The following is a 54,621-nucleotide window of genomic DNA, read 5'->3' on the forward strand; positions in this document are numbered from 1 at the left end:
GACACCCTCCGCTTCCTCGCCCCCGGCGAACCGGACGACATCGATGTGCGGGCCAGGGTCCGCGACGGGCTGCTGCACCATGTGGTGCTCCAGCTCGCGGGCGACGGCTTCACCGCGCTCGGCGTGATGAACCGGCTCTCCGGCTCGGCCGAGGAGATCCTGGAGGTCTCGGGACAGGACACCAAGCGCGAGGTGCGCGATCTCGCGGAGATCGTGGACCACAAGGGCCAGCCCAGCGTCCGGCGCCGCGGCGACTGGGTGCCCGTCGCCCGCCAGCGCGGCATCGAACAGTGCGTGCTCGCCTTCCTCGACGCCGTACGGGAAGGGCGGACGCTCAGCGCGCAGGACGCGCTGCGCACCCACGAGCTGTGCGAACGCGTCGTCAACGACCTGCTGGAACAGTCGCACTGAACTCCGCGCGCTCCCGGGCCTGCCGCCTCCGCGCCGCCCGCGCGCCCTCCACCGCGCCGTACGCCACCAGCGCGGTCGGCGCCAGCCACAGCATCCAGTCCCCGAGGCGTACGTACAGCGTCGTACCCGTGGCCAGCGGCACCTCGGTGAGCTGCACGGAGCTGGTGTCCGTGCCCATCGCGGCGCCGACCCGCTCGCCCTCGGGGCCGTAGAAGGCGCTGATGCCGGTGAGCGTCGAGTGCACCATGGGCCGCCCGGACTCGGCGGACCGCAGCGCCGCCAGCGACGCGTGCTGCTCGGGGGCCCAGCTCTGCTGGAAGGTGGAGGTCGACGACTGGGCCACCAGCACCCGGGCGCCCTTCGAGACCAGCTGTCTGCTCATGTCGGGGAACGCCGTCTCGAAGCAGATCAGCGGCCCGAACTGCAGCCCGTCAGCCCGCATCACCACCGATGTCTGGCCTCGCTTGCGGTCCTCGTCCGCCGCCCGGCCCACCGAAGTGGCCCAGCCGAGCAACGAGCGGGCCGGGATGTACTCGCCGAAGGGCACCAGCCGCATCTTGTCGTAACGCTGCCCGGTCAGTCCGTGCTCGTCGACGAGGACAGAGCTCTTGTAGATGCCCGGCCGGTCGTCCCGCCGCGAGTCGACGTTCACCAGCAGCGGCGCACCCGTCTGCCGGGAGAGCGTGGCGAGCCTGCGTACCAGCGCGGGGTGGCTGTTCAGGTCGTAGCCGACGCTGCTCTCGCCCCACACCACCAGGTCGGGATCTCGGTTCGCCAGTCGGCGGGTCAGCTCCTCGCCGCGCTCGAACCGCTCCTGCCGCGAGAGCGTCTCCCCGATCTGTACGACGGCGATGCGGGTGCTGCCCGCGGGCTGGGGTCGCGGCGCCCACAGCCACACCGCGCTGGCGACGACGGCGACGCACACCAGCCCCACCACGGCAGCCACCCGGGCGCGGGGCGCGGTCAGCAGGGCGGCCAGCAGGGTGTTCACCGCCACCAGCAGGAAGCTCACCAGCCATACGCCGCCCACCGAGGCCAGCCGCAGCGCCGGTCGCACCTCCCACTGGCTCGCGCCCAACAGCCCCCACGGTCCGCCCAGGTACTCCCAGGACCTGACCAACTCCGCCAACAGCCAGCCCGACGGCACCAGCACCACGGCCGCCGCCAGCCGCCCACCGCCCGGCGTGCCGGCCAGCAGCCGATGCACCAGCCAGCCCCACGGCAACCACAACAGCCCCAGCAGCGCGGCGAGAAGCAGGATGAACACATGCAGGTTCGGCATCAGCCAGTGGTGCATCGCCAGCATGAACCCCGTACCGCCCAGCCAGCCCGCGACCGCGGCAGCGCGGCCCGAGGGTGCGTTGCGCAGCAACAGCAGCCACGGCACCAGCGCGACGTAGGCCAGCCACCACAGCGAGGGGGCGGGGAACGCCAGCACAGGCACGGCGCCCGCCCCCAGGGGCAGCACCACGCGAACCCAACGGGACGCCGGCCACGGACGCATGGGCCCCCTCCTTCATCCGGTGCTCCGATCACCAGTGTGCGGGAGGGGGTGCGTGTGAGCGAGGGGGCATGCGGGGGCGGGCGCGGCGCGGCTGTTCGCGGACCGCGGCCCGCACCGGCCCGTGCCTCGGTCGTCGTTGGGGCGGGGCAGCCGGACGGCCCTCGTCCGTTACGGCGCGGGCACCGGTTGGCGGCCCGCGGGTGTGCGGGGGGCGGGGACGACCACGGTGCGCGTCGCCGCTTCCGGCGCCTGCTGCACCGCGAAATCGGCCTCTGCCGTACGACCCGGTCCGCTGTTGCTCCGCGGTCGCGGCTCCCGGGGCCGGGGCTGCGGAGTCCCCTCAGCCCGTGCCTGCCGGGTGCTGTCGGACGACAGCACGACCAGGCCCCAGGCGGCCAGCGCACCGGCGCCCAGCGCCAGCACCGTGCCCGTCGCGCCGTACCGGAAGCCCTCGCCCAGCAGGAGTATCCCCGCGGCTGCGGCGACCACCGGGTTGGCCACGGTGGCGGTCGCCAGCGGTGTGGCCAGCCCGCCGTCCCGGTAGGAAGCCTGCGAGCTGGCCAGCCCCGCAGCCGCCAGCACCACCGTCAGCACGGTCAGCGGCACGAAGGTGGCCAACGGGGCAGAGGTCCAGTTGTCGGCCAGCGTCTTCACGAACACCGAGGCGGCGCCGTACGCCACCCCCGCGGCCAGCGCCAGCGACACGCTCCGCAGCGTGACGGCGCGGCTGCCGGGGCGGCCGTGCCCCAGCCGCCGTACGCCCGTCGCCGTACCCACCAGGAGCGCGAGAGCGCCCAGCACACAGCCCGCGAGGACGAACTGGCCGCCGCCGTCCAGGGAATCGGCCCCCCGGTCACCGGTGAGCAGCAGAATTCCGGCCAGCCCGGCCGTGACGAGGACAATGCCCCGCCAGGCGGCTGGGGCCACCGGCCGCCGCCCCAGGAGAGCCGCCATCGGAGCGGCGAGGACGAGCGTCAGTACGCCGAGCGGCTGGACGACGGTCAGCGGCCCCAGGCCGAGCGCGACCACGTGCAGCAACGCGCCCGAGCCCTGCAGCACGGCCGCGGTCCACCACATGCCGGAGCGCAGCAGCCCCCATCGGCTCGGCGCTGTCGTCGTGGCGATCCGCTCCTGCACGATCGCGGCCAGCGCGTAGCTGACCGCGGAAACCAGGGACAGCAGCACCGCCGTCGTCAGTGCGCTCATATCCGGTCCGCGCGGCGCGGGTTGGGCATCGGGTTCATGCTGTCCACGATTCCGCGCGCGCGGTGATCTGTCGTCACCTGTCAGCATCGTCTTGATGTACAGCCAGCGGAGTACGGCACCGAGCCGTATCCCCCTGCCAGGTGACACCCAAGGATGACCGGCATGCCGGGCAGGGGACGGCCCTGGCACCAGCCGTGGTGCGGTTACGGCTGTGTCGGCAGCGGGCCTTCGCCCGAGACCTCGACCGGTCCGAAGCCGCTGCCCAGCACGGTGACCCGGCAGACGCGCCCGTCAGCCAGCCGCAGCCGCGCCGTGTCGCCCTCCAGTTCGGTCCACAGCCGCCGGTCGCCCTCCGGCCGGATGGTGCCGGACCACGCGGTTCCGGGGCCGGTGGTCTCCGTGAACAGCGCCGCGTCGACCGGCACCTCGGCGGCTCCGGTCAGCAGGGTCGCGGGACCACGGTAGAAGTTGTCCATACGGCCAGTGTGGCAGTCCTCGCCCCACCCGGCAGGCCGTACACAGCCGGACCGCTCGCCGCGGACCGACGGAACCCCGCCGCCCGCACGGTGCGGGGACGGGGTCCGACGGCCGACGTGCACTTGTGCTGTCGTGAGGTCTCAGAACTCGTTCTTGCAGTAGTTCTGTACGGCCGGGCTCAGCACCGGGATGCCGATGGGGTTGCCGCAGAAGTTCACGCCGACGTTCGAAGGAGTCGGCTCTTTGCCATGGGGACCGTCGTTGGCGACTGCGGTCCCCGCTGTGGAGCCGAGCAGGGCGACGGCGCCGAGGGCGCAGGCAGTGATGGCAGTACGAATTCGCATGTTCGCTCCCGACAGAGGGGTAGTTGTTGTCTCCACGCCCACCGTGACGGCGTACGGACATGTCACGCATTTCGGGCTACTCCGGTCGAGTGTGCGTGTTGGTACGGTGCGCACCGAGGGGGTCGTGTTAATGCACGGAAGGGGGCCGGGCATGACTGCGGAGCAGGAGCCGGAGCAGGTCGCGGGTGGGGACACGGTGGAGACCGCGCAGGGTGCGGAGCAGGCAGCGGCCCTGCTGCCGGACAGTGAGCCGGTTCCGGGGCGGCGGGTGTTGTGCCGTATGTGCGGGCAGCCGTTGCGCGACCGGTCCTCCCGGTTGTGGGGCCTGGGCCCGGACTGCCGTCACAAGCTGGCCGTGCGCTCAGCGCCCACGCCGCCCCGGCGCGAGGTCGACCAGGACGCCCTGCCCGGACTGTGAGCTGCGGGCTCCTGGCGCGTCTGCGCCGGGATTCGGGAACGCGCCGGAATCATGGGGGAGTCCACCGGCGAAAGGCAGCTCCCGTGTCCCAGCCACCACAGCCCGGACCGCACCGGAACGGTGACCGCCGCTCCCGCCGCCGCTCCGGCACCGAGCCGCTGACCGCGCGCAGCGATATCTGGCTGCGCACGCTGCTGTCGTCCATCGGAGTGCCGTTCTTCGCGGCGGCCACGGCGCTGTTCGCCTGGTGGGCCGCGTCCTCCGACAGCCACAGTTCCCCCAGCGACCGGGTGCTCATGGTGCTGGCCGCGGTCTGCGGAGCCCTGGCGCTGGGCGCCGCCGTCGATCTGCTGGTGCTCAGGCGCAGACGCCGACAGGAGCGCGAACAGCGCCGCTGATCATCCGTACAGCCGCGTGATCAGCCCACCGACTCGCCCGCGTGCGGACTGATCACGCCCGCCGCCATCAGCGCGAAGAGCACGAGCCCCAGCAGGATCCGGTAGATGACGAACGGCATGAAGCTGCGGGTCGAAATGAACTTCATGAACCACGCGATGACGACATAAGCCACCACGAACGCCAGCACCGTGGCGAAGATCGTCGGCCCCCAGGAGACGTGCCCCTCGCCGATGTCCTTCAGCTCGAACAGACCGGAGGCGAGCACCGCGGGAACGGCCAGCAGGAAGGAGTACCGGGCCGCCGCCTCGCGCCGGTAGCCCATGAACAGGCCGCCGCTGATCGTGGCGCCCGACCGGGACACCCCGGGAACCAGCGCCAGCGCCTGCGCACAGCCGAAGAGCAGACCGTCGCGCACAGTGAGCTGTTCCAGGGACTTGCGCTCCCGCCGGGCCCGGTGGCGGCCGCCCTTGGAGTCGCGGGCCGCCATCCGGTCGGCGATGCCCAGGACGATGCCGAGCCCCACGAGCGTCGTCGCGATCAACCGCAGATCGCGGAAGGGGCCCTCGATCTGGTCCTTGAAGGCCAGCCCCAGCACACCGATCGGGATGGAGCCGACGATGACGAGCCAGCCCATCTGCGCGTTGTGGTCGCGGCGGGCCTCGCTGTTGTAGAGCGAGCGGAACCAGGCCGCGACGATGCGGCCGATGTCCTTACGGAAGAAGATCAGGACAGCTGCCTCGGTGCCGATCTGGGTGACGGCGGTGAACGCCGCGCCGGGGTCGTGCCAGCCGGCGAACGCCGCGACCAGCCGCAGATGCGCGCTGGAGGAGATCGGGAGGAACTCGGTCAGTCCCTGGACGAGTCCGAGGACGAAGGATTCAAACCAAGACATCGGCGGCGGGGCTCGTCCCTGTGGTAGTCGGGGTCAGTGGTGGGAGGCCGGCTCGGATGCGGCCGTCGAGGAGGCTTCGGGCGGGACGGCAGCGCGTGCCTCCGCAGGCGATGCGCCACCCTTCAGATGGGCGCGCTTGCGCCAGGCGACCACGCCGCCCGCCAGCCCGGAGAGCGCGATGAAGCCGAACGAGGCCAGGAAGACCGGTGAGGTCGGCTTCGCCGCGCTGCTGCCCGCGATGACGTACGCCGCGGTGTTGGGCACCGAGCCGAGCGCGGTGGCGCTCAGGAAGGCGGGCCAGCTCATCCGGGAGACGGCGGCGCCGTAGTTGGAGGCCGCGAACGGCACACCCGGCAGCAGCCGGATCACCAGCATCGAGCGGAAGCCGCGCTTGCTCAACTGCCGGTCGGCGGCGGACAGCCAGCGGCCGCGGAGCAGCGTTCGCAGCGCGTCCTGGCCCAGCATCCGGCCCAGTCCGAAGGCGATGCCCGCGCCGATCACCGTGCCGGCCGTCGCCGAGAAGGTGCCCGCCTGGGCGCCGAAGAGGACACCTGCCGCGACATTGAGCACGGGGCGCGGTACGAAGGCCGCGGTGCACAGCCCGTAGGCGGCGCCGAACAGGGCGACGGCCGTACCGCCGGCAGCCTGAGGAGACCAGCCGTGGGTGAGTACGCGCTGGGGCTCGTACAGCAGCATCGTCGTCGCCGCGCTGGACAGCAGTACGGCGAGCAGGGCGAGGCGGGACCAGGGAGAGAGCAGGGTCCTGGTGAGACGGCTGGGGAGTCCGTCTGGCTGCGTGGCGGGGACGGGCACGGTGGGAGCGTAACCGACGAACCGGCACCTCCGCCGTTCGAGGCTGTACGGAAAGCCCGAAAAATGCCGCTACGAAGCGGTGTTCGCCCCCCGTCCACCACCGCTTTCACCTGGTACGGAGAGCCTCGTGCGGAACTTCGGCAGGGTGGCTTCGAAAACCGTTCGACGTCCGGCGTCCGGCGAGTGATGATCGGTCGGTGTTCCGGCAGTCCCGTCTCTGTGCTCCGGCCGCGGTCGCGGCCGCCCGGCGGGCTGCCCTCTTCCCGACCCGGGGCGTGTGTGTCCGCCCCGTCCCTCCCGGCGTCCGGCTCTGCCGACGCTGACCCTTCCCGGACCGACCGAGGACCCCACAGGGGGAGGGTCGGTCATCCCGTGGGGTCCGCCTCGTCCCGCACCGGTCCAGGAGGGCACCCATGTCCGGCCACACCCACCCGTACCCCACCCCGCACCTGACCATCGGCACGCTGGGCCACCAAGGGCACGGCAAAACCACTCTGGCCGCGGCGCTGGCCGCCGCCCGCGCACCCGGCGCAACCGGACCCCGTTCACCCGCGTATCCCGACCCCCGTTCACCCGCGCATCCGGAGCGGCTACGACGACGATTCCGGTACGCGACCGACACCCGGCACTACACCCTGCTGGATCCCGCCGAAAGTCCGGAAAATCCCCTTGGGTCCCGCTTTCTGCGCGGCTTGGACGGAGCGGTGCTCGTCGTCTCCGTGCTGGAGGGCGTACGGCCCGGTACCGCCGACCACCTCTCGCTCGCGCGCCGCAGCGGCCTCGCACATCTGGTCGTGGCCCTCACCATGGCCGACGCCGGCAGCGACGAGCTGACGGAGTTGGTGGAGATCGATGTACGGGCGCAGATGACGGCGCACGGCTTTGCGGGGGAGGCGCTTCCGGCCGTCCGGGTCTCAGCGCGCCGCGCGCTGGAGGGCGATCCGCGGTGGAAGGCCACAATCGAAGCGCTGCTGGATGCCGTCGACACCTACGTGCCCTTGCCGGAGGTGCTCTGAGCGGCTCTTCGGACCTCACAATGGAGCGATGGACACCGACGCACACGGGGAGCAGATACCCCGCACCCGAGCCGCCGCGGGCGGCACGGCCAAGCTGCTGCCGGACGTCGACCGGGCGCGCGCCTGGCTGCTGACCGTGGACGGTGCGCCGCAGTCGTACGTCGACCTGGACGCGCCCGATCACCTGGAGTTCGAGTACGCGCGCCGGGTCGGCCACCTGCTGGATGTCACGGCGTCGCCGGGGGTGCCACTTGACGTGCTCCATCTCGGCGGCGGAGCGCTCACGCTGCCCCGCTATCTCGCAGCGACCCGTCCCGGCTCCCAACAGCGGGTGGCCGACCCGGACGCGGAGTTGACCGCTTTCGTCGCCGAGTACCTTCCGCTGCCCGAGGGCGCGCACATCACGGTGGAGGCGGCGGACGGGCGGGCGGTGCTGGAGTCCTCGGCACCCGGCAGCGCGGACGTACTGGTGGCCGACGTCTACGGCGGCTCGCAGGTCCCCGCGCATCTGACCACGTTGCCGTACGCGAGGGAGGCGGCGCGGGTGCTGCGGCCGGGAGGCACCTATGTGGCCAACCTCGCCGATGCCGCGCCGTTCCGCTTCCTCGCCTCCCAACTGGCCACTTTCGCTGCGGTCTTCCCGCAGCTGGCGGTGGTCGCCGAGCCCGCGGTACTGCGCGGGCGGCGGTTCGGCAACATCCTGCTGCTCGCCTCGCGGCACGAGCAGCCGCTGCCGGAGCTGGCCCGACGCTGCTCGGCCGATCCGTTTCCCGCCCGGGTCGAACACGGCGCGGCGCTGGAGCGCTTGATGCGCGGCGTGCGGGCGGTCGAGGACGGCGATGCCGTGCCGTCCCCGGAACCGCCGGACGGCGCCTTCAGTATCGGCTGAGGGCGCCGTCCTGGGCCTGGACCGCGGGACCGCGGAGGCGGTGCGGGGTCAGCCGCGGGGCTCGTTCCCGCCGCCGTCGTAGTTGCGGAGGCTTCCCATGATCTTCTTGATGGTGGCGTCCGAGAGCTCGTCCTTGACGCCCGCGTCGGTGTAGAGGACCCAGATCGCCAGGTCACCGTTGCTGTTGATCCAGGACGCCGTGACCACCTTGCCGGCGCTGGTGGCGCACTTGTCGTCCGTGGGCGCTCCGGTGACGTTCGCGGTGGCGGTGTGCCCCTTGATGCCGTGCTTGTTCTGGAACGGCTTGCCCTTGGAGACCTTGAGGGTGCCCTTCTGCTTCTGGTCGTAGCCGGCTATCGCGAAGTTGCCCGCCGCGATCCGCGCCGCCTCCTTGGTGTTCTTGGAGCCCTGCCCGCCCTTGGTGCCGACAGCGGCGCGGCTGCTCTCCTTGCACCAGTTGTCCTTGAAGTAGGCGGGCGACGACATGGCGACCAGGACCTTGCCCTTGTCGTTCTCGAAGCCGGTGATGGTGCCCTCGCCCGCGAGCGTCCAGTCCTTGTTGTCCGGCACGTCGAAGGCGGAGTACCACTTCGGGTTGACGACGGTCTGCCAGCCGGCAACCACGGGCTCCGACGGGTCCTTGGAGCCTCCTCCGCCGCCACCCGGGTCGGCCTTCTTGCTCTTCTCCGGCTTCGTCTTCGCCGAGGGCGAGGCGGACTTGTCGGCCTTGTTCTTCTTGCCGCCCTTGTCATCGCCCCCGAGGACGACGACGCCGGTCACGGCTGCGGCGATGACCGCGACCGCGGCGACGATCGAGATGATGACCGTCTTCTTCCGGTCGCCGCCCCCGCCGCCCCCGCCGCTCATGGGCGACTGCGGGCCGCCGGGCATGCTTGCCTGCCCCCACTGCCCCGACTGGCCGGGACCGCCCGGCTGCTGGCCGTACGGGTATGACGGTGCGCCTTGCTGGCCGTAGCCGGACGGCTGACCCGCCGGCGGCTGCTGCCCGTAGCCGGGTTGCTGGCCTGAAGGCTGTTGCCCGTAGCCGGGCTGCTGGTACGGGTTCGGCTGCCCATAGCCGGGCTGCTGATACGGGTTCGGCTGCTGCGGGTTCTGCTCGCCCCCGGGCTGCTGCTGTCCTGGCCACATGGCCGACAACCTTATGGTGCGTTGCTCGCACCGACTACGGGTGCCCACCGATCGGTACGCACCCGCTACATGAATGGGGGCGAAGCGGGAAGGCCGTCCAGGGTTACTCGATGGTAACGTGCGGCCATGACCACACAGTCACAGCCGGACATCGGCGAGCTGATGAGGGCTTCCGTGCCCATGGCCCGCACCCTCGACCTCGAGTACCTCGAGACCTCGCCGGAGCGGGTCGTCGTCTCCCTGCCCGATCAGAGCGCGTACCACAACCACGTCGGCGGTCCGCACGCCGGCGCGATGTTCACGCTCGCCGAGTCCGCGAGCGGCGCGGTGACCATGGCCGCGTTCTTCGACCAGCTCTCCCGGGCCGTGCCGCTGCCGGTGCGCGCGGAGATGGACTTCAAGAAGCTCGCCAAGGGCGTCGTCACCGCCACCGCCGAGCTCGGCCGCCCGGCGGCCGACGTGGTCGCCGAACTGGACAAGGGGCAGCGCCCCGAGTTTCCGGTGAAGGTGGCACTCAGGCGTGCGGACGGCGCCGTCACCAGCGAGATGACCATCGTGTGGACCCTGCGGCCCAACGACTGACCTCTGTGTTTCCCGACCCTGGCCGCACCGGTGGCGCTGGGCCGTCGGTGCGGCGGGTGTGCGGTCGAGTAGGCTTCCGGGTTCGTGCTGCCATGACAGCTCGTGCCCTGATATGTCATGAGAGGAAGCCGCAGTTGCACATCCAGGAGTGGCTGGAGAGTGTCCCGGCCGTCAGTGTGTACCTCCTGGTGGGGGTGGTCATCGGACTGGAGAGCCTGGGTATTCCGCTGCCCGGGGAGATCGTTCTCGTCAGCTCCGCACTGCTGGCCTCGCAGCAGGGACACATCGACCCGGTGATCCTGGGCACATGTGCCACGGTCGGTGCCGTCGTGGGCGACTCGATCGGGTACGCCATCGGCCGTAAGGGGGGCAATCCGCTGCTGGAACGGCTGGGCAGGAAGTTCCCCAAGCACTTCGGGCCCAGCCATGTGGCCACCGCCGAGCGCTCCTTCCAGCGGTGGGGCATGTGGGCCGTCTTCTTCGGCCGTTTCATCGCCCTGCTGCGCATCTTCGCCGGACCCCTCGCGGGCGTGCTGAAGATGCCGTACTGGAGGTTCCTGACGGCCAACGTGCTGGGCGGCGTGGTGTGGGCAGGCGGTACGACCGCCGTCATCTACTACGTCGGCATCGTCGCCGAGGCATGGCTCAAGCGCTTCTCCTGGGTCGGACTTGTGGTCGCCGTGCTGATCGGCCTCGGTTCCATGCTGCTCGTCAAGCGCCGCGCTGCCAAGACCGCAGAGGCGGACGCGCCGGAACCAGCGCTGGCCCGTGACTAGCGCTTGCCCGGCATGGGGGGCTGCGCTTGCCCACCCTGCGCCCTGGGGGCACCTCCCGGACGGAGTCTGGGGGAGCAGACTGCCCAAGCTTCGCTGGGGGAGGTCCTGTAAGGGGGCGCGGGGAACTGCGCGACCAGCCACCAACAGAGCCGCAGCCTGCGGACGGCGGACAGGGGCACCCCATCAACAGCCCCCCGAGAAAGGGAAAAGCGTGGCACAGCGCGGACTGATCGTGACGGTCGGTGGAAACGAACCCCGGCTGGATCCCACGGCGTTCAACGCGCCGACCTCCGTGATCGCCGGTGAGGTCACCATGGCCGCCGGGTCCAGCCTGTGGTACGGCGCCGTGATGCGTGCCGACGCCGGGCCCATCGTGCTGGGCGAGGGCAGCAATGTACAGGACAACTGCACCGTCCACGGCGATCCGGGCTTCCCCGTCACCGTCGGCGCACACGTCACGGTGGGCCACAATGCGGTGCTGCACGGCTGCACCGTCGAGGACGAGGTGCTGATCGGCATGGGCGCCACCGTCCTCAACGGCGCGCACATCGGCGCCGGTTCACTCGTCGCGGCACAGACCCTGGTGACCCAGGGCACGGTCGTGCCGCCCGGTTCGCTGGTCGCCGGGGTGCCGGGCAAGGTACGGCGCGAACTGGCCGACGAGGAGCGCGAGGGCGTGCGCTTCAACGCGCTCGCGTATGTCCAGTTGGCCAAGCAGCACCGTGAAGCGTCCGCCGGTGAGGGCACCGGGCACTCCTGAGCGGGGCAACCGCCAGGTTACTGGTGAGGAACCTCACCGGGGTGAGCGAGCGCCGGGGCGCTACCGTGACGGCGTGCCCCTCAGGAACGCGCTCACCTCCCTCAGCTCCCGCGCCGTGCACGGCATCTGGCGCCGGTTCCAGCGCGCGGGAGCCGTCACGGCCGAGCGCCCCGGGCCGTACGCGTTCCGCCGGATCGGCACCGGGACCCGGCTCGCCTTTCCGCAGGGGACGCTCTTCGGCACTCCGTGGATCGAGCTGGGCGACCACTGCATCGTCGGCCAGGACGTCACGCTGACGGCTGGGATGATGCCGGAGCTGGACCTGGGGCCAGAAACCGTGCTGCGGCTGGGGAACGGCGTGGTGCTGGGACGGGGCAGCCATGTCATAGCGGACACCGAGGTCAGCATCGGGGACGACGTGTTCTGCGGACCGTACGTCTACATCACCTCGACCAACCACTCCTACGACGATCCGGCGCGGCCGGTCGGTAAGCAGTGGCCCCGTACCGCGCCGGTCGAGATAGGGGCCGGCAGCTGGATCGGCGCGGGAGCCGTCGTACTGCCGGGCGCCAGGCTGGGGCGGAACGTGGTGGTCGCGGCGGGTGCCGTGGTGCGGGGTGAGGTGCCCGACCACGCGGTGGTCGCGGGCGCCCCCGCCAAGGTGGTGCGCCGCTTCGACCCGGATCAGGGCTGGCAGCCACCACTGCGCACCCCGCCGCCGGTGCCCGTGCCGGAGGGCGTCACCCCGCAGCAACTGGTGGCCCTGGCCGAACTTCCCCGCCAGCACGGCCGGCCGGACGGCGACACGGAGGGCGTGCAGGGCACGGAGGACGGCGCGGAGGGTGCGGAGGACGGCGTGGAGGACCTGGAGGACGGTGTGGAGGACACCGCGTCCGACCGCTGACGCCGGAGTGCGGTCAGCCCGAGGCGAGCAGCACCGTGCCCAGCAGCGCCAGCCCGGCACCCGCGGTCTGCATGGCCCGCAGCCGCTCCTGGAGCACGCCCCGGGCGGCCAGCGCGGTGACGACGGGGTAGAGCGAGGCGAGCACTGCGGCGACCGTGACCGGGCCGTGCTGCGCGGCGACGGCGTACGTGCCGTTGGCGGCGACGTCGGCCAGTCCGACGAAGACCAGCGCGGGCAGTGCCGTCCACACTGCCCGCATCCCCTCCTCGGGAAGCGCGGGGGTACCCCGCCGCACCGAGGCGTAGAGCGCGCCGCCGCCCACGACCACGTTGACCACCCGCTGCACGAACAGCGTGAGGAAGAGCCCCGTGACGGTCGTGGACGCCTCGGCGACCAGGCTCATCGTCGCACCGAAGCCGAAGGCGGCGACGACGGTCAGCAGGATCGTGCGCTGCTGCACGGGCGCCCCGCCACCGCCCACGCCACCGGCCAGTACCACGCCGGTGACGGCGACCAGGGTGCCCGCCGCCTGCACCAGGCCGGGCCGTTCGCCGTGCAGCACCATGCCGACGGCCACCGGAACGGCCACGCTGCCGAGGGTCGCGACGGGGGAGACCACGCCCATCGGGCCGATGGCCAGCGCCCGGTAGAAGCACAGCATCGACACCGGTCCGATGGCCCCGGCCGCCACCGCGCACCACAGCAGGCGGGCGTCCAGCTCGCTCCAGGCGCCCGTGCCGAGCACGATGGCGCCCAGCACCAGGCAGGCCGCGCCCTGCGAGACGACCACCACGGTCAGCTCGCGCAGCCGTTTGCTGAGCAGCCCGCCGCCGAAGTCGGCCAGCCCCCACAGGAGACTGGTGGCCAGCGCGAAGACAGCGGTCATGACGGAATCCCTCGCAGTACAGTGTGGTGAACGCTTAAGTCCAGCACACCGTAGTTCACCATAGTGCACTCTGTCATCTATTATTTTGGATGGTGCGGAACACCGTGACGGACCTCGACAACCTCACGCAGGCGCTGGCCCGCAATCTCAAACATCTGCGGGCCGAGCGCGGCTTCACCCTGGACGCGCTGGCGGCGCGGGCAGGCGTCAGCCGGGGCATGCTCATCCAGATCGAACAGGCCCGCACCAACCCCAGCGTCGGCACCGTCGTCAAGATCGGCGACGCTCTCGGCGTCAGCATCACCTCGCTGCTGGACTTCGACCAGGAGCCGCAGGTCCGGCTGGTCCCGCCGGAGCAGGCCGTACGGCTGTGGTCCACCGAGGCGGGCAGCCACAGCACCCTGCTCGCGGGCACGGAGGCGCCCGGTCCGCTGGAGCTGTGGAGCTGGAAGCTGGTGCCGGGCGACGCCAGCAGCTCCGACCCGCATCCCATCGGCACCACCGAGCTCGTCCACGTCAGCGCGGGCACGCTCACCCTGGAGGTGGACGGGGACAAGTACACCGTCCCGGCCGGAACCTCCGCCTGCTTCGAGTCCCACGTGCCGCACGGCTATCGCAACGACGGCACGGAAACCGTCGAGATGACCATGGCCGTCTCGGTCCCCGAACCGCGCTGACCAAGCATCGCGCGGTTGGCTAAGGTGCCGGTATGCGAGCGCCCATCGGAGACTTCGACCACGCCCGGCCGGCCCCCGAGGTGCTGGACCAGCTGGCCGCACCTGTCGGCGCCGCCGTGCGCGGCTGGGAAGGTCCGGTCGCCGCCGACCAGTTGCTCTACGTGGACACCGATCCGGAGAAGGCCGACACCGCCGTCTTCGTGGAGTCCTACGGCGAGGATCTGCTGGAGACCTCGGCCAACTGTGTCGTCGTCGCCGCCAAACAGGGCGGGGTCCGCACCTTCGCGGCATGCGTGGCGCTCTCCTCCTGCCGCGTCGACGTCAACGGAGCGGTGCGGCGCACCCTGGGCGCCCGGAAGGTGTCCTTCGCGCCGCACGAGACCGCCGTCGGCGAGACCGGCATGGAGTACGGCGGCATCACCCCCATCGGGCTGCCCGCCGACTGGCCGCTGCTGCTGGACGCCGAAGTCGCCGCACTGCCCTGGGTGTTGATCGGCAGCGGCAGCCGCAGGGGCAAGCTGATCGTGCCCGGCAAGGCGCTGGCCGCCCTGCCCGGCGCCGAGATCGTGGAGGGGCTGGGACAGCGCGGCTAGCTCCGCGCTCAGTCCCTGGGAGGCCGGGCGGCGGCGTCCAGCGTGCTCGCATCCAGCGACAGCGGGATCGAGTGCTCGGCGAAGCCCATGGACCGGTACATCGCCTCCGCCTCCGGCGTCGCATGCAGATCCACGCGCGTGACGCCGCGGCGGGCGAACTCCTCCAGGAGCGCGGCGGTCGTCGCCCGCGCGTATCCGCGACCGCGGTACCGCTCGTCGGTGCACACGTTGAAGATGAAGCCGAACAGCCCGTGCGGACTCACCGGTGCGGGCAGCCGCTCCTCGATCCGGCCCACCGCGCACGCCGCGAGGTGGGTCGGCAGTCCGGGCCCGTCGCCGTCCACCACGAACGCCGGCAACGGAGAGTCCTGCTGTGCGAGCTGCCGACGCGCGACCCGGACGGCTTCCTTCTCCCACGGCCCCGGCTCGTCCCGCCCGCTCATCGCGGCGAACATGAGCCTGCGCAGCCGTACGATCTCCTCGGCATCGTCCGGCGTGGCCCTGCGTATGTCGATCATGCGCTGGAGGTTACCCGGACGCTCTGGTCGCGGTGATCGAGTTTTCCTCCCCCAGCCTTCGGCCGGGAGGTGCCTCCAACCCTCGCCGAACCCGTCCATGCAGTCGTGGAGGACCTGGACCGGCTCCTCGCGCACCCCGCCGAGCAGACCGGCCAGTCGGTCGGTCGGCGGGGTGCGGGTGTCGTCGAAGGCGGCAGCCTCCGGGAGGTAGTCCCGCACCAGCCAGAAACGTTCGCGGAAGATGCGCTGGTCCGCCGTCTTGGTGGCGCGCCGTTGCGGCGGAGAACTCCCGGTTCAGTCCAGGCGGGGGATCTCGATGGCGGGGCAGCGGTCCATCACCATGCGGAGGCCGGCTGCGCGGGTGCGCTCGTATGCTGCCTCGTCCACGACCCCGAGCTGGAACCAGACGGCCTGGGCGCCGATCGCCACTGCCTCGTCGGCGACCGGTCCCGCAAGGGCGGAGTTGACGAAGACGTCCACCACGTCCACGGAGAAGGGGATGTCCGCAAGGCTCGCGTAGCCACGCTCGCCGTGCACCGTCTCCGCCTTCGGGTGGACGGGCACGATCCGCTTGCCGTAGCGCTGGAGCACCTGGGCCACCCCGTACGCGGGCCGGGAAGTGTTCCGCGAGAGGCCCACCACCGCCCAGGTGTCACCCAGCTCGGTGAGAATCTCCCGTACCGTCACGGAATCGCCGTCCATCGGTGTCTCTCCTCCATAGCAGCCCTTTCCTGGGACAACGGCTCGCACCCCGCGCCGATTCCCGTGGCCCTGGCCATAGGCTGGCGGGATGCAGCAGGAGCAGCAGCCCGAGGGGCCCGCGGAGTACATCACCGTCGCGGCGGAGGGCGTGCACGAGACCGAGGTCAACCGCTCCCGCTTTCTGTGCGCCCTCGCCCCCGCCGCCACCGAGGCCGAGGCGCAGGAGTTCATCGCGCGGGTCCGCAAGCAGCACCCCGGCGCCAACCACAACTGCTCGGCCTACGTCATCGGTGCCGACGCGAGCATCCAGAAGGCGAACGACGACGGCGAACCGGGCGGTACCGCGGGCGTGCCGATGCTCCAGATGCTGCTGCGCCGCGAGGTCCGCTACGCGGTCGCTGTCGTCACCCGCTACTTCGGCGGCGTCAAGCTGGGCGCGGGCGGCCTGATCCGCGCGTACGGCGGAGCGGTGGGCGAGGCCCTGGACGCCGTCGGGACGGTCACCCGGCGGCGCTTCCGGCTGGTGACGGTCACGGTCGGCCATGAGCGTGCCGGACGCCTGGAGAACGATCTGCGCGCCACAGGCCGCGAGGTGCGCGAGGTGCACTACGGCGCCGAGGTCACCATCGAACTTGGGCTGCCCGACGCCGATCTGGCCGACTTCCGTGGCTGGCTCGCCGACGCGACCGCGGGCACCGCGCGGGTCGACGTGGGCGGCGAGGCGTTCGGCACCGTCTGAGCGAGGGGATGGGCCGCGGCCAGGGGGCGCGGCACGGTGTGGTGCGGTGCCGTACGGAGCCGCAGATCGCGCTCGGTCCGGGGTGCGGCACGCACTGTCAGTGGTGGGCCTTAAGGTCGTTGACCATGCGTCTGCTGCACACCTCGGACTGGCATCTGGGCCGGAGCTTCCACCGCGTGAGCCTCCTCGATGCCCAGCGCGCCTTCCTCGACCATCTGGTCGCCACCGTCCAGGAGCGCGCGGTGGACGCCGTGCTCGTCTGCGGCGACATCTACGACCGCGCGGTTCCCCCGCTCGCCGCAGTCGAGATGTTCGACCACGCGCTGCAACGCCTGGCCGAGCTCTCCGTGCCCACCGTGATGATCTCCGGCAACCACGACTCGGCCCGCCGCCTGGGTGTCGGCTCCAAGCTGATGGGCCGCGCGGGCGTCCACCTGCGCACCGACCCGCAGGAGTGCGGCACGCCGGTGCTGCTCGACGACGCCTCAGGGGGAGGCCAGGTCGCCGTCTACGGACTGCCCTACCTGGAGCCCTCGCTGGTACGGCAGACCCTCGGCGCCCGGCGCGCCGGGCACACCGCCGTGCTCCGCGCCGCGATGGACAAGGTCCGCGCAGACCTCGCGGCCAGGCCGGCCGGGACCCGCTCCGTCGTCCTGGCGCACGCCTTCGTCACCGGGGCCGAAGTCTCCGACAGCGAGCGGGACATCACCGTCGGCGGGGTCGCTTCCGTGCCCGCTTCCGTCTTCGACGGCGTCGATTACGCCGCGCTCGGCCATCTGCACAACTGCCAGTCCATCACCGAAAGGGTGCGCTACTCCGGCACCCCGATCGCCTACTCCTTCTCCGAGGCGGGCCACCCCAAGTCCATGTGGCTGGTCGACCTCGGCCCCGGCGGTGACCTCGCCGCCGAGCGGCTGCACTGCCCCGTACCGCGTCGCCTCGCCCGGCTGCGCGGCACGCTCGACGAACTGCTGGCGAACCCGGACCACGAGCAGCACACGGACTCCTGGGTGGAGGCCACCCTCACCGATGCCGCCCGCCCCCACGACCCGATGGCCCGGCTGGCGAGGCGCTTCCCGCACACCGTCAGCCTCGTCTTCGCACCCGAGCGGGAGGAGACCGACGACGGACGCTCCTACGCCGTACGGCTGAAGGGCCGTACCGACCGGCAGATCGCCGAGGACTTCGTCGGCCATGTACGTCCCGGACGGCAGGCGGCGCCCGAGGAACGCGAGATGCTGGGCCAGGCGCTCGAGGCGGTGCGGGTTGCCGAGGCCGCCGAGCCGGGCGAGCCGCCTGCCGCCTCCCGAACGGGTCCTGCCGTCTCCCGTACGGCGCCCACGGTGCACCCCGCCGACGGCAGCAGTCGGCGCCCGGCCGTCGGCAGCGGGCGCGAGGTGGCGCGTTGAGGCTGCACCGGCTCACCCTCACCGCCTTCGGCCCGTTCAGCGGCACCCACGCCGTCGACTTCGACACCCTCTCCTCGGCCGGGCTCTTCCTGCTGCACGGTCCCACGGGCGCGGGCAAGACCTCGGTGCTGGACGCCGTGTGCTTCGCCCTCTACGGCGGCGTGCCCGGCGCCCGCCAGCAGCCGGGCGGCACCCTGCGCAGCGACCATGCCGACCCGCACACCCGCACCCAGGTGGTCCTCGAACTGACCGTCGCAGGGCGGCGGCTGGAGATCAGCCGCGCCCCCGAGCAGCTCCGCCCCAAGGCCCGCGGCACCGGCCTCACCCGGGAACGGGCCCGCTGCGAACTGCGCGCCTGGGACCCGGTGACCGGCGAGTGGCACGGCCTCAGCCGCTCCCACCAGGAGATCGGTGAGGAGATCAGCCAGGCGCTCGGCATGAGCAAGGACCAGTTCTGCCAAGTGGTCCTGCTGCCGCAGGGCGACTTCGCGCGGTTCCTGCGCTCCAATGCCGAGGATCGGGCGAAGCTGCTGGGGCGCCTCTTCGACACCGGCAGGTTCGCTGCGGTGGAGGAAGAGCTGGCGCGGATGCGCAAGAGCGCGCAGCACGAGGTGGTCTCGGCCGACGAGGAACTGCTGGCCCTCGCCCACCGGATGCGGCAGGCGGTCGGCGACCCGGCCGAGTTGGGCGAGGGCCCGACGGCCGCGCCCGAGGCGGATTCCGTACCCGGTCAGCGCACTGCCCCGGCGTCCACCGCCACACCGGGCAGCACCGGCGGCGGGCGGACCGGCACCCGGGCCAAGCAGGCCAAGGCACCCGAGCGGGGGAGGCTCGCCCCCGGCGACCCCGGTCTCACCGACGCCGTACTGACCTGGGCGGCACAGGCCCGCTCGTACGCCCGCGAACGCCTCACCTCCGCCGCTCTCGCCGCCGAGACGGCGCGCGAGCGGTACGGCACCGCAGCACGGGAGTTGGAGGCGAGCCGCGAACTCGACCGGGAGCAGCAGCGGTTCGCCCGCGCCCGGCAGCGCGCCGAGGAGCTGACTGCCAGGAGCCAGGAGCGGGACGCGCTGCGGCGCAGGCTGGAGCGGGCGCAGGCTGCCGAGGCCGTGGCCCCCGCACTCCGGCTGCACCATGCTGCACGCGACGAACACGCTCAGGCCCGCACCGCCGAACGGAACGCCCGCGCCCACCTCCCGCAGACCCTGGCCGACGCCGGGCCCGAGCGGCTGTCGGCCCTGGAGCGGGAGCTGCGCCAGGAGCTGGGCGCGCTGCGGGCCACCCGCGAGGAGGAGCCGCGGGCAGCCGGGATCGAGGCCGAACTGCGCCGTCTGGACGCCGAGTCCCGGGCCGACGAGGAACTGCTCCGCGAGGCGGGGGAGTGGCTGGCGGGCTGGGAGGAGCAGCGGCACGCCCTGCAGCGCCGGGTGGACGAGGCGCTGGAGGCCGCCACCCGCGCCGAACGCCTCGCGGGCAGGCTGCACCCGGCCCGCGCGCGCCTGCAGGCCGCCCGCCGCCGCGACCAGCTCGCCGCCGAGATCGAGACCGCCGCCGAAGACCTCCGGAGCGCCAGGGAAGAGGCCGCCGAGGCGAAGGAGCAGTGGCTCGCCCTGCGGGAGCGGCGGCTGCGTGGCATCGCGGCCGAGCTCGCCGCGAACCTGACAGCGGGCGAGCCGTGCGCCGTCTGCGGCTCCACGGCGCACCCCGATCCGGCGCGCGAGGAGCCGGACCACGTCGACCGCGCGGCCGAGGACGAGGCACTCGCCGCCTCGCAACGTACCGCGGAGCGCCGCCAGTCGGCCGAGCAGCGACTTGCCGCGCTGCGCGAGAGCCACAGCGCCGTGCAGGCGGAAGCGGCGGGCCGGGGAGGCGCCGAAGGACCGGAGGCCGAGGGCGCCGGCTTCGCGGGGCCGGGCGCCGGGCCGGGCGCCGAACGGGCGACCGGCACAGGCACCGAGCCCGCTGCTGCGAGCGGCTCTCGGCCCGAGGCGGGTGGTCCCCGGCGGACCGCGGGGGAGACCGCCCGGTCGGTAGCGGACCCGGGCGCGAGCGCCGAGGCGCTGGCCGCCGCCGTCATCGCGCTGGAACACGAGCATGCGCAGGCCCACGCACAGGCGTCCGGCACCCATGAGGCCCGCGAGGTGCTGGCCGCCGCCGAGAGGGAGCACGCCGAGAGGCAGGCCGCGCGCCAGGACGCCGAGCGCCGTGCCGCAGCCCGCACTTCGACCCGGGACGCGCTCCAGCGGGAGCTGGCGGCCCTCACCGAGCGGCTGACGAAGGCCCGCGGCGAGGCTCCCAGCGTCGCAGCGCGCTTCGCCGAACTGGAGCGCCGCGTCGGGCTGCTGTCCCAGGCCGCGGAGGCAGCGCGTACGGCCGTACGCACTGCCGAACGGCTCACGGACTCTGCCGCGCAGCTGGCGGACGCCGCACACCGGGCCGGTTTCACCGACGCCGACGACGCCGGACAGGCCGTGCTGCCCGACTCCGAACAGCGCGAGCTGCGCGCCCGCCTGGAGCGCTGGCAGGCCGAAGAGGCTGCCGTACGCGAGGAGTTGGCCGACCCGGCGCTCGCCGCGGCGGCTGCCCGGCCGGCGGCGCGGCCGGAGGCGGCCCAGGCCGTTGCCGAGGCCGCCGAGGAGCGGCTGCGTGCCGCCGACGCCGAGCACCACGCGGCGCGCGGCCGGGTGGCGGCGCTGGAGGAGCTGGGCGGGCGGGCCGCCGACCGTGCCCGCCGGCTGGCGCCGTTGCGTACGGCCTACGACCGCATCGCCCGGCTGGCCGGGCTCGCGGCGGGCACCTCCGCGGAGAACGAGCGCCGTATGCGACTGGAGTCGTATGTACTGGCCGCCCGGCTCGAACAGGTCGCCGGGGCCGCCTCGGCGCGGCTCGCCCGGATGTCCGGCGGGCGCTACACGCTGGTGCACTCCGACGAACGTGCCTCCGGGCGCGGCAGATCCGGGCTGGGACTGCATGTGGTGGACGCCTGGACGGGCGCCGAGCGGGACACCGCCACGCTCTCCGGCGGCGAGACCTTCTTCGCCTCCCTCGCCCTTGCCCTCGGCCTCGCCGACGTGGTCACCGAGGAGGCCGGCGGCACCCGCTTGGAGACCCTCTTCATCGACGAGGGGTTCGGCAGCCTGGACGAGCAGACGCTGGACGAGGTGCTGGACGTGTTGGATTCCCTGCGCGAGAGGGATCGCTGCGTGGGCATCGTCAGCCATGTGGCCGACCTGCGTCAGCGGGTGCCGGCTCAATTGGAGGTCGTCAAGTCGCGGTCGGGCTCCGCATTGCGCCACCACACGGCCCCGGCAGTCGGCTGACGTGCCAGTCCGGCGGTGCCGAACCCACCCCGGCCCGGGACGGGTTCGGCACCGCCGGTGGCGCGGCGGGAAAAAGGGCGGCTCAGAGCACCGAGAGCTCCGCCACCAGGTCATCCAGCCCCAGGGAACCCAATGAGAGGGCTGCCATATGCCAAGCCTTGGCATCGAAGGCGGCGCCGCGCTCGCGCTGCGCCGCATCGCGGCCCTCCAACCAGGCGCGCTCGCCCAGCTTGTAGCCGATGGCCTGGCCCGGCATGCCCAGGTAACGCACCAGCTCGCTCTCCACGAAATCCGCGGGGCGCCCGCTGTGCATGCCGAAGAACTCCTGCGCGAGCTCGGGGGTCCACCGCTCGCCCGGGTGGAAGGGGGAGTCGGCGGGGATCTCCAGCTCCAGGTGCATGCCGATGTCGATGATCACCCGGGTGGAGCGCATCATCTGCGCGTCCAGGTAGCCCAGCCGCCGCTCGGCCGTGGTCAGGAAGCCCAGCTCGTCCATGAGCCGCTCGGCATACAGCGCCCAGCCCTCGGCGTTGGCGCTGACCATGCCGACGGTCGTCTGGTAGCGGGAGAGCCTGTCGGCGACGTACGTCCACTGCGCGAGCTGCAGATGATGTCCCGGCACGCCCTCGTGGTACCAGGTGGTGACCAGGTCGTAGACCGGGAACCGGGTCTCTCCCATGGTGGGCAGCCAGGTGCGGCCCGGCCGGGAGAAGTCCAGCGACGGCTGGGTGTAGTACGGCGCGGCGGCGCTGCCGGGCGGGGCGATCCTGGCCTCCACCCGGCGTACCGGCTCCGCCAGCTCGAAGTGGGTGCCGTCCAGCGCGGTGATGGCCTCGTCCATCAGCCCCTGGAGCCACTCGCGTACCGCCTCGACGCCCTCGATGGCCTCGCCGTGCGTGTCCAGGTGGCGCAGCGCATCCCAAGGGGTCTCCGCGCGGGGGAGGATCTTCCCCGCCTCGGCGCGCATCTCGGCGAGCAGCCGGTGGAACTCCTCCCAGCCGTAGCGGTACGCCGCCTCCAGGTCGAGGTCGGCGCCGTTCCAGTAGCGGGACCAGAGTGCGTACCGCTCGCGGCCCACCGTCTCGGGGGCGCCCGCGATGCCCGGTGCGTACACGTCCCGCAGCCAGTCTCGCAGTTCGGAGATGGCGCGGGTGGCCTCGGCGGCGGCTTCGCCGAGTTCGGAGCGGAGGGTGTCGGGGCAGCTGCCGGCGAACTGTGCGAACCAGCCCCGGTCGTCCTCCGAGTCCTTCTCACCCAGCCACTGCGCCAGCTGTCCCAGTACCGTGGAGACTTGGCGGGGTCCGGCGTACAGGTCGCGCGAGAGCCCCTCGGCGAGGGAGGCACGGTACCCGTCGAGCGCGACCGGCATCGCGCGCATCCGGGCGGCGACCACCTTCCAGTCCTCCTCCGTCTCGGACGGCATCACGGTGAAGATGCCACGCACCGAATGGAGCGGCGAGTGGATGTTGCTGACGGCGCGCAGCCCCTCGCCCGCCTCGTGGACGGCCAGCTGGGCGGTCAGCCGCTCGTGCAGCAGCCGTGCGCAGCGCCGCTCCTCGTCGCTGTCGCCGCCGGGCCGCGCCTGAGCCGCTGCCAGCTCCTCCAGGGTGGTGCGGCACAGTACGGCCATCGCCTCCTGGCCCGCGGGCGAGAAGTCGGGCAGCTTGCTGTGGCTCTCGGGCACCCCGAGGTAGGTGCCGGTGATCGGGTCGAGTTCGACGAGCGCGTCGACGTAGGTGTCGGCTACCTGGCGCGGCAGGGGGCCGGGGGTCGCTGTGTTGATCGCATCGGACATGGGCCCATCCTCGTACGCCGGTGCCCTCGCCGTCAGTACCGGGACGGCGCAGGTGGGGCATCGGAGCCCGGCGCAGGCGCGGTGCTCAGCGCGGTGCCACGGCAGCGGACGCCAGGGCGGCGGTCACCACCAGGGTGCCCTCCTCCACCTGGTAGTCGAGCGGCAGCCCGAGTCCGCGCATCGCCGCGACCATGCCCGTGTTCGACGACTGGGTGACGGCGTAGACGCTCTCGCAGCGTGCCTCGCGTGCCATTCCGATCAGCCGTCGCAGCAGTGCCGAGCCGATGCCCCGGCGCTGCCAGGCGTCCTCGACCAGCAGCGCCGCCTCCGTCTCGTCGCCGTCCCACAGCAGGTGCCCGAGCGCCACCAACTCGCCCGCGGGTGACTCCACGGCGAGGGTGCGGCCGAAGCGGGGGGAGAGCAGGTGCCGCAGATAGCGGTCGGCGTCCTTGACGGGGCCGTGGTAGCGCCGGCTGAGCGTCTGCTTCGAGCAGCGGGCGTGCATGGCCAGCGCCGCTTCCAGATCGCCCTCGTCGGCGCGGCGGATGGTGACCGCCCGGCCCTCGGGCAGGGTCAGCGAGTGCTGCTCGCGCGGGGTACGCCGCCCCAGCCGCGCGTCCAGCTCCACCAGGGCGTGCGCCCGCGCGAACTCGGTGGGGGTGAAGGGCACATGGTGCCGTTCCACGACGATCTCTCCTCCGGCAGGGTCGGGCAGGCGCAGCAGCGTACCCTCCAGTGTGCCCTCTGCGGGGGTGTCGCCGGGTACCGAACGGATCGTGCAGCGGCCCAGCAATGTCCGCAGGGCCAGCGGGAGTTCGGCGGTGTCCAGCGCTGCCCGGGTGGCCAGGCCGAGGATACGGGTGGGAGTGTCGACCAGGTCGTGGGTGTCGGCCCGCTCGGTCCAGGTCTCGCTGCCGCCCGCCTCGGACAGCAGCCGGGCCAGCTCGTGCGGCTCCAGTGCCGCGGGGGTGCGCAGCAGGAACTCGTCCACCGTGCGGTCGCCGAGCGGGTGTGTCTGGAGCGTGAGGATGTCGACCCGGCCCGTCGCCAGTGCACTGCACACCCGGGCGAGGGAGCCCGGTTCCTCACGTACGGTCGTCCGCACCCGCCACAGCGCGGTGGCGTCGTCGGGGCCCGGCCGGCCGTCGGCGCCGGTGCTCTTGCCGGAACGTTCGCCGTACTGTTCCCGGGCGCGCCACGCCCGCCAGCCGTTCCGTGCGGCCAGCGTCGCACGGTGCCAGGGGCGAGTCGTCGCGCCGGTCGCGGTGCCCGTCTTCTTCGCGGCAGAGTCGTCAGCCATACGGCCACCCTGCTGGACGGTCATTGCCTGACCACGAACGAAGCATGACAGGTGCGTAAAATGAGCGCCTGGCGGTCAAACGCCCCCTTTTGACCAGCTGTTGAGCGTTCATCCTTGAGCGGGCCACGCCCGGGCCAGCCGTCGCAGCACCTGCCCGCACCGGTGCGCGTACAGCCGTTGCAGCACCGGCACCACGGGGCCCGCCGCGCGGGTCCACCACACCGCCGGCTTGCTGTAGGCCCACACGGTCAGCCAGACCCGGCCGTCCTCGGCATGCTCGACCAGGAACGCCTCTTCGCCGCGCTCCGGGTGGCCCGGCAGCGTCCCGTACGCCCATCCGGCGCGGCGCTCCTCCACAACGGTCCACACCACCCGGCACGGCCCGTACACCCGCAGCCGCCCCACACCCAGTCCGACCGTCACCCGCACACCGGGTGCCGCCCGTTCGCTGTCCGTCTCCATCCGTACGCCCATGGCGCGGTGCATGCGCCACTCCAGCAGGTCCCCCGAGTCCGCCGTGAAGGCGGCCTCGCCGGTGCCCAGCCGGGTGCGTACGCACAGCGGACGGAAACCGGGCGGTGTCACCCGGTGTGCGGTACGGCCGACGGGTGTGTAGCTGAACGCGGGCTGCGGTGCGGTCACGGCTGTTGCCCTGGCCGCGTTACTGGCCCACCCGGCCTGGTTCGAGCACCTTGGTGAACAGCACCGCGCCGCTCTCCTCGCGCAGCCGCACCGTCATCTCGCCGGTGGAGCCGTCGATGTCCACCTGGCCGACGTACTGTCCGCCCTCGGTCGGCGGCGTGTTGGGGCGGGTCGGGGCCTTGATGAACTTCTGGTCGGGCCCGAAGGTGCCGTCCAGTTTCAGCGCACCGAACCCGCCCGCGTTCAGCGGCCCGGAGACGAACTCCCAGAACGGCGCGAAGTCCTTGAACGCCGCACGGTCGGGGTCGTACCGCTGCGCACAGGTGTGGTGCACGTCCGTGGTGAACCACACGGTGCCGGTGATCCGGTGCTGCTTGATGTGCCGCAGCAGCTCCGCGATCTGCAACTCCCGGCCGAGCGGGGCGCCCGGGTCGCCCTGCGCGACCGCCTCGAAGTCGGTCTTGCCGTCCGGTACGACCAGCCCCAGCGGCATGTCCGAGGCGATCACCTTCCACACAGCCCGGGAGCGCGACAGCTCACGCTTGAGCCACTTCAGCTGCCGCTCGCCCAGGATGCCCTGGGTGTCGTCCGGCTGGCGGCCCGGCGAGTTGGCGTTCCGGTAGGCGCGCATGTCCAGTACGAAGACGTCCAGCAGCGGGCCGTGCCGCAGCACGCGGTAGACGCGCCCGTCCTCGTCCTTGGGCGGCAACGTGCTGACGGGGAAGTACTCCCTGAAGGCCCGCAGCGAGCGGGCCGCGAGGGTGGAGACGTTCTTCTCGGTGTACCTGTCGTCGTCCAGGATCTCGCCCGGGTACCAGTTGTTGAGCACCTCGTGGTCGTCCCACTGCACGATCGACGGCACCTGTGCGTTGAACCGGCGCAGGTTCTCGGCCAGCAGGTTGTAGCGGAAGTTGCCGCGGAACTCCGCCAGCGTCTCGGCCACCTTGGACTTCTCCTCGGTGGTGACGTTCCGCCACACCCCGCCGTCCGGCAGCTCCACCCGCTCCTGGATGGGCGCGTCGGCGTAGATGGTGTCGCCGCTGTTGAGGAAGAAGTCCGGGTTCAGCTTCCGCATCTGATCGAAGATCGGATAGCCGCCCCGGTCCGGGTTGATGCCCCAGCCCTGGCCCGCCAGGTCACCGGACCACAGGAAGCGCACATCGCGCCTGCGCGTCGGCGCCGTACGGAACGTCCCCTCCACCGGCCGGCCGGAGCGCCGCGGGTCGTCGGGGTCGCTCAGGATCACCCGGTAGTGGATCTGCTCGCCCGGCGGCAGCCCGTGCAGCGCCGTACGCCCCGTGAAGTCGGTCTCCGGGCCCACGACCGGGCCGTACCACCGTTTCGGGTTACGGAACGTCTCGGTGGCCGCCGTCTCCACCACCATCCGCGCCGGGCGGTCCGCACGTACCCACACCAGCCCGGAGGACGTCGTCACGTCCCCGGCCTGTACGCCCCACTCGGCTGCCGGGCGGCCGCGCCGTGCCTGGGCCGGCGCCGCGGCGCTGAGCAGCGGCAACGACAGCGCCGCGCTCGCGCCGACCGTGCCGCGCAGCACTGCCCGCCGCGCGGGGGATCTACCGGTCGCCGGATCGCCTTGTGCCATGTGCGGGCCTCCTTGAAACATGCGGTGTCGAAGAGTCTGCGGTACGCAGGCGTCAGATGTTGCCTGTGTTACCTGTATCCCGTCCGTGTGCCGTACACACGAAGCCACAGTGAACACCGGTGTCACACCGGACAGAAGGGGGACGCCGCGACTCCGTGTGTCCGACCGCTTCCAGCGGCCTAGGATGCCGCTTCACGGACAACTCCACCCGCATGCTGCCCGCTCGCTCCACCCCGGCCCAGGAGGCCCGATGACCACCAGCCGTACGCCCGCCCAGCTCCGTGCGGACATCCGGGTGTGGGGCGGCGCGCCGCACGGTCCCGAGCGTGTCGCGCGGGCGGCGGATCTGGTCGCGGAGGCCGAGGCACTGGCTCAGGCGGGCACCCGGGAAGGGCGGGCCGCACTGGGTGCCGCACTGCTGCATCTGGCCGCCAGCCGCGCCTTCGGCTCCGCGGCGCGCACCACTCCGGCCCCCGTCGCGCGGGCGCTGCGGCTGTGGGACGAGGACCCGGAAGCCTTCGACGCCGACGCCGCGTTCGCACTGCTGTGGTCCCTCAGGTGGGTGGTGGAGGACCTGGTCGCCGACCCGGAGACACCCGTCGCGGACGTCGACGAGTGGCTCACCCTGATGGCCCGCAGCCATGCCGACGCGGGGCTGTCCCAACGCGCCGTGAACGCACGGGAGTTCCTGGCAGCCCAGCGGTTCGGCGACCGGCCGCGCGCCGCCCGCGCCTACGACGACTGGCTGGAGGCGGAACGCGACCGGAGCGCCGACTGCGCGGGCTGCGAGCTGGCCTGGCGCGGCCGGGCGCACGCCACCCGTGCGGAGGAGGCGGAGGCCGAGGCACCCGGCAGCGGGGCTGCGGAGGACGAGGCCGCGCTGCGGATGTGGGAGCCGGTGCTGCGCGGCGAGTACCCGTGCGCCGGCCGGCAGCCGTACGTACTGGCCGCCTCGCTGGCCCCGCTGCTGCGCCTGGGCCGCACCGCCGAGGCCCGCAGCAGACACCTCGCCGGCTATCTGCTGGTCCGCGAGGCGCCTGCCGAGCGCGGCTCCCTCGCACGGCATCTGGAGTTCTGCGCCCGCACCGGCAACGAGCCACGCGGGCTGGAGATCCTCGCCGAGCAGGACGAAGCGCGCTGGGAGCCGCAGGACGACGCCCCCGGCTACGAGGCGTGGCTGTCCGCCGTGGCGCTGCTGATGCGGCGGCTCGGCGATCTCGGCCACAGCGCCCTTCCCGTCCCCGGGCCCCAGGGACAGGACTGGGACGCCGCATCCCTGCTGGAGTACGCCGCCTCACAGGCGCAGGACGTGGCAGAGCGGTTCGACCGGCGTGCCGGCACCACGCTGCACCGCGCGGCCGTCCGCGCCCGGCTCGCCGCACGACCGCTGGCCGCGCACCTTCCGCTCGGCGTCGGCGCGGTGGCGCTCCCACCGGCCGGTACACCGTCCGAGGGAGGGGCCGGGGCAGCGGCGGAGACCGCGGCTGCGGATCCGTACCAGCTGCTGGAAGAGGCGCGGCAGCTGAGCGCCGCCGGGCATCCGGACGCGGCAGCCCGGTGGGCCGCAGTAGAGGATGCCGTAGCCCGTACCGGCGTACGGCTCGGCCAGGGGGAGCGGGCCGAACTCCTCGACCACCGGGCCATGGAGCTGGCCCGCACCGACCCGGCGGCGGGCGCAGCGCGGTTCACGGAGGCGGCGAGCCTCTTCGCCGGCGCGGACCTGCCCGGCGAGGCCCTCGCGTGCCGGGCCCGCGCCGCCTTCGCGGCCTCCTTCGCGCCGGAAGGGACAGCGGTGCCGCCCGAGTCCGTCGATGCGCTGTGCGCGGAGGCCGAGCACCTGCACGCGGAGGGCCGCATCAGCACCCGGCACGCCACCGCCGTACTGCTCACCCGCGCCCGGCTGCGGGCGCACGACCTCGGCGGGGCACACGACGGCGGCGGGAACGGAGGCGGTACGCCCTTCGACGCGGCGAACCCGGCCAACCAGCCGCAGGCTGCCGACACCACGGACACCGCCGAGGCTCAGCAGGCGGACGGCGCCGCCGACCTGCTGGGACCGGAAGCCGACGCCCTCGACGCCGAGCTCGCCCACCTCGTCGCCCTGGCCCTGCCCGACAGCTCCGACCCCGCCGTCCGCGCCCGGATCGCCGAGGCAACCGAGACCCGGGGACGGCTCGCGGCCCAGCGTGGCGACGCCGTACGGGCCGGCGAGCTGCTGGCCGATGCCGCCGACCTCTTCCACGAGGCGGGCCGCCCCTGGTCGGCCACCGGGCCCGAACTCGCACTGGCCCGGCTGCTGATGGAGACCGGCGACCACAAGCGCGCCGCCGAGGTGCTGCGCGGTGCCCTGCAGGACCGTGCGGGCGCTGCCGACCGCACCCCGGCCGACCTCGCACGCCTCCACCTGATGCACGCCGACGTGCACGCCGCACAGGGCCTGCTCGCCGAAGAGGCCGAATCCCTCCGGCACGCCGTGCACGCACTCCAGACCTCGGACGGCGGCATGGAGGTCACCCGCGCCAGGCTCCGGCTCGGCGGCTGTCTGCTCGCCCTCGAACGGCCCGACGAGGCGGCGGCCGTCCTCGTCGCAGCCCTCGGCGAACTGCTGGAGGCCGCCGACGAACCGGGCATCGTGCAGGCATGCGTCTGGCTCGGCCAGTCCTGTGCGCGGCCCGAACAGCTGCACGCCGCAGCCCGGTTGCTGCGCGGCGCCGCCGACCTGCCGCACCCGTGGCAGGACCCGCACGGGCACGCCGTCGTCACCCATCTGGCCGCCGACCTCCACCGCGCCTCCGACCGGTACCCCGCAGCGGCGGAGCTGTACGGGCGGGCCGAGGAGCTGTGGCGGGCACTGGGCGACCCGCATGCGGTGATCCGTACGCTGCACGCCCGGGGCTGGCTGGCGATGGAGTCGGGCGCGCCGGTGGAGGAGTCGCTGCGCTTCATGGACGCGGCGCAGCAGGAGATCACGGCGGTGCTCCATGGCCCGGAGGAGGCGCTGGACGAGGAGCAGCGGCTCCGGCTCCGCCTGGAGACGGGCCACACCTACCGGCAGACTGCCGAACTGCTGATCGAGGCAGTCTCGGTGCCTGCAGCCCCCGCCCCCGGCGAGCAGGGCGCTGCGGCGCTGGACTGCTACGCGCGGGGCATCGAGTACGCGGATCGCGCCGTGACGGCGTTCCACGCCTGCGGCGAGGCCGGGCTGCACGAGGCCACGAGCGCGGAGCTGCGGGCTGCCGCGCTGGAGGTGGACCTGGGCCGCTACGACCAGGCCGTCACTCGGCTCACCCGGGTACGCGCCGCATATCCGGCGGGCACGCCGGACCCCAACGGCGTGGTCGCGGAACGGGTGAGCGAGGCCGGAGCCCTGGAGCTCCGCATCGAGGGCGCACTGAGCTGATGGTTACGCGCCCCGAAGGGGCGCGGGGCTGTGTTCATGTGCGGCTCCGCCGCGATGGGGGTCCCCCCTGTTCTGGGGGCACCTCCCGGCCGAAGGCTGGGGGAGAAGCCGAGAACTTGGGGGAGCGCCAAGCCACAACGGGCCCGCAGCCCGCAGACGTCCGGCAGGGGCACTCCCTTACCGGCGCAAAGGAGGGGCTGGCGCGCAGCGGGCCGTGTCCGCGATGACGCGGGCAACCGTGGCGGGGTCGTCGTTCATCGGCACGTGGCCGCAGCCGCGCAGCCGTACCAGGCGGGCGGCGGGGATGGTCCGCTTGGCGCGTACGCCTTGGCGGCGCAGCAGCAGCCGGTCCCGGTCGCCCCAGCCGATCGTGACCGGGATGCCGGTGACATCCGCCTCGAAGAGCGCTCCCGGGCGCTGCCCCTGGGCCAGGACGGGCGCGAAGCCGGGGGCCTGCCGCAGGGCGCGGGTCTCGGCGACCACGGCATCGGCGGAACGCCGCCCAGGCCGCGCGTAGATGGTGCTCGTCAGGGCGGCCCGGCCGACCGCCGTACTGGCCAGCGCTCCCAGTACCGGGTCCGGCAGCGCCCGTGCCCCGGCCCGCATGCCGCGCAGCACCGCGAAGGCGTAGAGGCGCTCAGGACGGGTGAAGAACCCGGCGGGGGAGAGCGCTGTGACGGAACGGGCGAAGCCGTGCAGCCCCAGCTCCAGCGCCAGCAGCCCGCCCAGGGAGTTGCCCACCACGTGCGGGCGTTCGACGCCGAGTGCCGTACAGGTTTCGGCGAGCAGCGGTACCACGCTCTCCAGCCCGTAGGAGACTCCGTCGGGCAGTCCGGGGGAGGCGCCGAAGCCGGGCAGGTCGAGGGCGATCACGTCGTAGCTGCCCGCGAGCACGGTCAGCACGGGCTCCCACGCCTGCCAGTGGTGGCCGATGCCGTGCAGCAGCAGCATCGGTTCACCGGAGCCGCGCCGCTCGTACACCACCTCGAACGGCGGCTGCCCGGCGGGAGAGACCTCTATGACGGAGGCGGAGACGCGGGCGGGCGTCTGCGGGGTGAAGACGGCGGGCATGGCCACTCCTACGGTTCCTGAGGTGCTGCGCGGCTGTCGGCGGCGCTGTGCACGCCGGGGAGCGAACGCTGCTGCGGCTCGTTGACACGATGTCAGCAAGCGCCCGCTCAGGGAAGCCCCACGTAGCCACCGGCTCCGGTCCCGGTGGCATGATGACAACGTGACCGCTGACCTGACCGATGCTGTGACCGAGGTCTTCGAGGAGCACCGGCCGGTGCTCGACGGGGTGGCCTACCGGATGCTGGGCCGGGTGGCCGACGCCGAGGACGTGGTGCAGGAGGCATGGCTGCGGTGGTCGGCGGCCGACCACGCGCAGGTGCGCGAACCGCGCGGCTATCTGGTACGCATCACCACCCGGCTGGCCATCGACCGGCTCCGTCAGGCGCAGTCCAGGCGGGAGTCGTACGTCGGCTCCTGGCTGCCCGAGCCGCTGGTCACCGACCTGGACCCGGCGGCGGTGACGGCCCAGCAGCACGACGGCGCGGACCGCGTGGTGCTGAGCGAGTCGGTCTCGCTGGCCATGCTCGTGGTGCTGGAATCCCTCTCGCCGCTGGAGCGCGCTGTCTTCGTACTGCGCGAGGCGTTCGGTTTCCCGTACGCCGAGATCGCCGGGACGCTGGAGCGCAGCGAGGCCGCCGTGCGTCAGCTCGCGGGGCGCGCGCGGCGGCACGTGGCGGAGCGCAAGCCGCGGTTCGAGGTCGATCCCAAGCTCCGGCGCGACCTGACCGAGCGCTTCTTGAAGGCCGCGGTGGAAGGCGATGTGCAGGGGCTGGTCTCGGTGCTGGCTCCGGACGTGCGGATGGTCTCCGACAGTGCGGACGGGGCCAAGGCACCGCGCCGCGTCATCCTCGGCTCCGGCAAGGTCAGCCGTTTCCTGGCCGCCGTCGGTCCGCAAGGCGCGCAGGACCCCGCGTTCGGCTTCCGTCTCCTGGAACTCAACGGCGGTCCCGCTGCTCTGGTGACCTACGACGGCCGACCGGATGTGGTCTTCTCCCTGGATGTGGCCGACGGCGTCATCCAGACCGTCTATCTGATCCGGAACCCGGGCAAGCTCGCCCACCTCGAGGACGCGGGGGAGTGACCGCCGGACGGCCGGCTCTCACAGGCCGCCCGCGACCCTGAGCACAGCGCCCGAGACGTACGACGCCTCGTCGGAGAGGAGCCAGGCGACGGCGTCGGCGATCTCCTCCGGTTCGCCCGGGCGCCGGGCCGGAGTGATCTCGGCCTTCTTCCACGCCCTGTCCGGATCGCCCATCTTCGCGTGCATCTCGGTCAGTACGGAACCGGGCTGCACGCAGTTGACCCGCACGCCCTCGCCGGTGAACTCCTTCGCCAGTCCCACGGTCATGGCGTCGACGGCCGCCTTGGACGCCGCGTAGTGCACGTACTCGCCGGGGGAGCCGAGCGTGGCGGCGGAGGAGGAGATGTTCACAATCGCGCCGCCGGGCCCGCCGTACGCGGTGGACATCTCCCGCAGCGCACGCCGCGCACAGAGCAGTGCGCCCGTCACGTTGACGTCCACCACCCTGCGCATCACCTCCGGCGAGGTCTCGGTGAACCGGCCGAGCGGCCCCGAGACGCCCGCGTTGTTGACCAGCCCGGTGACCGGGCCGAGTGCTTCCCGCACGGTGTCGAAGAGGTGATCGACGCCGTCCGCTTCGCTGGTGTCCAGCCGGACGGTGACGGCTTCGCCACCGGCCGCGCGCACCGCCGCCGCCGTACGTGCTGCCGCCGCCTCGTCCTCCGCGTAGCCGATGCCCACATGGTGGCCGTCCCGGGCGAGCCGCAGGGCCGTGGCGGCGCCGATGCCCCGGCTGCCGCCGGTGACGACGGTGACGTGCTGAAGGGAGGCGGGCGTGCGGGGTCGGGCCATGGGGTCCTCCGGGCGTCGGTGGCCGGTCGAGCGGTTTGATCGATGATCGATCAAACCAGCTGGGCCGCAGCTCGGCAAGGGGTTGGCCCAGGGCATTGGTCTTGACCAAGGGTGGGGCCCGTCCTATGGTCAGGGAGGCATACGCAAGGTCCTTTAAAAAACAAGGACGCAAAAAACACCGCCACACATCGCCCGCCGGGCGTACGGGGATTGCGGAGGCAAGGGTGGGGACCACGCAGCTGGAGACGGTGCCGGAGCCGAAGTACTGGCACTTGAAGACCGTGCTCTCCGACGCGCTCGACTCCGAGTTCGCGGTCGGCGAGATCCTGCCGAACGAGCGTGAGCTGGCCGCCCGTTTCGGCGTGGCCAGAGCGACCCTCCGCCAGGCCCTCGAACAGCTCGAGCTGGAAGGCCGTCTCCAGCGCCGCCGCGGCGTCGGCACGACGGTCGCGCCGCCGCGCGTGGGGGTGGACGTCGGCTCCGAGGCCGGCCCCCACACCTGGCCCGGAGCGCCGGGCGACGCCTGGCAGGCCGAGGACCACGAGGAGGCTGCGGCCCCCGCGCCCGTGGCCCGCATGCTCGACGTGGCGGCCGACGCGGCTGTGCACGCGGTGCGCCGCGGCCGCGCGACCGGCGGCCAGCAGGTGGCGGCCGAGGTGCTGTACGTTCCCGGGGCTTCGGTTCCCGGCCTCCCGCCGGGTGCCGACGGCGAACCGGACGGCTCGGCACGGGCCCGCGCGGTGCTGCGCGAACTCCACCGGCTCCAGCTCGCGGGGCAGGACCGTACGGTCGAATTGGGATCGGCACGCGCCGACGACGCACGCCGGCTCGACCGGCTGCCCGGCGCCCCGGTCCTGGTCGTCACGACGCGGTACCTCGCCGACGGCCGCACGGCCGCCGTCTCCGTCGCCACCTACCGCGCCGACACCTGCCGGCTCTCGTTCAGCGACAGCGACGACGTCTCGCTGCTGGCGAGCTGACGGACTCGCAACCGACGGGCCGCCACGGCACGTCGGTTGACCCGGCCGCAGGTCGCGGCCCGGCTCTCAGCGGGCGGGCTCCGTCTCCTCCAGGGTGAACAACTCGCTCTCCGTATGGTCCAGGGCGACCCGCAGGGCACCCGTCGCCACGGCCGTCTCGCCCAGCCGCGAGAGGGCCACCCGGGGCGGACGCAGGCAGTAGCGCTCCAACTCGGCGCGCAGCGGGTCCAGTACGCCGTCCAGGCCGGAGGCCCAGCCGCCGACCACCAGCAGTTCCGGATCCAGCGCCAGCACCAGTGCCGCCACATCGTGCACCAGCCGGGCCAGGAACCGGTCCATGGCCCGGCGCGCCTGCTCGTCCCCGCCCCTGGCCTGCGCGAACACCCGTGCCACCGCCGCCTCGTCGAGCGGGTGCAGCGGCTCGTCCGTCGTGGACAGCAGCCGTTCGGGCCTGGCCTCCCTGCCGAGCAGGTGCAGCGCCCCGATCTCCCCGGCCGCGCCGCCGAAGCCGCGATGCAGCCGGCCGCCGATCAGGGAGCCGGCGCCGGGGCTCAGCCCGGCGAGCACCATCACCACGTCGTCCACGCCGCGCGCCGCGCCCTTCCAATGCTCGGCCAGCACCGCCGCGTTCGCGTCGTTCTCCACCAGTACGGGGCAGCGGAACGACCGTCGTAGCCGCTCGCCCAGCGCGAGCCCTGTCCAGCCGGGCAGCGCCGTGCCCAGCCGAACCGTCCCGTCGGCCTCCACGATGCCCGGGGTACCGACGCCGACCGCGCGCAGCGTCTCCCGCGCGGTGCCGGTGCGGCGCAGCAGTTCGGCGACGGTACTGCGGATCCGCTCCAGCCGGGCGTCGGCCCCTGCCGTCTCGTCGACCTCCCGGGTGAGGGAGCCGGTGAGGCGGCCGGTCAGATCCGAGAGGACGGCCGCCACCCGGTGCGGGCCGATCTCCAGGCCGAGCAGCTGGCCCGCCTCGGCCCGGAACCGGAACCTGCGCGCAGGCCGCCCGCGCCGCGCCGCACCGCCCGGCCGGACCGGATCGTCCGCCGCCTCGGCCACCAGGCCCGCCTCGATCAGGTCCTCGACCACGCCCTCGACCGTGGGCCGGGACAGCTCGGTGGCGTGCACCAGCTCGGTGAGGGTCAGCGCCGCCGGGGTCGTGGAGCCGCGCAGGGCCCGCAGCACGACCGTGGAATTGATCCGCCGCAGCAGGGACGGGTCCCTTCCGGTCAGCCTGCTCACGCTCCGCCTCCCTGCCTGTGCGTGTGCGGATCGTAACCGCTGTGGGGAGTCACGGCGAGCCGCCGGGGCACCCGGCCGTCCCCCTGTTGTGCCCTCGCCCGGGCGGACCGCTCAACCGGCTGTCAGTGCCGGGAGGTTGACTGTTCCCATGCACCTCGCCCACCACCTCACCGCCATCGGCCGCCTGCACGCCCAGCCCGAAGCGCGGGTCGCCGAGTTACGTACGGCGGACCCGGACCCCGACGGCGACCCGGTCGAACTCCTGGAGGCCGAGCGGGAAGTGCGGGCAGATCACGAGGCGCTGGTCACCCTGCTGTCCCAGCAGTGGGGCGAGCCGCGGACCGTCGATTTCGGCGCGCATCTGCTGGCCGCCGCCGAAGGGGTGCGGCTGCCCGAGCCCGAGCGCACACTGTGCTGGCGGGTCGCAGAGCTGACCGTATGGACGGTGGACGGCCGCTGGACAGGCGTCGGCCTGGCGCGCCGCAGCGAGGAGATACCGCTGCAACTCCTCGCGGCGGCCGGGGCGCAGGGCAGCAGCGCACCGTGGGTCCCCGGGTGAGTCCGGCGCGGCCCTCACTTCTCGGCCGACGCCGCCATCCGCAGCTTGCCGAACTCGGCTGCCAGCGCGGGCGGCGTGTAGTGCGCGTTGAGCCCGCTGGGGTTGGGCAGCAGCCACACCGGCACCCCGCCGACCAGCCGCTGCTGCGGGCCCACGGCCGCCGCGGGCTCGTCGAAGGCCGCGCGGTAGGCGGTTATGCCCAGCACCGCCAGCCAGTTCGGCCGCAGCCGCGCCACCTTCGCCGCCAGCAGCCGGCCGCCCTCGGCGAACTCCTCGCGGGTCAGCTCGTCGGCGCGCGCCGTGGCCCGGGCGACGACGTTGGTGATGCCCAGCCCGTACGACAGGAGCTCCCGCTCCTCCTCGGGGTGCAGCCTGCGCGGGGTGAACCCGGAGGCGTGCAGGGTAGGCCAGAACCGGTTGCCGGGGCGCGCGAAGTGGTGGCCCGTCGCCGCCGAGAGCAGCCCTGGGTTGATGCCGCAGAACAGCACCCGCAGCCCCTCGGCGGCCACGTCGGGCACCAGCTTGTCGCGGGCCGCCTCCAGCTCCTCCTTGGTGAACCGCGGACTCAGAGGATCGCTCCCGGACGGTAGGCGGCGGCCTCGGGGTGCAGCTCAGCGACCTCCTGCACGCGGCTGACGACCTCCGCCGTCTGCGCGGCCGCGGCGCCGGTGAAAGCCAGCCGGTCGGCCATCAGCTCGCCCAGCGCGGTGCGGTCCAGCGGGATGCGGGAGTCCGCAGCGAGCCGGTCCAGCAGCTCGTTGTGCTCGGCGCCCTTGCGCATCGCCAGCGCGGAAGCCACCGCGTGCTCCTTGATCGCCTCGTGCGCCACTTCCCGGCCGACCCCGGCGCGAACGGCGCCCATCAGTACCTTCGTCGTCGCCAGGAACGGCAGATAGCGGTCCAGCTCGCGGGCCACCACGGCCGGGAAGGCGCCGAACTCGTCCAGCACCGTCAAGAACGTCTCCAGCATCCCGTCGAAGGCGAAGAACGCGTCGGGCAGTGCCACGCGCCGCACAACCGAGCAGGACACGTCGCCCTCGTTCCACTGGTCGCCCGCCAGCTCGCCCGCCATGGAGGCGTAGCCGCGCAGGATCACCATGAGGCCGTTGACGCGCTCGCAGGAGCGGGTGTTCATCTTGTGCGGCATCGCAGAGGAGCCGACCTGGCCCTCCTTGAAGCCCTCGGTCACCAGCTCCTGGCCCGCCATCAGCCGGATCGTCTTGGCCAGCGACGAGGGTGCGCCGCCCAGCTGCACCAGCGCGGTGACCACCTCGTGGTCCAGCGAGCGCGGATACACCTGCCCGACTGAGGTGAACACCCGGCCGAAACCGAGGTGCTCGGCGATCCTGCGCTCCAGGTCGGTCAGCTTCTCCTCGTCGCCGCCCAGCAGGTCCAGCATGTCCTGCGCGGTGCCGACCGGGCCCTTGATGCCGCGCAGCGGGTAGCGGCGCAGCAACTCCTCCAGCCGCTCGAAGGCGACCAGCAGCTCGTCGGCGCCGGTCGCGAACCGCTTGCCCAGCGTGGTGGCCTGCGCCGCGACATTGTGCGAGCGGCCCGCAATCACCAGCGCCGCGTGCTCGCCCGCCAGCGTGCCCAGCCGGTGCAGCAGCGCCACCGTACGGTCCCGTACCAGCTCCAGCGAGAGCCGGATCTGGAGCTGCTCGACGTTCTCCGTCAGATCGCGCGAGGTCATGCCCTTGTGCACGTGCTCATGCCCGGCCAGCGCGTTGAACTCCTCGATACGGGCCTTCACGTCGTGCCGGGTGACCTTCTCGCGCTCCGCGATCGAGGCGAGGTCGACGTCCTCGACCACCCGCTCGTAGTCCGCCAGCGCCTTCTCGGGCACGGCGATGCCCAGGTCCTGCTGTGCCTTCAGTACGGCGAGCCACAGCCGCCGCTCGAGCACGATCTTCGACTCGGGGGACCAGATACGGACCAGCTCGGGGGAGGCGTAGCGGGACGCCAGGACGTTCGGGATGCGCGGCTTGTCACTCACGTCGCCCGAGTCTACGGGCCGCTGCGCGGTGCTATGCCGCTGACCTGGCTGGGAGGGGCTGCCCCTGCCCGTTCGTTGCAGTCTGCGGGTGCTCCCCCAAGCTCTTCGAGCAGGGAGGTACCCCCAGGTTGCGCGCGCAGTTCCCCGCGCCCCTGACGGGGCGCGTCTCCTCAGGCCAGCGGTGCAAGCTCCGGGCGTTTGGGGGCGCGGCCGTCGCCGGAGGAGCGGCCGGTCAGGCGTCGTCCGATCCAGGGGAGCAGATGTACGCGGGCGAAGCGGGCGTCCGCTGCGCGGCGTGCGGGCCAGGAGGGCGGGGCGGCGGGCGGCAGCGGAGTGTTCCAGTCGGACTCGGCGGGCAGGCCGAGGCGCTGCCAGACGGCCTCGGCCACCCGCCGGTGCCCCTCCGCGGTCAGGTGCAGCCGGTCGTCGGCCCACATCCGCGGGTCGCCCAGCGCCTCCGAGGCGAAGAGGTCGACCACCACCGCGCCGTGCCGCGCGGCCAGCTCGTCGATGAAGTCGAACAGCTGCTCCATCCGGGCCCGGTAGCGCTCCAGCACCGGGCCGCGGCGGCCGGGGCTGCGCATCAGCACCAGCGTGCCGCAGCTGGGCGCCAGCGTGGCGACGGACTCCTCCAGCAGCGCACACACCCGTGCGGTGTCGCAGCCCGGCCGCAGCACGTCGTTGAGCCCGCCCACCAGCGTCACCAGGTCGGCCTTCATCGCCGCCGCGGGCGCGACCTGGTCCGCGGCGATCTGCCCGATGAGCTTGCCCCGCACCGCGAGATTGGCGTACCGGAACTGCGGCTCAAGGGCCGCGAGGCGGGTCGCCAGGACGTCGGCCCAGCCCCGGTAGGCACCGCCGGGCAGCAGGTCCGACATGCCCTCGGTGAAGGAGTCTCCCAGGGCGACGAACGAGCGGAAGGCGGCGGGTGGTTGGGCGGATTTCGCGGGCGAGGCGGGAGCTGCACTGGTCACGGTGGCACATGGTAGCCCGTTGCCCCGAGCAACGATCTCTCGCCCTCGGGGCAACGGAGCTGTCACCGCGCCGACGGCCGTTCTATGCCTGGCCGACCAGTTCGCGCAGCACGTCCTCCATCGTCACCACGCCCGTCGCGCGACCGTCCTGGCCGGTGACGGCGGCCAGATGGGTGCCGCTGGAGCGCATCGCGCCCAGTACGTCGTCCAGCGGCAGCGAAGCCCGCACCCGGGCGATGGGGCGCATCGCCGTCAGCGGGAACGGCGCCTCGCGGGGCGAGGCGTCCAGCGCGTCCTTGACGTGCAGATAGCCCAGCACCCGGCCGTCGTCGTCCACCACCGGGAAGCGGGAGAAGCCGGACCGGGCCGAGAGGTTCTCCAGGCCCTCGGGCGTCACGCCGCGGCCCGCCGTCACCACCTTGTGCAGCGGCTGCGCCACCTCACCGATGGGCCGTCTGCCCAGCTCCAGCGCGTCCCGGAGCCGCTCGGTCGAGCGGTCGTCCAGCAGGCCCGCCTCACTGGAGTCGGCGACCATCTGCGCCAGGTCGTCGTCGGAGAATGCGGCCTCGACCTCGCTCCTGGGCTCGACCCGGATCAGCTTGAGCAGCGCGTTGGCGAAGGAGTTCACCGTGAAGATCACCGGGCGCAGCGCCTGCGACAGCGCCACCAACGGGGGGCCCAGCAGCAGCGCGGTCCGCTCCGGGCCGGCCAGCGCGATGTTCTTCGGCACCATCTCGCCCAGCAGCATGTGCAGATACGTGGCCAGCGACAGCGCGATCACGAACGAGATGCCGTGCGCCACGCCGTCCGCCACGCCCACCGCGTGGAAGACCGGCTCCAGCAGGTGGGCGATGGCCGGCTCGGCGACGACACCGAGCACCAGCGTGCACAGCGTGATGCCGAGCTGGGCCGCGGCCAGCATCTGGGCCACGTGCTCCAGGCCCCACAGCACCTTGCGGGCCTTCTTGTTGCCGTCCTCGGCCAGCGGCTCGATCTGCGCACGTCGTACGGAGATCAGCGAGAACTCCGCGCCGACGAAGAACGCGTTGACGACGAGCGTCAGCAGTCCGATGAGGAGCTGGATCACCGTCATCGCTGTGCCCCCGCCCTGTCGGCGTCCTCGGCCGCGGCCGGGTCGTCGCCCGGCCTGGGCCCGTACAGCCGCACCTGCGCGGCGCGGCGTCCTGTCGCGTCCATGACCTCGATCTGCCAGCCGGCGACCGAGACGGTGTCACCCGCGGCCGGAATGCGTCCCAGCTCGGTGGCGATCAGCCCCGCGAGCGTCTCGTACGGGCCCTCCGGGGCGCGCAGCCCTATGGTCTGCAGCTGGTCGGTGCGGGCCGCGCCGTCCGCGACGTAGATACGCCGGCCTTCCGCGTCCTGTCCGGCGGGTGCCAGGTCGGGCGCCTCCAGCGGGTCGTGCTCGTCGCGGACCTCGCCCACGACCTCCTCGATGATGTCCTCCAGGGTGACGACGCCGGCCGTGCCGCCGTACTCGTCGATGACGATCGCGATACTGCGGTCCCCGCCGGAGAGCTGGTCCAGCAGCCGGTCCACGGTCAGCGACTCGGGCACCAGCAGCGGTTCGCGCATCAGATCGGTCACCGGGCGCAGCCGTCGCTCGACGGCGGGCACCGCCAGCACGTCCTTGATCCGGACGATGCCGACAACGGTGTCCAGGTTCCCCCGGTAGACCGGGAAGCGGGACAGCCCCGTGGCGCGGGTGGCGTTGGCGACGTCCTCCACCGTGGCCTGCACCTCCAGCGAGGTGACCTGCACGCGCGGCGTCATCACGTTCTCCGCCGTCAGCTCGGCCAGGTGCAGGGTGCGGACGAACAGATCCGCCGTGTCCTCCTCCAGCGCGCCCTCCTTGGCGGAATGCCGCGCCAGTGCCACCAGCTCCTGCGGCGAGCGGGCCGAGGCCAGCTCCTCGGTGGGCTCGAGCCCTATCCGCAGCAGCACACGGTTGGCGGTGTTGTTCAGGTGCCGGATCAGCGGGCGGAAGGCCGCGGAGAAGATTCGCTGCGGTGTCGCCACCTTCCGGGCCACCGGCAGCGGCTTGGAGATCGCCCAGTTCTTCGGTACCAGCTCGCCGATCACCATCAGCACGACCGTCGAGAACCCCGTGCCGAGCACCAGGGCGACGGACGAGGAGGCCGAGGACGGTACGCCGAGCGAGCGCAGCGGCCCGGCGATCAGCTTCGCGATGGACGGCTCGGCGAGCATACCGACGATCAGGTTGGTGACGGTGATGCCCAGCTGTGCGCCGGAGAGCTGGAAGGTGAGGGACCGTACGGCCGCCAGCGCGCTCTTGGCACCCCGGTCGCCGCGCTGCTCGGCCCGTTCCAGTTCGCTGCGCTCGACAGTCGTGAGGGAGAACTCCGCAGCCACGAAACCACCGCAGGCCACCGACAGCAGCAGTGCCACGAACAGCAGCAGTACTTCCGTCATCGGCCCTCCACCTCCTTCCCATCGTGGGACAGGGGGCGCCGGTACGCGCGATGTCGGGAGGTACTACTGGGAGGCTCGCCCATGGGCGGACGCTCACACCTTTCGGATCCGATGGCTGTGCCGGGCGTATGGGAATGCAGACCCGGCGATGTACAGCGTAAACGGGGTGGGCAGTCGGCCGGTTCCCACGCTGGTGCAGGCGTGCGCCGAAGGGGCTCAGGGAGTGAGTGTCTTGACCCAGCGGCTCCATTGGGGTTGCGGAGCGTAACCGGCGGCCTGCCATGCCCGGTGTGCCAGCTCGTTCTCGTCCAACACCATCGCGTCGCCGCGCCGCCCGCCCAGCGTCGCGAAGCGCTCCTCGGCAGCGGCCAGCAGCGCACGGGAGACGCCCTGCCGCCGCTGGGAGGGCAGCACCGCGAGCCGGTAGAGGGAGCAGCGCCAGCCGTCCCAACCGGCGATGACCGTGCCGACCAGCTGCCCGTCCCGTTCCGCGAGCAGCAGGGCCTCAGGGTCGCGGTCGAGCAGCCGGGCGACCCCGTTCCGGTCGTCGCTGACGCTGGTGCCCTCGGCGGCATCCCGCCAGAAGGCCAGTACGCCGTCGATGTCCTGCTCGGCCGCGGCCCGTATCCGAAGATCGCTCATGGCCGACATCCCAGCATGGCCCGCGCTGCCGCCGCCACGCTGTTTCGCCTGGTGAGCCGCGGACCGGTGCAGGTCAGCTGCCGTGCAGCTCCTGAACCACCGGAGCGAACGCGTCCATATAGGGGTCGAGGACGGTGAGGTACGAGAACCCGAACCGCTCCCGATGGGCACGCAGCTGCTCGGCCATCTCCTTGGGTGAGCCCAGCAGAAGGGCCGGGTGCTCCAGCAGCTCCTCGTCGCTCATCCGCGGCCCGTACGGGCGCAGACCCTCCAGCGCCTCGCCGGGGTCGGAGGTCTGGGCGACGTACTGGATGAGGTAGTTCAGCTCGGGCGGCTCGGCCCTGTCCTCGGCGAAGGTGCGGAGCGCCCTGGTCCGCTCCTCCAGCTCCGCAGGGGTGATCAGCTCCATCGTGCCCTCGGGCCCGCCCGGCACCTGCCGCCCGCCGGTGAAGGCGGCCACCGCGGCGGTGCGGGCCGCCAGCTTCAATACGCGGTCACCGTTGCCGCCGATCAGCAGCGGCACCGGCTCCTGAACGGGACGCGGCGCGTGCTCGGGGTCGGCGAGCAGCCGGGTCAGCTCCGCGACGGTGTGCTCCAGGTGGTCCACCCGGCCGCCCGGCGAGAGCCACGGCAGCCCCGCCTTGTCGTGCTCGGCCTTCACATAGCCCGCGCCCAGCCCCAGCTCCAGCCGGCCGCCCGACAGCTGGTCGACGGTGGCCGCCTCGCGGGCCAGCAGTGCCGGGTTCCAGAACCCCGCGTTGAGCACGAAGGTGCCCAGCCGGGGCCGCTCGGTCACCTCGGCGGCGGCTGCCAGCGCCGGGAACGGCGCGCACATGCCCAGGTGATCGGGTACGTGGATGACGTCGTAGCCCTGCTCCTCGGCCCGGCGGCAGCGCCGCCGGAACTCCTCGCCCGAGTCGAAACTCACCATGTTGACACCGAAACGGAATGGTTTTTCCGGACTGGACATGCCAACCCTCCCTGGACAGCGCCGAGTTGCGCTGACGCGCCGACGCCCTGATCCTAGGCCGCGTCCCACATCTTGCGTACCCGGCATGGGGGGCTGCGCTTGCCCACCCTGCGCCCTGGGGGTACCTCCCTGCTCGAAGAGCTTGGGGGAGCACCCGCAGCCCGCGGGATCGGGCAAGGGGCACCCCCTCAGCGGTTGCCTCCCAGCGCAGGCGCCAGCCAGCCGGGCGCCGCAGCGAAAAAGCGCGGCGGAGGCAGCGCCCCGGCGCCCTCGGGCACGGCACCCAGCAGCGGCAGCCCCGAGTACCGCGGCAGGTCCGCGACGTTGCAGCGCTCCGCGAGCCCCGGCGCCGCGGGCATGCTGCCGATCACCGTCCCCGCACACTCCACCCGCCGGGCCCGCAGTGCCTCGGCCGTCAGCGTGGCGGTGTTCAGCGTGCCCAGCCCCGCCTGGACGACCACCAGCACCGGTGCGGCCAGCAGCCGGGCGGCGTCCGCCAGCGTCGAGCCCTCGTCGTCGAACCGCACCAGCAGCCCGCCGGCGCCCTCGACCAGTACCAGGTCGTGCGAGGCCGCCAGTTTCTCGGCCGCCTCGGCGCCCTCCCGCGCCGACACATAAGGCAGCCCCGCACGCCGGGCCGCCGTCTCCGGCGCCAACGGCTCCGGATACCGCGCCAGTTCGGCGCCGGTCACCGCGTCCGGCGCAGCCCCGTCGCCACCGGCCAGCCGCAGCACCTCCGCCACATCGCCGGGCTCCCCGGCCGCCACCCCTGTCTGGGCGGGCTTGAGCACCGCCACCGAACGGCCGGCCCGCAGCGCGCAGACCGCCACCGCGGCCGTGGTCACCGTCTTGCCGATCTCCGTCCCGGCACCGGAGACGCACAGCACGCCCCGGGGCCCTGCCATGTCGGGTGCACTGTCCATCTCAGCCCTCCCGTGCCGCCGCACACATCGCGGCGGCGATCCGTGCGACGTCCGCGTCGTCGGTGACGTACGGCGGCATCGCGTACACCATGTCGCGGAACGGCCGCAGCCACACCCCGGCCGAGACCGCGGCGCGCGTCGCGGCGGCGAGGTCCACCTCGTGATCGAGGCGTACGACACCGATCGCGCCGAGCACGCTCACCTCCCGTACGCCCGGCAGGTCAGCTGCCTCGGCCAGCCCGGCGCGCAGGCCGTCGCCCACCCGCCGCACCTCCGCCTGCCAGTCCTGGGAGAGCAGCAGTTCCAGCGAGGCGCCCGCGATCGCGGAGGCCAGCGGATTGCCCATGAACGTCGGGCCGTGCGCCAGCACCGGCACCGAGCCGCGCGCGATCCCCTCCGCCACGCGCGGTGTGCACAATGTGGCCGCCATCGACACATAGCCGCCGGTCAACGCCTTGCCGACACACATCACGTCTGGGGTGATCCCGGCGTGCTGTGCCGCGAACAGCTCCCCGGTACGGCCGAACCCGGTCGCGATCTCGTCCAGCACCAGCAGCACGCCGTGCTCGTCGCACACCTCGCGCAGCGCCCGTACGTAGCCGGGGGAGTGGAACCTCATCCCGCCCGCGCCCTGCACCACCGGTTCGACGATGACGGCGGCCAGCTCGTGCGCGTGCTGCTCCACCACCTTGTGCAGATGCGCGATGTACTCCTCGTCGGGTTCCGCGGCGAAGCCCGAGGGCGGAGCATCGGCGAACACCTGCACAGGCAGCGCACCCGACCACAGGTGGTGCATGCCGCCCTGCGGGTCGCACACCGACATCGGCTGCCAGGTGTCCCCGTGGTAGCCGCCGCGCCACGTCAGCAGCCGCCGCTTCTCCGGGCGCCCCAGCGAACGCCAGTGCTGCAGGCACATCTTGACGGCCACCTCGACCGCGACCGAACCCGAGTCGCACAGGAAGACGTGCTCCAGGTCGCCGGGTGACACCTCGGCGAGCCGCGCGGCCAGCCGGACCGCGGGCTCGTGGGTGAGCCCGCCGAACATCACATGGCTCATCCGGCCGAGCTGGTCGCGGGCCGCCTCGTCGAGCACCGGGTGGCGGTAGCCGTGGATCGCCGACCACCAGGACGACATACCGTCGACCAGTTCCCGCTGCCCGTACGCGGGTTCGGCCAGCCGCAGCCGTACGCCCGAGGCGGACTCCACCACCAGCGGTTCGCTCGTCCCCGGCATCGGCGCGTACGGGTGCCACACATGCTGCCGGTCCAGTGCGAGAAGTGCGCCGGTGGAGCTCTCAGACATTGGGCGGCAGCTCCGTCCCCACCCCGCGCCGCCGCACGGCAACCCGCTCATGGGGGTGGGCCGGCGACTCCTCGCGGCGGTGCTCGGGCAGCGTGGTGGTGTCGGTGCCCTCCACCTCGAAGCCCGAGTCGGCGATCATCTCCAGATCGGCCTTGCCCGCCTGGCCCTCACTGGTGAGGTAGTCGCCCAGGAAGAGGGAGTTGGCCAGGTGCAGCGCCAGCGGCTGGAGCGAACGCAGATGCACCTCGCGCCCGGCCGCCAGCCGCACCTCCACGTCCGGGCAGACGAACCGCACCATCGCCAGGATGCGCAGCGCGCGGTGCGGCGTAAGGTTCCACTCGTCGGCCAGCGGCGTGCCCTCGAACGGCAGCAGGAAGTTGACCGGCACCGAGTCCGCGTCCAGCTCCCGCAGCGAGAAGGCCACGTCGACCAGGTCCTCGTCCGTCTCGCCCATCCCCGCGATCAGCCCGGAGCACGGCGAAAGCCCGGCGCCCCGCGCCTGCTTGACGGTCTCCACCCGGTCGTCGTACGTGTGCGTGGTGCAGATGTCGCCGTAGGTGGCCTCGGACGTGTTGAGGTTGTGGTTGTAGGCGTCGGCCCCCGCCTCGCGCAGCCGCTCCGCCTGCCCGTCGGAGAGCAGGCCGAGGCAGGCGCACACCTCGACGCCCTCGTTCCGGTCCTTGATGGCCTCGATCGTCTTGGAGACCCGGTCGATGTCGCGGTCGGTGGGACCGCGCCCGCTGGCCACCACGCAGACCCGCTTGGCGCCGCCCTGCACCCCGGCCGCCGCGGCGTCCGCGGCCTCCTCGGGCTTGAGCCAGGTGTACTTGAGGATGCCGGCCTCGGAACCGAGCCGCTGCGAGCAGTACGAGCAGTCCTCGGGACACAGCCCGGACTTGAGGTTCACCAGGTAGTTGAGTTTCACCCGCTTCCCGAACCACCGGCGGCGCACCTTTCCGGCGGCCGTCACCACATCGAGCAGGTCGTCATCCGTGGTCCGCAGCACCGCGAGTGCCTCGTCCCGGGTGGGTGTCTCGCCGCGGAGCCCCTTGTTCACCAGTGAGTTCAGCAGGTCGTCCATGGGCACGATCCTTGCCCATGCGACCGTGCTGGGTAATGGAGGAAGCCTACAAGACTACTCGAGCGAGGTGTGGATGTTGTCACACGTCGACCCTCGGCATGGCACGTTAGGTTCTATTGACTGCCTACAAACCCCAGCCGAACCCTCAGCCGACCTCCGAGGCCGGTGACGAAGAGAGCCCCATGTCCCAGGACCCCTTCGCATGGACCGCCGCGGCGCTGGAGACGCGCCGCGCCGCAGGGCTGCTGCGCACCCTTGCGCCGCGCCCCGCCGACTCCCCGCTGCTCGACCTGGCCGGCAACGACTACCTCGGCCTCTCCCGGCACCCCGAGGTCGTCTCCGCCGCTGCCGAGGCGGCCCGGCACTGGGGCGCGGGCGCGAGCGGCTCCCGTCTGGTGACCGGGTCGACCGAGCTGCACGCACAGCTGGAGACGGAACTGGCCGCGTTCTGCGGCTTCGAGGCCGCCCTCGTGCTCTCCTCCGGGTACGCCGCAAACCTCGCCGCGGTCACCGCGCTCACCAACGCGCCGGGCGGCGGCGGGCTCCTCGTCTCCGACGCGCACAACCATGCCTCGCTGATCGACGGCTGCCGCCTCTCCCGCGCCCGTACGGCCGTTGCCGCGCACGCCGACCCGGACGCCGTGGCCAAGGAACTGGACGCACGCCCGCAAGAGGGACCCGCTCTCGTCGTCACCGACTCCGTCTTCTCCGTCGACGGCGACGCGGCACCGCTGGCGGCGCTCGCCTCCGTCTGCACCGCGGCAGGCGCCGGGCTGCTCGTCGACGACGCACACGGCCTCGGCGTGCTCGGCGACGGCGGCCGGGGCGCGCCGCATGCGGCGGGGCTCGCGGGAACCCCGGGCACGGTCGTGACCGTCACGCTGTCCAAGTCGCTGGGCAGCCAGGGCGGCGCCGTCCTGGGGCCGGCGCATGTCATCGCGCACCTGGTCAACACCGCGCGGACCTTCATCTTCGACACCGGACTGGCCCCAGCGGCGGCGGGCGCCGCGCTGGGTGCGCTGCGGCTGCTGCGCCGCGAGCCCGAACGCGCCGCGCACACCCGCGCCGTCGCCACCGAACTGCACGCCCGGCTGACCGCCGCCGGCCTCGACGTCACCCGCCCCGACGCGGCCGTCGTCTCGGTGCGCGCCCCGTCTCCGCAAGCCGCGGTGCAATGGGCCGCCGACTGCCGGGCCGCGGGTATCCACGTCGGCTGCTTCCGCCCCCCGTCCGTCCCCGACGGCATCTCCCGGCTCCGCCTGACCGCTCGCGGCGACCTCGACGAGACCGTGCTCGCCCGGGCAGCGAACACGGTGATCGCCACCGCCCCGCGCACCGCCTGAGCCGGCACCGGCGAGGGAGTCCGGCCATCGCAGGTGCTCCGCGATATGTCCTCGACGGCGCCAAATGTGCGCTGACCTCGCAGAGTTCACCGCTTCGGGCGACAGAACCCCGCGCAAGCAGGGGGATCCGCCGCACGGCGCCGCGAGGAATGGCACTCTGTCGCGCAGCGGTTGTCCGGGACGCTCTCCGTCTCTTCGAGAGGGCGGAGCGCCGGCCCGCTGCCGCGCGACTGAGGAGCCAACGGCCCCGGGAAAGGGACGGCCTCGCCATGGCAGACCAGCAGGAAGCGACGATCACCCTGCCGAGCGCACCCGCTTCCGTCACGGCCGCACGCAGACACGTCACGGACACCCTGCGGGCGTGGGGGCTGCCCGAGGACGCGGACGCCATGGGGTCGCTGCGCCTGATCGTCTCCGAGCTCGCCACCAACGCCGTCCAGCACACCTTCGGCCGGTCGCCCACCTTCACCGTCGATCTGCGCCTGGAGGGCGCCGAGCGGCTGTGTCTGGGCGTCACCGACAGCCATCCGGGCAGACCCCGCCGGCTCCCCGCCGCCGTGCAGCAGGACAACGGCCGCGGGTTGTTGATCATCCGCACACTGACCGCCGAGTCCGGCGGCCGACTGCGCATCACGCCCGCGCCCGACGGCGGCAAGACCGTCTGGGTCGAGCTCCCTTGGCTGCCGGTGCCCACGGGGTGACCTGACGGATCTCGCGCACCCGGCATGGGAGACGCGCCCCGTAAGGGGCGCGGGGAACTGCTCCCCCAGCCTCCGGCCGGGAGGTGCCCCCACCAGCCACAGCTCACCCGCACCCCGCGAGCGAGGGCAGGGGCACCCCCTCACCGGAACAACGGCACGGCCTATGCGGCCTGCGCGGCCTCCGCGCGGGTCAGGAACACCACTGCTGTCAGCAGCATCAGCGTGCCCAGCAGCATCGGCAGGGTCAGCCGTTCGCCGAGCAGCCCGACGGCAATCACAGCCGCGCTGACCGGCTCGATCAGCATGACCACCGAAGCCGTGGCGGCCCGTACGACGGCCGCACCGGCGAAGTACAGCGGGTACGCCAGCGCCGTGGGCACCGCCGCCACGTACAGCAACAGCAGTACCGCGCGCACCAGTTCACCGGAGTGCGGCAGCGCCCCCTCGGCCACCGCGAACGGCAGCAGTACCACGGCGCCGACCGCGAACGACCACGCCGTGAGGGTGAAGGGGCTCTCCTGCAGGCCCGCACTGCCGACCCAGCGGGCCAGCACCACCGAGACCGCGAACGCCGCCGCGGACAGCAGGGCGAGAGCGACCCCGCCGAGGTGCACCCCGCCGCTCCCGTCGCCCAGCACCAGTACGGCGAGCCCGCTGAGCGCTGCGGCGACGGCACCCGCTCCGCCCCAGCCGAGCCGTTCCCGCAGCGCCAGCCAGGCACCGAGCGCCACGAACACCGGGGCCGCGCCCAGCGTCACGATCGTCGCGACTGCCACTCCCGTCGCCGGTACGGCGGCGAAGTAGGCGGTCTGGAAGACGGCCAGGCACAGACCGGTCGCCAGTCGCAGCGCGAACCGGGAACGCGGCAGGGCGGGGCGCAGCCGCGGCTCGGCCGTGCCGCGCGGACGCAGCCGCCGCAGCACGGCACGGCCGATGAGCAGCAGCGCGAGTCCGCTGACGTAGCGCCAGAAGGACACCGCGACGGGGCCCAGGTCGCTGGAGGAGTAGACGAGATCGACGGCCGCGCCCGTGGTGCCCCAGGTGGCACCGGCAGCGGCGAGGAAGAGCAGGCCACGCCCGACGGGCAGGCCGTAGGAACCGGCAGAACCGGAAGAAGATGTCGGCACGAATGCGCTCCGCGTAAGGAGGGGTGAAGGGTGGTCCCGTTCGCGGGCACCACCGACCCCCGCGGCGGACAGTCGTGTCCGTCGCGGCGCCGTGTGTGGCCGCCCGCCTTACGCGGTGGGCGGGGAGAGCGTCAGCTTGGCCGAGATCATGGTCGGCACTCTAAGCACACGAGGGGGCAGCCGTCATCCGGGATTCGACTGCTGGACAGAGCACGTGCGATCCCCCTGTGCAGGTACGGACTCAGGCCGGCGGAGCGCCCGGCAGCGTGCCGGGCTGCGCCGGACGCAGCCCGTCGAGGACGATCCGGAGATTGCGCTCCCACTGCTGCTCTCCGGCCCGCAGGCCCAGCGTCCGCTCACCCGTCGCGGCGGCGGCGAACAGGAACGCGACGTCCTGCCACGCGATGTCCGTTCGCATAGCGCCGGCCGACCGGGCGCGCTCCACGAGGAGCCGCAGCCGTTCGCGCAAGTCCTCCAGTCTCGGCGCGAGAGCGTCTCCGCAGGCGCCGCCGAGCGCCTCGCTGATGCCGCAGCTCTCCGCACGGAGCCGCACATAGGCCGTCGCGAAGGCGCAGAGTCCGCTCCAGGGGTCCGGGTCCTCCATGGCCTGATCGGCGGCGTCCTCGATGTCGTCGAGGACCTCGTCGAGCACCGCCTGGAGGAGCACTTCCAGGGAGGGAATCCGCCGGTAGAAGGTGCCGACACCCACGCCTGCCCGGCGCGCGATCTCGTGCGCCGATACGCCGACGCCGACCTCCGCGACGGCGATCCGGGCCGCCTCCACCAGGCGTTCGACGTTGCGCCGGGCGTCGGCGCGCGGGCGCCGCCCCGATCCGTCGGCCAGGAGGCGGTCCACTGCGGTGCGGCTCGGTCGGCTCATGCGCCGATCCTAGCGATAACTGGACCAACCCTGTCCGGTTAGCTAGGGTCCTCAATCGGACAAGATCTGTCCGCTTATGGCTGGGAGTCAGGCATGGAACCGAAGCAGATCCGGGTGGGCATCATCGGAGCGAGCCCCGACCGCGGCTGGGCCGCTCGGGCACATGTCCCGGCGCTCGAAGCACTACCGGAGTACGAGCTGACGGCCGTTGGCACCAGCCGTCCGGAGAGCGCCGAGGCGGCGGCGCGCCGGTTCGGGGCCGCCCACGCGTTCACCGACGCCAGGCAGCTCGCCGAACATCCCGAGGTGGACCTGGTCGTCATCACCGTGAAGGTTCCCGCGCACGCCGAACTTGTCGGGGCCGCGCTGGCGGCCGGCAAGCATGTGTACTGCGAGTGGCCGTTGGCCCGCAGCACCGAGGAGGCCGACGGCCTCACGAAGTCGGCCCACGGCGCGGGCGTGCACCATGCGATCGGACTCCAGGCCCGGTACGCCCCGGCGATCGCCTACGCCCGCGACCTGATCGCCGAGGGCCACCTGGGCCGGGTCACCTCGGCCACGGTGTACGCCGCCCGCGGCAAGGGCGCCGGCGGCCGGATCCCCGCCTGGGCCGCGTACACCCTGGACCGCCACAACGGGGCCGGGACTCTCGAAGTCGCGGGCGGGCACACGCTCGACGCGGTGCGGCACCTGCTGGGCGACATCAGCGAGCTGTCGGCCAACCTGTCCGTCCAGCACCCTGTCTGCACCCTCGCCGAGACCGGCGAGGTGGTCGAGGCGACGAGCCCCGACCACCTCCTGCTCGACGCGACCCTCGACAACGGTGCCGTCGTATCGGCCCACATCCACGACGCCAAGATCACCGACAGTCGCACCCGGCTGGAAATCACCGGCACCGACGGAGACTTGGCCCTCGTCTCCACCGGTGCAGGCGGTTCGGCAGGCATCCAGATCGGCCAACTGCGCCTGCTCGGAACGGACGCGTCGGACGGTACCTACCGGGAGCTGCCCCTCCCCGACCGGTACCGCGTCGCCTTCGGCATCGACCCCGCCGCGGAAGGCTTCAACGTCGCCCGGATGTACCGTCACTTGGCGCTCGACCTTCGTACCGGATCGTCCAGCGTCCCCGACTTCGACACCGGCCTCGACCTGCACCGCCTCCTCGACACCATCCGCCTCTCCGCGCAGACCGGCACCCGCCGGGACCTGGGCTGACGTCCCCGGGCGCGCCCCGAAGGGGCGCGGGGCGTGTTGATGTGCGGCTCCGCCGCGTGGGCGCGACCAGCCTGGCGGTACCTCCCTGCTCGAAGAGCTTGGGGGAGTAGCCGCAGCCTGCGGCGGCCGGGCAAGGGCACCCCCTACCCGGACGGGGGCTTGGGGCCGGGCGGCCCGACGAGCCCGGCCCGCCGCTCGCCGTCGAGCACCCGCAGGGCCCGCTCCAGCGTCGCGGCGTGCAATTCGCTCTCACCGCGCTCGTGCATCAGCACGAGCGCGTCCCGCAGTCGGGCCGCCTTGCTGACCAGGCCCTGCGCGGCGCGGAGTCCGCCATAGGTGTCGCGGCCGCGTGCCGGGTTGATCCGGCCGAGCAGATCGAGAACCTCCAGATAGGCGTCGACCACCTCGCACTCCGCGCGGGTCAGCGCGGGGAGCGGTGGCAGGTCGTGCGGCCACCCGCGGCTCATCGGCGCCTCACCGCCGCGTGGGGGCGACCGGTGCCGACTTACGGCTGGTGGTCAGGCGGTCGATGAGGCCGTAGTCGACGGCCTGCTGCGCGGTGAAGATCTTGTCGCGCTCGATGTCCTGGCTGATCTTGTTGCGCGGCCGGCCGGTGTGGCGCTCGTACAGCTCCTCCAGCATCTCGCGGGTCCGCAGCATCTCCCGTGCCTGGATCTCCAGATCGGAGGACTGCCCCTGGATGGGCTCGTTGAGCGACGGCTGGTGGATGAGGATGCGTGCGCCCGGCAGCGCGAGCCGCTTGCCCGGCGTCCCGGCGGCCAGCAGTACGGAAGCGGCCGAGGCCGCCTGCCCCAGACAGACCGTCTCGATGTCGCAGGAGACGAACCGCATCGTGTCGTAGATGGCCGTCATTGCCGTGAACGAGCCGCCGGGCGAGTTGATGTACAGCGAGATGTCCTGGTCCGGCGCGGTGTGTTCGAGGTGGATGAACTGCGCCATGACGTCGTTGGCGGAGGTGTCGTCGATCTGCGTGCCGAGGAAGACGATCCGTTCCTCCATGAGCTTCGAGTACGGATCCATCGTCCGCATGCCGCTGCTGGTGCGCTCCGTGAACTCGGGCAGGACGTAGCGGGCTGTCGGTGCTGTCGGCTGGTTCCGCATGGCGTCGCACTCCACTCTCGAGCGAGAAACGTACAGGTTGTACAGAACATACGTGGAGCAGCCTGCCACGAACAGCGCCCAACGACCCCTGGAGAGGGGCGTATTCCGCTGAAGGCGAAGCAAGGAGAGCCCGGATATAGTTGCTGACCTGCGGTTTTGTGCTCGCCCCTAGAATGGCGGCATGGCTTACGAGATTCCGGTGACGCAGGCGCGGGCCGAGCTGGCGGATCTGATCAATCGGGTCGTCTACGGCGACGAGCGCGTCGTGGTGACCCGGCACGGGAAGCCGCTTGTGGGGCTGGTGTCGGCCGCAGACCTGGAGCGCCTGGAGCGGCTGGAGGCCGCGGACCAGGAACAGCCGGAGTCCGAGGAGATCATCAGCACCGTTTCCGGGTTCCCGGAGATCGGCGGTGGTGCGGTGCCCCGCGAGGCGCGGCGGTTCGGGATCGCCGCAGAGCACCGCGGCCCGGCCGCCGGGGACCGACGGCCGGGCCAGGGGAGTTGAGCCCGTACGGGCCGAAGGTCAGGAGCTGAGCTTCCAGACCGCCTGTGCGATGGCGTCGCTGTGCAGGTCGAGCGCCTTCTCGTCGATGTTGGAGATGTCGTCGCAGGCAGAGTGGTAGCAGGCGTCGTACGGTTCGCCCGCCTTACCGCCCCACTTGTCCGCCTGCTCCTGGGTCTTCTCCTCGCCCGCGCCAGTGAAGCTGCCGCCGACGGTGACGCCCGCCTCCTTGAACGGGGCGTGATCGCTGCGCCCGTTGGTCTCCTCGGACGCCTCGGTCTCGACGCCCTTGGAGCTGAACCAGTCCTTGAGGACCGACTCGACGGCGGCATCGTCGTCGTAGACGAAGTGGCCCGCGTTGGGTGAGCCGATCATGTCGAAGTTCAGATAGGTGTCGATCTTGCCGAGCTCGTCCTTCGAGAGGCTGTCGACGTAGTGGCTGGAGCCCACCAAGCCCTCTTCTTCGGCTCCCCACCAGGCGAACCGCAGATGCTTGGCGGGCTTGAGGTCCGCCTTGGCGACGGCCAGCGCGGTCTCCAGCACCCCGGCGGAGCCGGTGCCGTTGTCGTTGATGCCAGGGCCGGAGTCGACCGAGTCCAGGTGGGAGCCGGCCATCACGGTCGCCCCGGTGCCGCCCTTGGGCCAGTCCGCGATCAGGTTGTAGCCGGTGGAGCCGCCGCTGGTGAACTCCTGGACGGTGGTCTTGAAGCCCGCGGCGTCCAGCTTCTTCTTCATGTAGTCGAGGGAGGCACGGTAGCCGGGCTGCCCGTGGGCGCGGTTGCCGCCGTTTTCCTCGGCGACGGACTGGAGGTCCTTGAGGTCCTGTTGGACGGCTGAAACATCGATGTCGGGAGCCTCGGCCGCCCGGTCGCCGGGGGTGGCCTGCGCCGCCCCGCCGACGGCGAGCAGGGCGAGCGCGAGAACGGTGCCCGCCGAGGCGGCGACGGTGGCGCGGTGCCCACGTTGCTGGTGTCTTTGATGTCCGCGTATCACTGCTGAGCTCCGATGCTGTGTGGGGGGTGTGGGGCTGCCGATGACGGCAGGTATCGCCCGGAGCGGCGACATGGAGCAGTTGTTTTGACGCGGACATGAGAATGGTTGCGAGGTTGTCGCTCCGTCAAGAGCGCATATCGGACAGCCTGTTACGGAGACCGGAAGGTGCGGCGCCTTCGCTCTCGGTCCTCCCGGGTGCGGAGCGCATACCGCCGACGGTCACCGCGATCAGCCCCAGCACCGTCCACACGGTCAGTACCAGTACCGGGGTGTCCACCGCCTGCCCGTCGAAGAGGCCGACATTGCGCAGCAGCGTTCCCCCGGCCCCCGGCGGCAGCAACTGCCCCAGCACCCCCGCCGGTTCGGGCAGCATCTCCGGCGCGGTGGACATGCCCGACCAGGGGTTGCCCAGCAGCACCGAAAGGAGAGCGCCCGCCGCAATACCCTTCGGCCCCAGCAGTGCTCCGAGGCCCGCCACCGTGGAGCTCACAGCCAGCACGGTCAGCCCGAACGCGGCTGCCTCCGCCCACCAGTTGCCGGACAGCACACCGA

The 54,621-nt window shown here is 72.6% G+C and carries 55 protein-coding genes (2 of these 55 only partly in view); 22 read left to right on the forward strand and 33 right to left on the reverse strand.

The features are described from left to right. A protein-coding gene (locus ACTWQF_RS18795) for a Gfo/Idh/MocA family protein (RefSeq protein ID WP_443280641.1) crosses the window boundary here: on the forward strand, positions 1 to 411 show its 3' end. It extends 495 nt beyond the left edge of the window; only the last 411 of its 906 coding nucleotides appear in the window; its start codon lies beyond the left edge, outside the window; the stop codon is at positions 409 to 411. Here the strand turns inward: ACTWQF_RS18795 and lnt are convergent. From lnt to ACTWQF_RS18815, 4 genes are all read right to left on the reverse strand, one after another. Further along, positions 383 to 1,915 carry an apolipoprotein N-acyltransferase gene (gene lnt / locus ACTWQF_RS18800; RefSeq protein ID WP_443280643.1) on the reverse strand — a complete coding sequence of 511 codons (1,533 nt, stop codon included), beginning with the start codon at positions 1,913 to 1,915 and terminating at the stop codon, positions 383 to 385. The genes ACTWQF_RS18795 and lnt overlap by 29 nt on opposite strands. Positions 1,916 to 2,083: 168 nt before the next feature. After that, positions 2,084 to 3,121 (reverse strand): DMT family transporter, encoded by a 1,038-nt coding sequence (locus ACTWQF_RS18805; RefSeq protein ID WP_443280645.1) that lies wholly within the window; start codon positions 3,119 to 3,121, stop codon positions 2,084 to 2,086. 203 nt (positions 3,122 to 3,324) lie between these two features. Beyond that, positions 3,325 to 3,597 (reverse strand): hypothetical protein, encoded by a 273-nt coding sequence (locus tag ACTWQF_RS18810; RefSeq protein ID WP_443280647.1) that lies wholly within the window; start codon positions 3,595 to 3,597, stop codon positions 3,325 to 3,327. 141 nt (positions 3,598 to 3,738) lie between these two features. Then, positions 3,739 to 3,942: a hypothetical protein gene (locus tag ACTWQF_RS18815; protein WP_443280649.1), complete on the reverse strand. Its 204-nt coding sequence runs from the start codon at positions 3,940 to 3,942 to the stop codon at positions 3,739 to 3,741. 151 nt (positions 3,943 to 4,093) lie between these two features. Between ACTWQF_RS18815 and ACTWQF_RS18820 the strand changes: the two genes are divergently transcribed. Both ACTWQF_RS18820 and ACTWQF_RS18825 read left to right on the forward strand, forming a co-directional pair. Next, positions 4,094 to 4,360 carry a DUF6011 domain-containing protein gene (locus ACTWQF_RS18820; protein ID WP_443280651.1) on the forward strand — a complete coding sequence of 89 codons (267 nt, stop codon included), beginning with the start codon at positions 4,094 to 4,096 and terminating at the stop codon, positions 4,358 to 4,360. 83 nt (positions 4,361 to 4,443) lie between these two features. Next, positions 4,444 to 4,758: a DUF6343 family protein gene (locus ACTWQF_RS18825; RefSeq protein ID WP_443280653.1), complete on the forward strand. Its 315-nt coding sequence runs from the start codon at positions 4,444 to 4,446 to the stop codon at positions 4,756 to 4,758. 20 nt (positions 4,759 to 4,778) lie between these two features. Here ACTWQF_RS18825 and ACTWQF_RS18830 read toward each other — a convergent pair whose 3' ends face one another. Next, complete coding sequence (locus tag ACTWQF_RS18830) at positions 4,779 to 5,651, reverse strand: undecaprenyl-diphosphate phosphatase (protein ID WP_443280655.1); 873 nt, start codon at positions 5,649 to 5,651, stop codon at positions 4,779 to 4,781. A 33-nt stretch (positions 5,652 to 5,684) separates the two neighbouring features. After that, positions 5,685 to 6,464 (reverse strand): TVP38/TMEM64 family protein, encoded by a 780-nt coding sequence (locus ACTWQF_RS18835; RefSeq protein WP_443280656.1) that lies wholly within the window; start codon positions 6,462 to 6,464, stop codon positions 5,685 to 5,687. Positions 6,465 to 6,877: 413 nt separating this feature from the next. On the opposite strand from ACTWQF_RS18835, the gene ACTWQF_RS18840 reads away from it, so the two are divergent. Then, entirely contained in the window at positions 6,878 to 7,480 is a 603-nt protein-coding gene (locus ACTWQF_RS18840; protein ID WP_443280658.1) for a GTP-binding protein, read from the forward strand. 28 nt (positions 7,481 to 7,508) lie between these two features. Next, positions 7,509 to 8,369, forward strand: a complete 861-nt coding sequence (locus ACTWQF_RS18845; protein WP_443280660.1) for a spermidine synthase — start codon at positions 7,509 to 7,511, stop codon at positions 8,367 to 8,369. A gap of 48 nt (positions 8,370 to 8,417) precedes the next feature. Here the strand turns inward: ACTWQF_RS18845 and ACTWQF_RS18850 are convergent, their stop codons facing one another. Continuing rightward, on the reverse strand, positions 8,418 to 9,518 hold the full coding sequence (locus tag ACTWQF_RS18850) for a hypothetical protein (protein ID WP_443280662.1): 1,101 nt from the start codon (positions 9,516 to 9,518) through the stop codon (positions 8,418 to 8,420). Positions 9,519 to 9,644: 126 nt separating this feature from the next. On the opposite strand from ACTWQF_RS18850, the gene ACTWQF_RS18855 reads away from it, so the two are divergent. The 4 genes from ACTWQF_RS18855 (at position 9,645) to ACTWQF_RS18870 (ending at position 12,540) form a co-directional block, all read left to right on the forward strand. Beyond that, the gene (locus tag ACTWQF_RS18855; protein WP_443280664.1) at positions 9,645 to 10,100 is read left to right on the forward strand and encodes a DUF4442 domain-containing protein; all 456 of its coding nucleotides are present in this window, start codon (positions 9,645 to 9,647) and stop codon (positions 10,098 to 10,100) included. 134 nt (positions 10,101 to 10,234) lie between these two features. Next, on the forward strand, positions 10,235 to 10,876 hold the full coding sequence (locus tag ACTWQF_RS18860) for a DedA family protein (RefSeq protein WP_443280665.1): 642 nt from the start codon (positions 10,235 to 10,237) through the stop codon (positions 10,874 to 10,876). Between the two features lie 211 nt (positions 10,877 to 11,087). Beyond that, positions 11,088 to 11,636: a gamma carbonic anhydrase family protein gene (locus ACTWQF_RS18865; RefSeq protein WP_443280667.1), complete on the forward strand. Its 549-nt coding sequence runs from the start codon at positions 11,088 to 11,090 to the stop codon at positions 11,634 to 11,636. Positions 11,637 to 11,709: 73 nt separating this feature from the next. Continuing rightward, on the forward strand, positions 11,710 to 12,540 hold the full coding sequence (locus ACTWQF_RS18870) for an acyltransferase (protein ID WP_443280669.1): 831 nt from the start codon (positions 11,710 to 11,712) through the stop codon (positions 12,538 to 12,540). Between the two features lie 13 nt (positions 12,541 to 12,553). Here ACTWQF_RS18870 and ACTWQF_RS18875 read toward each other — a convergent pair whose 3' ends face one another. Beyond that, positions 12,554 to 13,426, reverse strand: coding sequence for an EamA family transporter (locus ACTWQF_RS18875; RefSeq protein WP_443280671.1), 873 nt, complete (start codon positions 13,424 to 13,426; stop codon positions 12,554 to 12,556). Between the two features lie 89 nt (positions 13,427 to 13,515). Here ACTWQF_RS18875 and ACTWQF_RS18880 point away from each other — a divergent pair, with 89 nt between their 5' ends. Both ACTWQF_RS18880 and ACTWQF_RS18885 read left to right on the forward strand, forming a co-directional pair. Then, the gene (locus tag ACTWQF_RS18880) at positions 13,516 to 14,103 is read left to right on the forward strand and encodes a helix-turn-helix domain-containing protein (RefSeq protein WP_443280673.1); all 588 of its coding nucleotides are present in this window, start codon (positions 13,516 to 13,518) and stop codon (positions 14,101 to 14,103) included. 32 nt (positions 14,104 to 14,135) lie between these two features. Next, positions 14,136 to 14,696, forward strand: coding sequence for a YbaK/EbsC family protein (locus tag ACTWQF_RS18885; protein WP_443280675.1), 561 nt, complete (start codon positions 14,136 to 14,138; stop codon positions 14,694 to 14,696). An 8-nt stretch (positions 14,697 to 14,704) separates the two neighbouring features. Here ACTWQF_RS18885 and ACTWQF_RS18890 read toward each other — a convergent pair whose 3' ends face one another. Then, positions 14,705 to 15,433: a GNAT family N-acetyltransferase gene (locus ACTWQF_RS18890; protein ID WP_443280677.1), complete on the reverse strand. Its 729-nt coding sequence runs from the start codon at positions 15,431 to 15,433 to the stop codon at positions 14,705 to 14,707. 75 nt (positions 15,434 to 15,508) lie between these two features. Further along, entirely contained in the window at positions 15,509 to 15,916 is a 408-nt protein-coding gene (locus ACTWQF_RS18895) for a CoA-binding protein (RefSeq protein WP_443280680.1), read from the reverse strand. An 88-nt stretch (positions 15,917 to 16,004) separates the two neighbouring features. Between ACTWQF_RS18895 and ACTWQF_RS18900 the strand changes: the two genes are divergently transcribed. The 3 genes from ACTWQF_RS18900 to ACTWQF_RS18910 all read left to right on the forward strand — a co-directional run bounded on the left by ACTWQF_RS18900 (position 16,005) and on the right by ACTWQF_RS18910 (position 21,384). Then, positions 16,005 to 16,655, forward strand: coding sequence for a YigZ family protein (locus tag ACTWQF_RS18900; protein ID WP_443280681.1), 651 nt, complete (start codon positions 16,005 to 16,007; stop codon positions 16,653 to 16,655). A gap of 125 nt (positions 16,656 to 16,780) precedes the next feature. Beyond that, positions 16,781 to 18,064: an exonuclease SbcCD subunit D gene (locus ACTWQF_RS18905; protein WP_443280682.1), complete on the forward strand. Its 1,284-nt coding sequence runs from the start codon at positions 16,781 to 16,783 to the stop codon at positions 18,062 to 18,064. Further along, positions 18,061 to 21,384 carry an AAA family ATPase gene (locus ACTWQF_RS18910; RefSeq protein ID WP_443280684.1) on the forward strand — a complete coding sequence of 1,108 codons (3,324 nt, stop codon included), beginning with the start codon at positions 18,061 to 18,063 and terminating at the stop codon, positions 21,382 to 21,384. The genes ACTWQF_RS18905 and ACTWQF_RS18910 overlap by 4 nt, the downstream gene beginning before the upstream one ends. An 82-nt stretch (positions 21,385 to 21,466) precedes the next feature. Here ACTWQF_RS18910 and ACTWQF_RS18915 read toward each other — a convergent pair whose 3' ends face one another. The 4 genes from ACTWQF_RS18915 to ACTWQF_RS18930 all read right to left on the reverse strand — a co-directional run bounded on the left by ACTWQF_RS18915 (position 21,467) and on the right by ACTWQF_RS18930 (position 26,724). Continuing rightward, entirely contained in the window at positions 21,467 to 23,179 is a 1,713-nt protein-coding gene (locus tag ACTWQF_RS18915) for a DUF885 domain-containing protein (RefSeq protein ID WP_443280686.1), read from the reverse strand. Positions 23,180 to 23,264: 85 nt separating this feature from the next. Further along, positions 23,265 to 24,479, reverse strand: coding sequence for a GNAT family N-acetyltransferase (locus ACTWQF_RS18920; protein ID WP_443280687.1), 1,215 nt, complete (start codon positions 24,477 to 24,479; stop codon positions 23,265 to 23,267). Between the two features lie 108 nt (positions 24,480 to 24,587). Next, positions 24,588 to 25,121: a DUF1990 family protein gene (locus ACTWQF_RS18925; RefSeq protein WP_443280689.1), complete on the reverse strand. Its 534-nt coding sequence runs from the start codon at positions 25,119 to 25,121 to the stop codon at positions 24,588 to 24,590. Between the two features lie 19 nt (positions 25,122 to 25,140). Next, positions 25,141 to 26,724, reverse strand: coding sequence for an alkaline phosphatase D family protein (locus ACTWQF_RS18930; RefSeq protein ID WP_443280691.1), 1,584 nt, complete (start codon positions 26,722 to 26,724; stop codon positions 25,141 to 25,143). A gap of 250 nt (positions 26,725 to 26,974) precedes the next feature. Between ACTWQF_RS18930 and ACTWQF_RS18935 the strand changes: the two genes are divergently transcribed. Continuing rightward, positions 26,975 to 30,124, forward strand: coding sequence for a hypothetical protein (locus tag ACTWQF_RS18935; RefSeq protein WP_443280693.1), 3,150 nt, complete (start codon positions 26,975 to 26,977; stop codon positions 30,122 to 30,124). Positions 30,125 to 30,301: 177 nt separating this feature from the next. Here the strand turns inward: ACTWQF_RS18935 and ACTWQF_RS18940 are convergent, their stop codons facing one another. Next, a complete protein-coding gene (locus ACTWQF_RS18940) occupies positions 30,302 to 31,195 on the reverse strand; it encodes an alpha/beta fold hydrolase (RefSeq protein WP_443280695.1) in 894 nt (297 codons plus the stop codon). 160 nt (positions 31,196 to 31,355) lie between these two features. Between ACTWQF_RS18940 and sigJ the strand changes: the two genes are divergently transcribed. Next, complete coding sequence (gene sigJ / locus ACTWQF_RS18945; RefSeq protein ID WP_443280697.1) at positions 31,356 to 32,276, forward strand: RNA polymerase sigma factor SigJ; 921 nt, start codon at positions 31,356 to 31,358, stop codon at positions 32,274 to 32,276. 18 nt (positions 32,277 to 32,294) lie between these two features. Here sigJ and ACTWQF_RS18950 read toward each other — a convergent pair whose 3' ends face one another. Continuing rightward, positions 32,295 to 33,068 (reverse strand): SDR family oxidoreductase, encoded by a 774-nt coding sequence (locus ACTWQF_RS18950; RefSeq protein WP_443280698.1) that lies wholly within the window; start codon positions 33,066 to 33,068, stop codon positions 32,295 to 32,297. A gap of 224 nt (positions 33,069 to 33,292) precedes the next feature. Here ACTWQF_RS18950 and ACTWQF_RS18955 point away from each other — a divergent pair, with 224 nt between their 5' ends. Continuing rightward, positions 33,293 to 34,048, forward strand: coding sequence for a GntR family transcriptional regulator (locus ACTWQF_RS18955; protein ID WP_443280699.1), 756 nt, complete (start codon positions 33,293 to 33,295; stop codon positions 34,046 to 34,048). A 66-nt stretch (positions 34,049 to 34,114) separates the two neighbouring features. Here the strand turns inward: ACTWQF_RS18955 and ACTWQF_RS18960 are convergent, their stop codons facing one another. Further along, the gene (locus tag ACTWQF_RS18960) at positions 34,115 to 35,287 is read right to left on the reverse strand and encodes an ROK family protein (RefSeq protein ID WP_443280701.1); all 1,173 of its coding nucleotides are present in this window, start codon (positions 35,285 to 35,287) and stop codon (positions 34,115 to 34,117) included. A gap of 148 nt (positions 35,288 to 35,435) precedes the next feature. Between ACTWQF_RS18960 and ACTWQF_RS18965 the strand changes: the two genes are divergently transcribed. Next, positions 35,436 to 35,846 (forward strand): hypothetical protein, encoded by a 411-nt coding sequence (locus ACTWQF_RS18965; RefSeq protein WP_443280703.1) that lies wholly within the window; start codon positions 35,436 to 35,438, stop codon positions 35,844 to 35,846. Positions 35,847 to 35,860: 14 nt separating this feature from the next. Here ACTWQF_RS18965 and mug read toward each other — a convergent pair whose 3' ends face one another. The 10 genes from mug to bioB all read right to left on the reverse strand — a co-directional run bounded on the left by mug (position 35,861) and on the right by bioB (position 46,186). Continuing rightward, complete coding sequence (mug, locus tag ACTWQF_RS18970) at positions 35,861 to 36,364, reverse strand: G/U mismatch-specific DNA glycosylase (RefSeq protein ID WP_443280705.1); 504 nt, start codon at positions 36,362 to 36,364, stop codon at positions 35,861 to 35,863. Between the two features lie 47 nt (positions 36,365 to 36,411). After that, positions 36,412 to 37,842: an adenylosuccinate lyase gene (gene purB, locus ACTWQF_RS18975; RefSeq protein ID WP_443280707.1), complete on the reverse strand. Its 1,431-nt coding sequence runs from the start codon at positions 37,840 to 37,842 to the stop codon at positions 36,412 to 36,414. A gap of 170 nt (positions 37,843 to 38,012) precedes the next feature. Further along, positions 38,013 to 38,816: an SGNH/GDSL hydrolase family protein gene (locus ACTWQF_RS18980; protein ID WP_443280708.1), complete on the reverse strand. Its 804-nt coding sequence runs from the start codon at positions 38,814 to 38,816 to the stop codon at positions 38,013 to 38,015. 82 nt (positions 38,817 to 38,898) lie between these two features. After that, on the reverse strand, positions 38,899 to 39,909 hold the full coding sequence (locus tag ACTWQF_RS18985) for a hemolysin family protein (RefSeq protein WP_443280710.1): 1,011 nt from the start codon (positions 39,907 to 39,909) through the stop codon (positions 38,899 to 38,901). After that, the gene (locus tag ACTWQF_RS18990) at positions 39,906 to 41,267 is read right to left on the reverse strand and encodes a hemolysin family protein (RefSeq protein ID WP_443280712.1); all 1,362 of its coding nucleotides are present in this window, start codon (positions 41,265 to 41,267) and stop codon (positions 39,906 to 39,908) included. The genes ACTWQF_RS18985 and ACTWQF_RS18990 overlap by 4 nt, the downstream gene beginning before the upstream one ends. 216 nt (positions 41,268 to 41,483) lie before the next feature. Beyond that, the gene (locus tag ACTWQF_RS18995; RefSeq protein WP_443280713.1) at positions 41,484 to 41,918 is read right to left on the reverse strand and encodes a GNAT family N-acetyltransferase; all 435 of its coding nucleotides are present in this window, start codon (positions 41,916 to 41,918) and stop codon (positions 41,484 to 41,486) included. 64 nt (positions 41,919 to 41,982) lie between these two features. Continuing rightward, the gene (locus ACTWQF_RS19000) at positions 41,983 to 42,879 is read right to left on the reverse strand and encodes an LLM class F420-dependent oxidoreductase (RefSeq protein ID WP_443280714.1); all 897 of its coding nucleotides are present in this window, start codon (positions 42,877 to 42,879) and stop codon (positions 41,983 to 41,985) included. A gap of 188 nt (positions 42,880 to 43,067) precedes the next feature. Continuing rightward, positions 43,068 to 43,802, reverse strand: a complete 735-nt coding sequence (gene bioD / locus ACTWQF_RS19005) for a dethiobiotin synthase (RefSeq protein ID WP_443280716.1) — start codon at positions 43,800 to 43,802, stop codon at positions 43,068 to 43,070. A gap of 1 nt (position 43,803) precedes the next feature. Next, positions 43,804 to 45,105, reverse strand: coding sequence for an adenosylmethionine--8-amino-7-oxononanoate transaminase (locus ACTWQF_RS19010; protein ID WP_443280718.1), 1,302 nt, complete (start codon positions 45,103 to 45,105; stop codon positions 43,804 to 43,806). Then, positions 45,098 to 46,186, reverse strand: coding sequence for a biotin synthase BioB (gene bioB / locus ACTWQF_RS19015; protein ID WP_443280720.1), 1,089 nt, complete (start codon positions 46,184 to 46,186; stop codon positions 45,098 to 45,100). The genes ACTWQF_RS19010 and bioB overlap by 8 nt, the downstream gene beginning before the upstream one ends. A 182-nt stretch (positions 46,187 to 46,368) precedes the next feature. Between bioB and ACTWQF_RS19020 the strand changes: the two genes are divergently transcribed. Together ACTWQF_RS19020 and ACTWQF_RS19025 are read left to right on the forward strand one after the other, a co-directional pair. Further along, a complete protein-coding gene (locus ACTWQF_RS19020; RefSeq protein ID WP_443280722.1) occupies positions 46,369 to 47,529 on the forward strand; it encodes an 8-amino-7-oxononanoate synthase in 1,161 nt (386 codons plus the stop codon). Positions 47,530 to 47,798: 269 nt separating this feature from the next. Continuing rightward, complete coding sequence (locus ACTWQF_RS19025; RefSeq protein WP_443280723.1) at positions 47,799 to 48,230, forward strand: ATP-binding protein; 432 nt, start codon at positions 47,799 to 47,801, stop codon at positions 48,228 to 48,230. Between the two features lie 161 nt (positions 48,231 to 48,391). Here the strand turns inward: ACTWQF_RS19025 and ACTWQF_RS19030 are convergent, their stop codons facing one another. Further along, positions 48,392 to 49,357 carry a DMT family transporter gene (locus ACTWQF_RS19030; protein WP_443280724.1) on the reverse strand — a complete coding sequence of 322 codons (966 nt, stop codon included), beginning with the start codon at positions 49,355 to 49,357 and terminating at the stop codon, positions 48,392 to 48,394. Positions 49,358 to 49,598: 241 nt separating this feature from the next. Further along, on the reverse strand, positions 49,599 to 50,237 hold the full coding sequence (locus ACTWQF_RS19035; protein WP_443280726.1) for a TetR/AcrR family transcriptional regulator: 639 nt from the start codon (positions 50,235 to 50,237) through the stop codon (positions 49,599 to 49,601). 93 nt (positions 50,238 to 50,330) lie between these two features. Between ACTWQF_RS19035 and ACTWQF_RS19040 the strand changes: the two genes are divergently transcribed. After that, a complete protein-coding gene (locus ACTWQF_RS19040) occupies positions 50,331 to 51,452 on the forward strand; it encodes a Gfo/Idh/MocA family protein (RefSeq protein ID WP_443280727.1) in 1,122 nt (373 codons plus the stop codon). 143 nt (positions 51,453 to 51,595) lie between these two features. Here the strand turns inward: ACTWQF_RS19040 and ACTWQF_RS19045 are convergent, their stop codons facing one another. Further along, positions 51,596 to 51,919, reverse strand: coding sequence for a hypothetical protein (locus ACTWQF_RS19045; RefSeq protein ID WP_443280729.1), 324 nt, complete (start codon positions 51,917 to 51,919; stop codon positions 51,596 to 51,598). A gap of 7 nt (positions 51,920 to 51,926) precedes the next feature. Further along, entirely contained in the window at positions 51,927 to 52,574 is a 648-nt protein-coding gene (locus tag ACTWQF_RS19050) for an ATP-dependent Clp protease proteolytic subunit (RefSeq protein ID WP_443280731.1), read from the reverse strand. Between the two features lie 181 nt (positions 52,575 to 52,755). Here ACTWQF_RS19050 and ACTWQF_RS19055 point away from each other — a divergent pair, with 181 nt between their 5' ends. Next, the gene (locus tag ACTWQF_RS19055) at positions 52,756 to 53,079 is read left to right on the forward strand and encodes a type II toxin-antitoxin system Phd/YefM family antitoxin (RefSeq protein WP_443280733.1); all 324 of its coding nucleotides are present in this window, start codon (positions 52,756 to 52,758) and stop codon (positions 53,077 to 53,079) included. Positions 53,080 to 53,097: 18 nt separating this feature from the next. Here the strand turns inward: ACTWQF_RS19055 and ACTWQF_RS19060 are convergent, their stop codons facing one another. After that, entirely contained in the window at positions 53,098 to 54,069 is a 972-nt protein-coding gene (locus ACTWQF_RS19060) for a M28 family metallopeptidase (RefSeq protein WP_443280734.1), read from the reverse strand. Between the two features lie 124 nt (positions 54,070 to 54,193). Further along, on the reverse strand, positions 54,194 to 54,621 hold the end of the coding sequence (locus ACTWQF_RS19065; RefSeq protein ID WP_443280736.1) for an ABC transporter permease. The gene runs 598 nt beyond the window's last position; only the last 428 of its 1,026 coding nucleotides appear in the window; its start codon lies beyond the right edge, outside the window; it ends in the stop codon at positions 54,194 to 54,196.

This window comes from Streptomyces sp. 8N114 (genome assembly GCF_052245835.1).
Lineage (GTDB): Bacteria > Actinomycetota > Actinomycetes > Streptomycetales > Streptomycetaceae > Streptomyces.

Bases quoted from the DNA above. Each gene is read 5' to 3' on its own strand.
- lnt (WP_443280643.1), bottom strand. From the start codon at position 1,915: ATGCGTCCGTGGCCGGCGTCCCGTTGGGTTCGCGTGGTGCTGCCCCTG.
- ACTWQF_RS18805 (WP_443280645.1), bottom strand. From the start codon at position 3,121: ATGAGCGCACTGACGACGGCGGTGCTGCTGTCCCTGGTTTCCGCGGTC.
- ACTWQF_RS18810 (WP_443280647.1), bottom strand. From the start codon at position 3,597: ATGGACAACTTCTACCGTGGTCCCGCGACCCTGCTGACCGGAGCCGCC.
- ACTWQF_RS18815 (WP_443280649.1), bottom strand. From the start codon at position 3,942: ATGCGAATTCGTACTGCCATCACTGCCTGCGCCCTCGGCGCCGTCGCC.
- ACTWQF_RS18820 (WP_443280651.1), top strand. From the start codon at position 4,094: ATGACTGCGGAGCAGGAGCCGGAGCAGGTCGCGGGTGGGGACACGGTG.
- ACTWQF_RS18830 (WP_443280655.1), bottom strand. From the start codon at position 5,651: ATGTCTTGGTTTGAATCCTTCGTCCTCGGACTCGTCCAGGGACTGACC.
- ACTWQF_RS18840 (WP_443280658.1), top strand. From the start codon at position 6,878: ATGTCCGGCCACACCCACCCGTACCCCACCCCGCACCTGACCATCGGC.
- ACTWQF_RS18845 (WP_443280660.1), top strand. From the start codon at position 7,509: ATGGACACCGACGCACACGGGGAGCAGATACCCCGCACCCGAGCCGCC.
- ACTWQF_RS18850 (WP_443280662.1), bottom strand. From the start codon at position 9,518: ATGTGGCCAGGACAGCAGCAGCCCGGGGGCGAGCAGAACCCGCAGCAG.
- ACTWQF_RS18855 (WP_443280664.1), top strand. From the start codon at position 9,645: ATGACCACACAGTCACAGCCGGACATCGGCGAGCTGATGAGGGCTTCC.
- ACTWQF_RS18875 (WP_443280671.1), bottom strand. From the start codon at position 13,426: ATGACCGCTGTCTTCGCGCTGGCCACCAGTCTCCTGTGGGGGCTGGCC.
- ACTWQF_RS18880 (WP_443280673.1), top strand. From the start codon at position 13,516: ATGGTGCGGAACACCGTGACGGACCTCGACAACCTCACGCAGGCGCTG.
- ACTWQF_RS18885 (WP_443280675.1), top strand. From the start codon at position 14,136: ATGCGAGCGCCCATCGGAGACTTCGACCACGCCCGGCCGGCCCCCGAG.
- ACTWQF_RS18895 (WP_443280680.1), bottom strand. From the start codon at position 15,916: ATGGACGGCGATTCCGTGACGGTACGGGAGATTCTCACCGAGCTGGGT.
- ACTWQF_RS18900 (WP_443280681.1), top strand. From the start codon at position 16,005: ATGCAGCAGGAGCAGCAGCCCGAGGGGCCCGCGGAGTACATCACCGTC.
- ACTWQF_RS18905 (WP_443280682.1), top strand. From the start codon at position 16,781: ATGCGTCTGCTGCACACCTCGGACTGGCATCTGGGCCGGAGCTTCCAC.
- ACTWQF_RS18915 (WP_443280686.1), bottom strand. From the start codon at position 23,179: ATGTCCGATGCGATCAACACAGCGACCCCCGGCCCCCTGCCGCGCCAG.
- ACTWQF_RS18920 (WP_443280687.1), bottom strand. From the start codon at position 24,479: ATGGCTGACGACTCTGCCGCGAAGAAGACGGGCACCGCGACCGGCGCG.
- ACTWQF_RS18930 (WP_443280691.1), bottom strand. From the start codon at position 26,724: ATGGCACAAGGCGATCCGGCGACCGGTAGATCCCCCGCGCGGCGGGCA.
- ACTWQF_RS18935 (WP_443280693.1), top strand. From the start codon at position 26,975: ATGACCACCAGCCGTACGCCCGCCCAGCTCCGTGCGGACATCCGGGTG.
- ACTWQF_RS18940 (WP_443280695.1), bottom strand. From the start codon at position 31,195: ATGCCCGCCGTCTTCACCCCGCAGACGCCCGCCCGCGTCTCCGCCTCC.
- ACTWQF_RS18950 (WP_443280698.1), bottom strand. From the start codon at position 33,068: ATGGCCCGACCCCGCACGCCCGCCTCCCTTCAGCACGTCACCGTCGTC.
- ACTWQF_RS18965 (WP_443280703.1), top strand. From the start codon at position 35,436: ATGCACCTCGCCCACCACCTCACCGCCATCGGCCGCCTGCACGCCCAG.
- ACTWQF_RS18985 (WP_443280710.1), bottom strand. From the start codon at position 39,909: ATGACGGTGATCCAGCTCCTCATCGGACTGCTGACGCTCGTCGTCAAC.
- ACTWQF_RS18990 (WP_443280712.1), bottom strand. From the start codon at position 41,267: ATGACGGAAGTACTGCTGCTGTTCGTGGCACTGCTGCTGTCGGTGGCC.
- ACTWQF_RS18995 (WP_443280713.1), bottom strand. From the start codon at position 41,918: ATGTCGGCCATGAGCGATCTTCGGATACGGGCCGCGGCCGAGCAGGAC.
- ACTWQF_RS19000 (WP_443280714.1), bottom strand. From the start codon at position 42,879: ATGTCCAGTCCGGAAAAACCATTCCGTTTCGGTGTCAACATGGTGAGT.
- bioD (WP_443280716.1), bottom strand. From the start codon at position 43,802: ATGGACAGTGCACCCGACATGGCAGGGCCCCGGGGCGTGCTGTGCGTC.
- ACTWQF_RS19010 (WP_443280718.1), bottom strand. From the start codon at position 45,105: ATGTCTGAGAGCTCCACCGGCGCACTTCTCGCACTGGACCGGCAGCAT.
- bioB (WP_443280720.1), bottom strand. From the start codon at position 46,186: ATGGACGACCTGCTGAACTCACTGGTGAACAAGGGGCTCCGCGGCGAG.
- ACTWQF_RS19020 (WP_443280722.1), top strand. From the start codon at position 46,369: ATGTCCCAGGACCCCTTCGCATGGACCGCCGCGGCGCTGGAGACGCGC.
- ACTWQF_RS19025 (WP_443280723.1), top strand. From the start codon at position 47,799: ATGGCAGACCAGCAGGAAGCGACGATCACCCTGCCGAGCGCACCCGCT.
- ACTWQF_RS19035 (WP_443280726.1), bottom strand. From the start codon at position 50,237: ATGAGCCGACCGAGCCGCACCGCAGTGGACCGCCTCCTGGCCGACGGA.
- ACTWQF_RS19040 (WP_443280727.1), top strand. From the start codon at position 50,331: ATGGAACCGAAGCAGATCCGGGTGGGCATCATCGGAGCGAGCCCCGAC.
- ACTWQF_RS19045 (WP_443280729.1), bottom strand. From the start codon at position 51,919: ATGAGCCGCGGGTGGCCGCACGACCTGCCACCGCTCCCCGCGCTGACC.
- ACTWQF_RS19050 (WP_443280731.1), bottom strand. From the start codon at position 52,574: ATGCGGAACCAGCCGACAGCACCGACAGCCCGCTACGTCCTGCCCGAG.
- ACTWQF_RS19055 (WP_443280733.1), top strand. From the start codon at position 52,756: ATGGCTTACGAGATTCCGGTGACGCAGGCGCGGGCCGAGCTGGCGGAT.